We start from the raw sequence: 57,671 nt of genomic DNA, 5'->3' as shown, positions 1-57,671 counted from the left end.
TCAGTTACGCCTGCTGCGTGACCTGTCGCTGGTGACCAACCGCAAGGAAGGCCGGGTGGTGTACTACCGCCTTGACGACGCGCATGTGACCCACCTGATTCGGGACGTGATCGACCACGCCGCACATACCCTGAAACCAGAACAGGCTCCAGGCTCCAGCCCTGTTTGATTTTTCCTATAATCCAAGCCAGATGCAAAAGCAGTTTCATCCCTGCTCCGCTTGACGAAAATTCTTTTCAGGCGCTACGCTCGGTTCATTAACACGTCACGTCTTCTACAATTTTGGTCAGAGCTATGACCACCGTTCGGTTGCCCAGCAGCGCCCTTGACCGGATTCGCCTGCACGGTCAGGCCCTGTCACCCAGCTTGAGGCGTGTGGCCGAATTTGTGGTGCAGCACGCTGAAACGGTGGTGCATCAGACCATTACGGAATTGGCGAGCAGCGTGGGCGTAGGGGAAGCCACCATCACACGGTTGTGCCACAAGCTGGAATTTGCCGGATTTCACGCCTTCAAGATCGCGCTGGCCTCCGATGTGGCCGGACGGGGCCACGCACACGCCAGCACCGGGCGGGCTACCGGTGAGGATGCTCCAAGTTTCGCCACCCGCCTGGTGCGCCAGACGACCCGAACACTGGAGGACACGGCCCGACTGTCCGACCCTGTCCTGCTGGACACAGTGGCCCGCCAGATGGCCCGCGCTCCACGCATAGAACTGACCGGGCAGGGCAACAGCGGTCTGGTGGCCCAATATTTCGTCCATCGTCTGATGAGAATTGGCCTGAGCGCCGCCACCTATACCGATCCTCATCTGGCGGCCGTCAGTATCAGCACCCTGCCGCGTGGGGGCGTGGTACTGGCCCTCAGCAGCAGCGGAGGCACCATAGACACCGTGCAGCACCTGAAACTGGCACAGGCGCACGGGCACTACACAGTGGCGATCACGCACCACGCCAGCAGCCCCGTAACGCGATACGCCAGCGCCGTACTGTTTACGGCGGCGCAGGAAGACCCACTGACCGACAAGGTGCTGGACACCCTGACCAGCCAGACGCTGCTGCTGGAATTGCTGTACACCCAGTTGCTCACCCACCGGCCCGAGAGCCACGCCATGTTGCGCGTGACCGCAGAAAGCGTGGTGGACAAGAAGTATTAGCCTGCCCAGTCATTCCAGCGAATAATCGAACAGCACCACATCTTCTCCCTCACGCACCCCCCCAGTGGCGGCATACAGCGCGACGGCTGCGGGCGTGGAGTTGTGGGTCAGGACAAACATCAGGTGGCTGTTGCGTGTGCGGCCCAGAGTTTTGAGGGCGTCTATCAATGCCCTCGCAACTCCACGTCTCTGGAAAGCTTCATCCGTTCCGATTTCGTACAGAAACAGCTCGCGGGAAAGACCATCCGTTCGCCGCAGTTCGTGGGCAAGGGCAAATCCAGCGGGCCGACCATCCACGAAAGCCATCAACAAATGGTCGGAGGGAGAGGCCAACAGATCGGCCACGGCCTCCGGCACAGGCGGATCGTCGAACAGGTGGGCAGCAGCCAAGACAGTGGCCTCATCGCCTGTAGTCAGGCGGCGCACGGTGAGAGTCATGGAGCAGTGTAAAACCTGTGCTCAGCACATTCCATGCGCTCATTGGCGGAGGCTGCCGCCCCATCTGGCGTGCCGAGAACGAAATTGCGGATATTCACAGTAAGCCTTCAAAGTTATGACGGCAGAGACTCCAACTCGGTTTTCCTGCCTGGCAACGACGAAGCAGGCAACTTCATTCAGCAGGCTACGGCAGGAACCAATGAATGATGAGGCCAGAGACTGGTTTTTCCCATCAGCGACCTGTGATCGGCAGCGTGCCGACGCCCACACTGCATCCATGACTGAGTCTCAAGGCCACACAGAATCCCGGCCTACCTTGCCCCTGCTGTTCATCATGGGCGCAACTGGCAACATGGGCGGCGAACTTGCCCGGCAATTGCTGGTCGCGGGAGCAAACGTACGGGTAGGCGTGCGTTCACCGGAGCGGGTGAAAGAATCGGGCGCATTCACAGGAGCTGAGATCGCCCATTTCGACGCCTCGGACGCCTCCACGTTTGGGGCGCTGGACGGCGTGCAGCGTATGTTCCTACTCTGGCCCCCCGGCACCGATGTCAAGCGCGACGTGCTGCCCGTGATTGCGGCAGCCAGGGAACGCGGCATTGAGCAGATCGTCTTTCTGTCTATTCTGGGCGCAGAACGCATCCGGATCGTGCCGCACCGCCGGGTCGAACAGGCGCTGGAAGCCTCGGGCATGGATTGGGTGTTTCTGCGGGCCAGCTACTTTATGCAGAACCTGAGCGGCGTCCACCGGGACGATATCCGGGTACGGCGCGAGATTTTCCTGCCTGCCGGACAGGGCCGCACCAGCTTCGTGGATGTGCGCGACGTCGCGGCGGTGGGAGCCAAAGCCTTGATGGAAGGCCACCGTGACCGCGCCTACAACCTCACGGGGAGCGCGGCGCTGACCTATACAGAGGCCGCAGATATTTTCGGTGTGACCCTCGGCAGACGCGTCCGCTACGTCAGTCCGTCGCCCATCCATTTTGTACGCGTCGTACACCAGCGGGGCACACCCTGGGCACTCACGCTATTAATGCTGGCCGAATACACGGTTGCCAGATTGGGGCTGGCTGGAGAAGTGACCACAACTGTGGCCGAGTTGCTGGGACGCCCTCCGATCAGCCTGCGCCGATTTGCTGAAGATTTCCGGGAGGTCTGGTTGTAATCTCAATATTCAGAAGGGACCAGAAAGCCCAACAGACCGCGGCTAAAAATTCCAAGCATTAGACACTTTTTGTCTGGTATGCAGGGCCAGATGCCGTATCATCCGAGCAATACCCAGCCACGAAAAGTTGCTCGTCACGTGACGAGCAACTTTTGCTCTACCAAGATTATCCCGAAAAAGTTCAGGGCAGGCGTGAAAGCAGCGCCTGGAAATCTCCGCTGAGGTTATACGCACCCGCCGCCGCCGGAAGAACCACCGATTCCAATTCGCCCAGAATGACCCGTTCTGATCCGGTCACCAATGTCATCTCTCCGGCCATGATTGTGATGGCGTGAAAGCTCTGACCACGCGTGTCGCCTTCCATTGCTGGGCCACTCAGCCGCTCCAGTACGAAGTAGGGACAGGTCGTCAGGAGTTGCTTCTGACCCTCCCCTACGGGCGGTGAAGCCTCGGGGCGGGCGCGGTTGGTGGTGGTCACTGCCGCACTTTTCTCCAGATGCAGGGCGCGGCCTGCGCTGGCCGGACGACCCCAATCGTAGACGCGGTAGGTGGTATCGCTGGTCTGCTGAACCTCGTACAGCAGCAGCCCCGGCCCCAGCGCGTGCAGCGTTCCGGCGGGCATCATCACCGTGTCGCCCGCCTGCACGGGCCAGCGTTCGGCATAGTCCATCACCTCGCCGCGCAGGATGGCCTCTTTTAACTCTTCGGGCGAGGTGCCTTCCCGAATTCCGGCGATCAATTCCGCGCCTTCGTCGGCCTCCAGAATGTGCCATGCCTCTGTCTTGCCGAGTTCACCCGCGCCTTCCAATTCCGCTGCCTGCTCATCATTGGGATGCACCTGCACACTCAGCCAGTCGGCGCAGTCCAGCAGCTTGATCAAGAGTGGAAAGCGCGTGCCGGTGGCATGTGTACCCAGAATCTGCGCGGGAAAGCGGGCCGCCAAATCGCCCAAGGTCTGACCGGCATAAGGGCCGTTCTGAATCCGGTTTCCTTCAAACACCGTCCACGCCTCACCAATAGGCGCTTCGGGTGCATCGGCGGCCAACGGTTGAAGACGGGAACCGCCCCACACGCGCTCAGTCAGCCGGGTGTCCAACAGCAAAGGCGAGGTGGGGGCCGGATCAGAGGCAGTCACGTCTTCTATCCTAATCACCCCATCTCACCCCCGTCTTAAACATCCAGTTCCGGCTCTTCATCTTCCGGCGGTGGGCCAGCATCCAACCCCTCCACACCCGTAAAACGTTTGGTCAGCCAGCGGTCAAAGCGCTTGAGGTTTTCGGCCTGGCGGTCATAGGCGGCGTTCAGGTCGCGCAGGCGGGCATGAACGACCCGCAAACGCTCATCGGAAAGGGGGATGTCGGCCCGCGTCCAGTCGTGGCGGTACAGGCCCTCGACGGTGTGGGTGGCGCGGCGCAGCCTGACCATATCGGCCACCTCGTCCAGCGGCACGCCCAACGCCCGCAAATCCAGAATATCGCGCAGCAGACGCATGGCGTAGGGGCCGTAGAGTGCCCGCCCCGACGCCGTGACCTGATCGGGGGCCAGCAGGCCCACCTCGGCGTAATGCATGACCGTGCGGCGCGTGACTCCGGCAGCGCGGGCCAGCTCGGCAGTGGTAAAAAAGGGCACAGGGACGGGTTCGGTCAAGGCGTAACCACGACTTTGCCCACGACCTCGCGGTTCAGCAGGGCGCGGAGGGCTTCCGGCGTGCGTTCCAGGGGATAACGGGCGCTGACCAGAGGGCGCAAAGTGCCGTCCATCACCCAGCCTGCCAACCGCGCCAGATTCGCGGCGTTGCTACGCGGGTTGCGGCGGGCAAATTCTCCCCAGAACACGCCCACCACCGACGCCCCCTTCAGGAGGGGCAGATTCAGCGGCAGCTTGGGCACGCCGCCCGCCGCGAACCCCACCACCAGAAAGCGCCCGCCCCAGCCGATAGACCGGAACGCCGTTTCGGTGTAGTCGCCGCCCACCGGGTCAAAAATGACATCAGGGCCTTTGCCGTCTGTGAGGGCCTTCAGTTCGTCGCGCAGGTTGCCGGAGGTGTAGTTGATGCCCGCGTCGGCCCCGTGCTCCAGACACAAGGCAACTTTTTCGTCGGTGCCTGCCGCCGCGATCACCCGTGCGCCCATCGCCTTGCCAATCGCCACCGCCGCGAGGCCCACACCACCCGCCGCGCCCAGCACCAGCAGGGTTTCTCCGGCCTTCAGCGCGGCCCGGTCAGACAGGGCGTGCATGGACGTGCCGTAGGCCAGCGGCAGGCAGGCGGCCACATCGAATTCCATGCCGTCTGGAAGCGGCATCACGGCGGTTGCAGGGGCGATCAGGTGCGAGGCAAAGGCCCCGGTGCCCGTAAACGCCGCCACCCGCTGCCCCACTGCCAGATGGGTCACGCCCTCCCCCACTGCCTCAATGACGCCCGCAGCCTCAGCCCCCGGCACAAAGGGCAGCGGCGGGCGCACCTGATACAGCCCCTGCACCATCAGTGCATCGGGATAGTTGACGCCCGCAGCCCGCACCGCAATCAGGACTTCTCCGGGGGCGGGGGTGGGCATGGGCTGGGCCTGCACGGTCAGGGTTTCGGGTTCATCGAACGCCTGGCAAAGCACGGCTTGGTAAGTATTGGCTCCATTGGTGTTGGCTTCATCGGTATGGGGAGTAGTCATGGCAAAACCTCCGGGGAATGATGAGAAAGGTGGGTGCAGTTGGCCCTCAATTTAGCGTAAAGGTGTCCGTGTACGTTGAAAATTGACGTGCGCGTACATTCCTGACATGCTACCGCTGAACCCGCACGATCAACTCAACTTCCATTCTTCTCCGAGGTGAAATGCAATGGCCCCCTTTCTGAGCAAACGCGACCTGAATTTTCAGTTGTTTGAAGTCCTGAGCAGCGCCGATCTACCCTCCCGCGCCCGGTTCGCGGGTCAGTCTCGCGCCGACTACGAAGACATTCTGGGGCTGGCCTACACGGTGGCCGAACGCCACTTTTTGCCCCATGCCCGCGAGGCCGATCTGAATGAACCGCATGTGGAAGGCGGCAAAGTGCGGCTGGTGCCCGCAGCGCAGCAGGCCGTGAACGCCTTCCGGGAGGCCGGGTTCCTGAGCGCCCACCACGACGAAGAATTGGGCGGCCTGCAACTGCCGTGGGTCATCATGCAGGCGGTGATGGCGCACTTTCAGGCGGCCAATATTTCTACGAGCGGCTACCCCTTCCTGACCATCGGCAACGCCAACCTTCAGCGCGAATTTGCCAGCGCCGAGCAGCAGCAAAAGTACATGCTGCCTATGCTGGAAGGCCGCTGGTTCGGCACGATGGCCCTCTCTGAACCGCAGGCGGGGTCAGGACTGGCCGATATCACCACCTCTGCCACACCGCTGGACGACGGCACTTATTCGGTTCGGGGCAGCAAGATGTGGATTTCGGGCGGCGAACACGAGCTGTCGGAAAACATCGTTCATCTGGTGCTGGCCCGTGTGAAGGGCGCTCCGGCGGGCGTCAAGGGCATCAGCCTGTTTATTGTGCCGCGCTACCGCGTGAACCCGGACGGCAGCCCTGGCGAGTCCAACAACGTGGTGCTGGCGGGCCTGAATCACAAGATGGGCTACCGGGGCACCACCAACACGCTGCTGAATTTTGGCGAGGGCGGCGACAGCATCGGGGAACTCGTGGGCGAGGCGGGGCGCGGGCTGGCCTACATGTTCCACATGATGAACGAGGCCCGAATTGGCGTGGGCATGGGCGCGGTGATGCTGGGCTACGCCGGATACATGGCAAGTCTGGAGTACGCACGTGAGCGCAGGCAGGGCCGCCCCGCCACTGACCGGAATCCAGAAAGTCAACCTATCCCGATCATCGGACACGCCGACGTGAGACGCCTGCTGCTGCGGCAAAAAGCCTTTGTGGAGGGAGGACTGGCGCTGGGGCTGTATGCCTCCAGCCTCGTGGACGACCTAACTACCGGCCCCGAAGACCGCCGCACCGATACGGGCCTGCTGCTGGATCTGCTGACCCCCATCGTGAAGAGCTGGCCCAGCAAATACAGTCAGGAGGCCCTCAGCGACGCCATTCAGGTGCTGGGCGGCGCAGGCTATACCCGCGATTACCCCGTAGAGCAGCTCTACCGCGATAACCGCCTGAACCCCATCCACGAGGGCACCGAGGGCATTCAGGGCAACGACCTGCTGGGGCGCAAGCTGACGCAGGCGGGAGGGCGCGGGCTGGAAGTCCTGTTGGAGCAGATTCAGGCGGATCTGGCGGCCTCGGAAGGGCTGGAAGGCGTGGCGGAAATCCGCAGCGCACTGACCACCGCACTGGCGCAAAACGGCAAGGCCATTCAGACGATTCTGGGCAAGGCCGCTGAACTCGGCCCCGACCTGTTTCTGGCGAACGCCAACAGCGCTCTGGAGATGCTGGGCCACACGGTCATCGGCTGGATGTGGCTGAGACAGGCCAACGCCGCTGCCCGCGCTCTGGCCGGAGCCAAGGTCAGCGATGCCGATTTTTACCGAGGCAAACTGCACGCCGCCCGCTTTTTTGCCGTATACGAGCTGCCCAAAGTGAAGGCACACGCTGACCTGCTGGGAGCCGCAGACCGCACCACTTTCGATATGCAGGAGGACTGGTTCTGATGACCAATCATGCAGCTTTGAACGAGACGGCCCAGACTCACCCGCACATTCCCGCCCCCAAACGCGTGGACATCGGCGGGCATAGCCTTGCCTACGATGAAATCGCCCCCGAACATCCACGAGGCAACGTCCTGTTTCTGACCGGACTGGGCAGCAATCGCCTCGGCTGGCGCTTACAGCTTCCGGTATTCGGGCAGACGTACCGCGCCCTCAGCATCGACCACCGCGATACCGGCGACAGCGACCCGGTAGACGCCGACTATTCCACCGCAGATCAGGCGGATGACGCCGCCGCCTTCCTGCGGGCCGTGAACGCCGCGCCCGCGCATGTGGTGGGCATCAGCATGGGCGGTTTCGTGGGCCTGAATCTGGCCGTGCGTCACCCAGAATTGGTGCGGAGCCTGACACTGGTTTCGACATCGGCGGGGGGTGCGGGCCATGTCCATCCCGATTCAGCCGGAATGGAAGCCCTGCGGCCTGATTTTACCCTGACCCCCAGCGAACGCGCCCGAAGAACATACAGCCTGATCATGGCCCCCGATTTTGTGGCGGCGCAGCCCGAGACGCTGGACGCCATCGCCGCTGGAGCCTCCTACCGCCCCCTCACGCCCGAACGCTACGCCCGCCAGTTCCGCTCCACGCGCACCCATGACGTGACCGGGCAATTGGCTGGGTTGAAGGTGCCGACTTTGGTGGTGCACGGCGACGCCGACCCCCTGGTGCGCTACGAAAACGGGCAACATCTAGCCGCCCAGATTCCGGGCGCAGAATTCATCACCTATCAGGGCGTGGGCCACATTCCCACCCTGGAACGGGTAGGCGAGTTCAACCGTGATGTGCTGAGCTTCATTAGCAAGCACTGATTTTGCTGTGATAGACGGCGCTTTTACCTAAATCCGATTCTACTCGTCACGTGACGAGCAACTTTGATCACCCTCAGCACCTCCGAAAATATCCGCCGACGTTCAGAATTGACGTGCACGTAAATTTCTAGCTATGCTGCACAGGCAACTCAATCCAATAACCCTACCTCTGGAGGCGACATGGCCCTAAAAGAACTGCTGGATTTGACTGGAAAAACCGCCCTGATTACTGGCGGCTCACGTGGCCTCGGGTTGCAGATTGCCGAGGCGTTGGGCGAATACGGAGCGCGGGTGGTGCTGACGGCCCGCAAGCAAAATGAACTGGACGAAGCCAAAGCCCACCTGACTGGGCTGGGCATAGAAGCGCATGTATACGCCAACGATCTGGGGGCCTTCGACACCATCGACCCCGTGGTCGAGCGCATCGTGGCCGAGGTGGGGCCAATTCATATTCTGGTGAACAACGCCGGGGCAACGTGGGGCGCGTCCACAGTCGAGCATCCGCTGGACGCCTGGCTGAAGGTCATCAACGTGAACCTCAATGGCCTGTTTCTGATTACCCAGAGCGTGCTGAAGCGCTGCATGCTGCCGCAGGGCGCGGGCCGGATCATCAATATCGCCAGCGTAGCCGGGTTGCAGGGCAACGACCCCCGCATGACGCCCACCCTGGCCTACAACACCAGCAAGGGTGGCGTGGTCAACTTTACCCGCACGCTGGCTGCCGAACTCGCCCCAGACGGCATCACGGTCAATTCGATCTGCCCCGGCTACTTTCCAACCAAGATGACCAAGGGCACGCTGGCGTATGGCGAACAGGCGATTCTGGCCGCCACGCCCATGCACCGCCTCGGCACCGACGCCGATCTGAAGGGCCTCGCGCTGCTGCTGGCAAGCGACGCCAGCGCCTATATCACCGGGCAGAACATCGCTGTAGACGGCGGCATCACCAGCGTATGACCACCCTTAAGGCCGCCGAACTGCCCCAGCACATCGGGCAGGAAGTGGCGCTGTCGGAGTGGGTTGAAATCACGCAGGAGCGCATCAACGCTTTTGCCGACGCCACGGGCGACCATCAGTTTATTCATGTGGACGCTGAAAAAGCTGCTGCTGGCCCTTTCGGAACCACCATCGCGCACGGCTTTCTGACACTTTCTCTGCTGGCCGGAGAATTCATGAACCGGGGCGGCGCACCCGAGATTGGGGGCGTGCAAATGACCGTCAATTACGGCCTGAACCGCGTGCGTTTTATTGCGCCTGTACCTGTGGGCAGCCGCCTCCGCAACCGCGCCGTGCTGCAAGAGGCACAGCCGGGAGCCGGATACATCCAGATCACTGTACTGAACACCATTGAACTGGAAGGCTCGGAGAGGCCCGCTGCAACGGCGGAATCGGTGTTCCGGGTGTATTTATGACCACCCCCGACCCTTCCGGTATCCACTCAATTGCCGCACAGGAGCTGATGCAGCGTGGGGCGGAAGGCAGCGCGTTTACGCAGTGGATGGGCACCCGCCTGAGGCATTTTGAGGCAGGCCGGGTAGAGATCGAGATCGACCTGCGCTCCAACATGACCCAGCATCACGGGCAGGCACACGGGGCCATCATCGGGTATCTGGCCGATACGGTGAGCGCCTGGGCCGCTGCCAGCGTTGCCGGAGACGTGGTGACTGCCGAATACAAACTGAATTTTCTGGCCCCCGCACGCGGCGAGACGCTGTGGGCACGCGGTGAAGTGTTGCGTGCCGGAAAGCGTCAGGTGGTGGTGCGGGCCGACGTGTACGCCACCCAACACGGTACAGACACGCTGGTAGCGGCGGCTCTGGCGACCATCGCTTCAGTTGGACAACCCCTCAACACCGCTCCCGAAGACCGCGCACCACAGGAGAACCCATGACCGTATTCGACATCTCTCCGCGCACCACCGACCTTCGCTCACGCCTGACGCAGTTTATGGCCGAGCATGTGTATCCCAACGAGGCCGAATTTGAGCGGCAGGTCAACAAGGGCAACCGCTGGGAACACATCCAACTGATTGAAGACCTGAAGCCAAAAGCGCGGGCAGCGGGCCTGTGGAACCTGTTTTTGCCGCCCGCCAGCGATCCTCAGGGCGAATACGGCCCCGGCCTCAGCAATCTGGAATACGCGCCGCTGTGCGAGATCATGGGCCGGGTCTGGTGGGCACCCGAACTCTTCAACTGCAACGCGCCCGACACCGGAAATATGGAAGTGTTGGCCCGTTACGGCACGCCCGAGCAACAGGCGAAGTGGCTGCGGCCTCTGCTGAACGGCGAAATCCGCTCGGCCTTCTCCATGACCGAACCCGAGGTGGCTTCCAGCGACGCCACCAACATCCAGAGCAGCATCGTTAGAGACGGTGACGAATATGTGATCAACGGGCGCAAATGGTGGACGAGCGGCGCGGGCGATCCTCGCTGTCAGATCAGCATTTTTATGGGCAAGACGGCCCCGGACGCGGCCAAACACCTTCAGCAATCCATGATTCTGGTGCCGATGGATACCCCCGGAGTGACGGTGACGCGCATGCTGACCGTGTTCGGCTACGACGACGCCCCGCACGGACACGCCGAGATGACCTTCGAGAATGTGCGCGTGCCTGCCTCCAACCTGCTGCTGGGCGAGGGGCGCGGCTTTGAAATCGCGCAGGGACGGCTGGGGCCGGGGCGCATTCACCACTGCATGAGGCTGATCGGCCAAGCGGAACGGGCGCTGGAGTTCATGGTGGCGCGGGCGGGGGCGCGGGTGGCCTTCGGCAAACCGTTGGCCGCCCACCAGCACGTACGCGAACTGATCGCCCAGAGCCGCATGGAGATAGATCAGGCCCGCCTGCTGACCCTGAACGCCGCGCACATGATGGACACGGTGGGCAACAAGGAAGCGCGGGGGCAGATCGCGGCCATCAAGGTGGTTGCGCCCAACGTGGCTCTGCGCGTGATTGACCGGGCCATTCAGGTCTTCGGCGGCGCGGGCGTCAGTCAGGACACCCCGCTGGCCGCCATGTACGCGCAGGCCCGCACGCTGCGTCTGGCCGATGGCCCCGACATCGTGCATACCGAAACAGTCGCCAAAGAAGAATTGAAACGTCAGGGCGTGGACCTCCGCGCCGGGAGGAACTGAACATGGAATTTAAAGATAAAGTGATCGTGGTAACGGGCGCGGCCAGCGGTATCGGATTGGCGCTGACCCAGCGGTTTGTGCAGGAAGGCGCAACCGTGATCGCCTCTGACCTTAAGGCGGAAGCGGGCGCACAGAAGGCCGCCGAAGCCGGGGCACGCTTTGTACAAGCCGACGTGGGCCAGGAAGCCGACATCGTGCGCCTGATCGACGACGTGCTGGGCAAAGAGGGCCGAATCGACCTGTTCTGCTCCAATGCCGGAATTGGCATCGGCGCGGGGCCGGAAACGCTGGACAAGCACTGGGACCTGATCCACCGCGTGAACGTAATGAGCCACGTCTGGGCCGCCCGCAAACTGTTGCCGTACTATCTGGAACGGGGCGAGGGCTACTTTCTGAACACGGCGTCGGCGGCGGGCCTGCTGACCGAACTGCATTCTGCACCCTACGCCGTGACCAAGCATGCAGCGCTGGCTTTTGCCGAGTGGCTGGGCATCACCTACCGCAATCAGGGCATTTTCGTGTCGGCCCTGTGCCCGGAAGGGGTCTGGACACCCATGATCGAGAATGCGCCGATTTTGCAGCAAACAGCGATTACAACCGATGAATTGGTGGAAAAAACGCTGGCCGCCCTGCGCGAAAACCGCTTTTTGATCACCACCCATGAATCCACGTTGCCCGCCGCACAACTCCGCGCAGGCGACAACGAAAAATGGATGGGCAAGATGGTGCGCCTGCGTGAAAAAGCGATGGGACTGCTGGAAAACCACCACGCCCTAGCCAACGCGGAGGCGGCCAACAAAGCCGAGGCCGGGGCACCCCGCACCGAGGGCCACGCGTGAGCGATACGGCCCCCGTGAGAGCCGGAGAGGAACTGCCACTGGACGCCCTGAAAGAAGCCCTGCGCGGGCAGGTGGCAGGCGACGTGGACGCCCTGACCGTGCAGCAGTTTCCGGGCGGATTTTCCAACCTGACCTATCTGGTGCGGCTGGGCGGTCAGGACGGTGTTCAGCATGACTATGTCCTGCGCCGCGCTCCGCTGGGGCCAGTGCCCAAAGGGGCGCATGATATGGCCCGCGAATTCCGCCTGCTGGAGCGGGTGCATCCGGTGTTTCCGCAAGCGCCCAAACCTGCCCTGCTGATCGAAGACTCGGCGGTGCTGGGGTCGGCCTTTTATCTGATGGAACGCCGAAACGGGCTGATCGTGCGTGACCGCGTGCCGCCCGAACTGGCGAATATTCCAGATGCCCCGCAGAAGCTTTCCTACGCGCTGGCCGATACTTTGGCGGCCCTGCACGCGGTGGATATCGAGGCGGCGGGCCTCAGCGACATCGGGCGGGCCGCAGGATTCAACGGACGGCAGGTGGAAGGCTGGGCAGGACGCTGGCGCAGGGCCAGAACCGACGATTTGCCTCCAGTGAGCGAGCTGCGGGATGAACTGGTGATCGGCTGGCTGACCGCCCACACGCCGCCCGAAAGCGCCCATACCCTCGTTCACAACGACTTCAAGCTGGATAACCTGATGGTGGACCCCGCCGACCCCGCCCACGTCACAGCCTTGCTGGACTGGGAAATGACGACGGTGGGCGACCCGCTGGCCGATCTGGGCCTCACGTTGACCTACTGGACGATGCCTCAGCAGCCGGGAGGCCGCGAAAGTCGGGTCGGGGCCGCCGCCAGTGCCGAAGGCTTTTTGACCCGCGAAGCCTTCCTTGACCGCTACGCCGCACAGTCTGGGCGCGATGTCTCGGGCGTGCTGTGGTACGAAGTGTTGGGCCATTTCAAACTGGCGGTGATCGTGCAGCAGATTTACGCCCGTTACCGCGCCGGACAGACTAAAGATCCCCGGTTTGCCCCTCTGGGACAGCAGGCCGCGTGGCTGATGGGCGAGGCGTGGCGGCGCATCAACGCGACGGCGGGCGCAGCGTCTGGAGCTGAATTTGTGCCCGAAGTCGTGCCCGACAAGTGAACCCAGATGAGTGAACTGATCCTCGTTCGGCACGGGCAGGCCACCCCCTTCGAGGCCGACACCGACCAGCTTTCCCCGCTGGGAGCAGCGCAGGCGCAGGCTGTGGGCGTGCATCTGGCGGCGGCTGGACTACGCCCCACCGATGTGATCTGCGGCCCCTTGGTCCGCCAACGCGAAAGCGCACGGCTGGCACACGCGGCGGCTGGAGGAAGCTGGCCCCAGATCAGCACCGATCCTCGGCTAGCGGAATATGACGGCGACGGACTGATTCAGCATCTTGCACCCGTGCTGGCCGCACAGAATTCAGAATTTGCGGCCTTGCTGGACGCCTTCAACGCCCAACGCGAAACGCCTGAACGCAACCGCTATTTTCAGCACATGCTGGAGCCGCTGACCGACGCCTATCTGCGCGGAGAAGTGGAACATCCAGAGGTAGAAACCTGGGCCGATTTTCGGGGCCGGGTGCGGGTCTTCCTGCGTGATTTGCTGGGAGGGCCACCCAAGCGTACGGTGGTTCTGTTTACCAGTGGCGGAGTGATTGGCGTGACCGTGGCTGCTGTCTTGCAAGCGCCGGACGCTTCGGCCCTCGCCCTAAACTGGCGGGTTCGGAATGCCAGCCTGACGCGGCTGACCTACGGCGGTGGGCGGGCCAGTCTGGACAGCTTCAACGAGACGGCTCATCTGACTCCCGAATTGCAAAGTTGGCGGTAGCAGAGGTGCATTGCAGACGCTAAACTCTGTCCAGCACACCTATTTTTGATTTCGGTCAATCTGCTCGTCACGTGACGAGCAACTCAGATTCCACTCCTCAACTCCTGTGTTGGCCCCGGAGGTTTTGCCATGACCGCACCCGCTCCTCTGCCCACAACTGCACTGCCCGCTGACGGCATTTATCACCGCGCCTGCAACCTGTGTGAGGCCATCTGCGGCCTGACGTTGACCGTGCAGGAGGGCCGCGTGACCGACGTGCGCGGCGACCTCCTCGACCCGCTCAGCAAGGGGCATATCTGCCCCAAAGGGGTCGCCCTGCCCGACCTGCACGCCGACCCGGACCGCCTGAAACGCCCTCTGCGGCGCGACGGCGACACCTGGACAGAGATGGACTGGGAAGAAGCGCTGGACTATGTGGCGGGGCGCTTGAAGGCGGTGCGCGAACAGCACGGAGCCGACGCCGTGGCCGCTTTTCAGGGCAATCCCAGCGTACACAACAGCGGCACGTTGCTGTCTGCGGGCGCATTTCTGAAGGCACTGGACACCCGCAACCGTTTTACGGCCACCAGCATCGACCAGTTGCCGCACCACTTTGCCGCCGCCGAGATGTTCGGCCACCCGCTGCTGATGCCTGTACCCGACGTGGACCGCACCGATTTTTTCCTGATGCTGGGGGCCAATCCAGCGGCCAGCAACGGGAGCATCATGACCGCGCCGGGAATTCGGGAACGCCTGAAGGGGATTCGGGAACGCGGCGGGCAAGTCATCCTGATCGACCCACGCCGCACCGAAACCGCCGCCCACGCCACCGAATACCACCCGATTCGCCCCGGCAGCGACGCCTTTTTCCTGTTCGCCCTCCTGAATGTGATTCTGGGAGAACGGCTGGAACGGCTGGGCCATCTGACCGAATTCAGCGACGGGTTGGAGACGCTCAGGGCGGCGGCCAAGCCCTTCACGCCCGAACGGGTAGCCGAGCGCACTGGCATCGCCGCAGATACCACCCGCACGCTGGCCCGCGCTCTGGCCGCAGCACGGCGCGGCGCAGTGTACGGGCGCATCGGCCTCAGCGTTCAGGAATTTGGCGGCCTGTGTCAGTGGCTGGTCAACGTGCTGAACGCGGTCACGGGCCATCTGGACAGCGTGGGCGGCATGATGTTCACGAAGCCCGCCTTCGACCTGCTGATGCGGGCGCGGCGCGGCGAAACGCATCACGGGCGCTACGGTTCGCGGGTGCGCGGCCTGCCGGAATTTGATCATGAACTGCCCAATGTGGTGATGGCCGAGGAAATGACGACCCCCGGAGAAGGGCAGGTGCGGGCGCTCGTGACGGTGGCAGGCAATCCGGTCCTGTCTACGCCCGATGGCGCGGCGCTGGACGCAGCCCTGACTGGGCTGGACTTCATGGTCAGCATCGACCCGTATCTGAACGAGACGACCCGGCACGCCCACGTGATCCTGCCCCCGGCGTTTGGGCTGGAAGTGCCGCACTACGACGTGATTTTTCATCATCTGGCCGTGCAGAATACGGCGCGGTATTCGGAACCCGTGTTCCCGATTGGGCCGGATCAGCGCTTCGATTACCAGATTTTTGGCGGCCTGACCGAACGCCTGACCGGGAAAGCGGGCAGCCCGCCCGAAGCACGGCTGGACCTGGGGTTACGGCATGGCCCCTACAAGACCAATCTGGAGGCCCTAAAAGCCGCCCCACACGGCCTAGATTACGGCCCGCTGCAACGCTGCCTCCCCGAACGCCTGCTGACCGTCAGTGGCCGAGTTCAGTTGGCCCCCGCGCCGATGCTGGCCGACGTACCGAGGCTGGAAGCTGTTCTGGACGCACCCGTACCCGAATTGATCTTGATCGGGCGGCGGCAACTGCGTTCCAACAATTCCTGGATGCACAACACGCCCCGGCTGATGCGCGGCCCCAACCGCTGCACGCTACTGCTGAGCCGGGCCGATGCTGCCAAACGTGGATTGGTTGACGGCCAACAGGTCGAAGTCCGTTCGCGGGTGGGCAGTGTCACCGTGCCGCTAGAACTCAGCGACGATCTGATGCCCGGTGTGGCCTGCATGCCACACGGTTTCGGACATGGTCGCCCCGGTATTCGGCAGGGAGTAGCCGCCGCCCACGCCGGGGCAAGCCTGAATGACCTGACAGACCGCAGCCGCATTGACCCACTGACTGGAAATGCGGCAGTCAACGGCACACCCATAGAGATCTTTGCCGTCACTGAAACCGGAGTGGGGGAGAGCGCGGCAGACTGAGCGGCTGCGTCCATCCTCTTAGAAAAACGAGCAGCAGACCGCCCCCAATCAGGAAACGGTCTGCTGCTTATTTTGATTCCTTCAAGTTCAGTTCTGCGCTGCCTGCATGGCGGCCCGCGCCGCTTCTTGCAGAGGCCGCCACGACACTTTGCCCGTGGGGCCACGCGGCAGGCTGTCTACAAACTGGTAATCACGCGGCACCTTATAGGTAGCCATCTGGGTACGGCCCCAGGCCTCGATTTCTGCGCCTGTCGCGGTCTGACCCGGCTTCAGCACGATTAGGGCGCGGGCATGTTCTCCCGTGCGCTCGTCGGGCACCGAAATCACGCAGGCTTCCTGTACGGCGGGGTGGGCGTGCAGGGCATTTTCCACCTCTGCGGGCCACACCTTCATACCCGATACGTTGACCATGCGCTTCAGGCGGTCGGTGAAGAAGAAGTACCCTTCCTCGTCCATGTATCCGAGGTCGCCACTGCGGAAAAACCGCTGGCCGTCTATCTCAGTAAACGCCTCGGCGGTGGCGTCAGGACGGTTCCAGTAGCCCTGCATCACCTGTGCGCCGCGCATCACGATCTCGCCCACGCTGCCTACCGGAAGTTCTGCACCCGTATCGAGGTCGATTACGCGGGCATCCACGCCGAACAGAGGCACCCCAAGGCACTGCAATTTGGGTCTGGTTTTGGGGTTGCTATGGCTCTGAGCCATCGTCTCGGAAAGGCCGTAGCCTTCCAGAAAATTGATGCCCGTGAGATCGAGGAGCCGCTGGCCGATGGCTGCGGGCAGGCTCGCGCCGCCGCCGGTCATATTGCGAATACTTTTCAGATCGGCAGGATCGAAGTTGGGCGAGGCCATCATGTCGATCACCATCGTGGCGGTGTTGGTCCAGAGGGTCACACCACGTTCTCTGATCAGGGTGCGGGCAGCGTCACGGTCCCAACGGGCCATGGCGACCACTGTTGCTCCGCCGTTTATTGGAGCAAGCAGACTGTTGATAAAGCCCGTGACATGAAAGAACGGCAGCGACGCCAGAAAAACGTCTTCTACGTTGCCATCAATCCACACGCCCGCACCAAAAATGTTGGCCTGCACGCTGCCATGCGTGTGCATGCAACCTTTGGGCAGACCCGTGGTGCCGCTGGTATAGGGCATGACGCAGAGGTCGTCGGGGCCAACTTCGGCGGCGGGGGCAGGAGCGGCCTGCAACGCCGTTTCCAGAGAGACGTCACCCTCCTGCAACTCAGGATTCACGTCCAGGCCATCGGGCAGAGGTACACCTGCCCGGTCTGACTGCGTGCCCTGCATGATGTTGGCACACACGGCATGGGCCAGCCCACCCTGCTTGGCCTTCTCGTAGAGTTCTGCACCCACCACGCCTACCCGGATGCCCGCATCCTGCAAAAAGAAACCAAATTCACGTGCCTGAAGCATCGGCGCAAGCGGAACCACCACCGCTCCCAGGTGCCAGGCGGCATGCGCGGCGATGGCCCAGGCGGGGCTGTTCTGCATCCAGATGGCGATCCGGTCGCCTTTCTGCACACCCTGCGCGGCCAGATGTCCAGCCAACCTCTGGGCCGACTCGTTCAGTTCGCGGTAGGGCACTTCACGCCCATAAAACCACATGGCCGTTTTTTGTGGATAGCGCCCGGCAGAGGTGAGCAAATTGTGCATTACCCCCACCTGCGGCAGTGTCAGGCTGCGGGGCTTATGAGGCGGCCAGTAGCGGGTCGGATTGGCAGGGGTGGAATTCGGTTGGGCATCTTGGGTCATAGAACAACCTCCGGAGAAGTGGAGAGAAGAAAGCAGAAACGGAACCTCTGATGCAGGCTCTTGGCGCTGGATTGTGCGTTCTGTGCATTCTAGCGCGGCCTACTGCTTTTGTCGTGCCCACCGCCTCTGTGCGTGCAGTTCAGAAAGAGTTATTCAATGGGTGCCTTATTCAGTCAGATGCGACCGTCACAGTGTCAGATGAACAGAGTTGCTCGTCACGTGACGAGCAACTCTGGAAAATGGTCTGGACTGCGTATAGGACAAGCAATCTCAAATACCTAACGAACAAATTTGATCAGCGTCATCGTAAATTTGTTGTCGGGCATCGTGGTCTTGACCGTGCCCACACCTCTGGCATACCAAGAGGTACTTTTGCTGGGGCTGTTTATGGCTCCCGCAAGAGCTGCCGCGTCCATGCCCGGAGGCAATTTGGTTCCGCTGGGAAGCTGCATCTTGCTCGCCGTCGTGCTCTCGACGCGCAGAGTATTGAAGGTGCCCGCAGGTGTCGTAACGCGCTCGCTGGCGGTAATTCGGCTCTGGGTGGTGGTGGTGATGGTCATGCCTGCCATTCCCGAAATCTTGCCCGTAGAAGTCCAGTTATAGCCCACTTTCCATGCACTGGACGGCGGCAAAAAGCCAATGTCGAAACTGGCTTTCGCCTCACCTGTAGGCAGATTGACCGTCATTCCTTTGGCCGTGCAGTTCCAGACAACGGTGGTGCTCTTTCCGTTGCTGGTGGAGGTCACTTGAACGCTGCTACCTTTGACGACAGCCTTGTTTACCACCGTAGACTTCCCCGCCGGACTGACCATCTGATAGGTGGCCGTTCCGCTGGCAAGATAAGACTGTGTGTCGCAGGCGACGGCCCCCGCCAATCCAGACCAACTCAACATCCCCAACCAGAGCGCGGAGCTTCGGACGCGGGCCAATCCAGCAGCAGGCAACAGGGTCATACCCCAGCTTAAATGACCCGTGCGTGATTTGGGAAATGCAGAGCCACCAGCACAGATCGCCGGGCCTACTTTAGCCCTGCGGCGTTGCCAGCGTTCTGCCCACGCCGAGGCCGTGGCGGTAAACCAGTTGCCCGCCCAGAAAGCCCCCGCCCAAGGCCAGCGCCAAGGCCGTGCCCGACAGCACTTTGCCCAAGCCTCTGCGCCCTCTGCGGCGGGCCAGCAACGACGCGCCGTTCAGAAAGAAGGCGGTTTCGTTGAGTGCCCCGTGAATGAAGCCCGTGCGTTTTGCCTCGCCGCGAGTGTTGGCCCAATCTGTCCAGCCTGAGGCGATGGCTCCCACAGCTCCGACAGTGCCCAGAAGCAGGGCCAGATCAGCGGCGTGTTCGGTATCGGCGCTCTTGTGGCCCGGATAGAAATCCAGGATGCCCGCAACCAGCCAGCCACCCAACGGCAAATGAACCAGAATCGGATGCAGAGGATGGCCCAGCGGTTGACCGTGCAAAGCGGCAACCAGCGCGGGCGGCAACGCCCCCTCCACCCTCTGAAGCTGACGCTGGAATTCGTCGGCCACAGCTTCAAGGGTGTCGTGCTGACTCAGGGCGTCTTCCAAGAGGTCATTGATCTGAGAATCGCGGTGTCGGAAGTCATGCTGGGCAAAGGGTTGAGCCGTCATAACGCCTCCTGTGGAATGAACCGACCTCACCCTACGCGCCTGCACTTTGCCCCCGCATGAGCCGGACTTGCACTGGACTTCATCCCTGAAGCGCAGGCGTCGGCCTACTCCCGCGTAATCACGTACACATCCACATTCTTGGTCTCTCGCAATACGGTTTTGATGAGGTCGCCGCGAAGGAATTCGGCCCAGCGGCTGCGGCTGGTTTCGCCCATGACGATCTGTGTGGCGTGCACCGATTCCAGGTAGCGGATCAGGGTTTGGGCCACGTTGCCCGCAGGGGAGAGCACCTCGAATTGGCCCCCCAGCGCGTGTGTGATGGCCCGGAAGGTGTCCAGCAATTGCGATTGCGAGCGGCTGAGGCGGGCAGGACGAACCGTGACCACATGCAGATCGGCGTGCAGGCGGGCCGCCAACTGCCCACCCCGGCGAATCAGGCGGGCGGCAGTTTCTTCGGCGGCCACCGCCACCACCACGATTTCCTGCACGCCCGGTTGCCCCTCCGGAGCGCCGAGTTCTACGACGTTCGCCACCTGCCGCAGCGCGATTTCACGCAGGGCGGTCAGGTTCGGCCCTGTAAAAAAATTGCCCAGCGCCTGCTCAACTTTTTCTGGGCCGTACACCTTTCCGGCCCTCAGGCGGGCACGCAGATCATCGGGCGTCAGGTCGATCAGCACGAGTTCGTCAGCTTCACTGAGCACATGATCAGGCACCCGTTCGCGCACCCGCACCCCCGTCAGGCGGGCGACCGTGTCGTTCAGGCTTTCCAGATGCTGCACATTCATGGTCGAGAGCACATGAATTCCGGCGTCCAGCAGTGTATTGACGTCCTGCCAGCGCTTGTCGTGGGGGCTGCCGGGGGCGTTGGTGTGGGCCAGTTCGTCGATCAGCACCACGAAGGGACGGCGAACCAACAGGCCGTCCACATCCAGTTCGGTCAGGATCACAGAGCCGCGCACCACTTCACGGCGCAGAAAAACAGGCAGCCCCTCTGCCGCCGCGATGGTTCCGGCCCGTCCGTGGGTTTCCAGTACCCCGATCAGGGCGTCTTCACCGCGTTCCAGCCGTTCGCGCAGTTCACTCAGGGCGCGGTAGGTTTTGCCCACGCCCGCCGCCATGCCCACAAAAATCTTGTGAATCCCGCGCCTCGGGGCCAAGGCTTCGGCACGGCGCAGGGTCAGGCGTTCGGGCGTGTGCTCCTGCGTCATCCGGCCCCTATTGTCCAGCGTCCAGCGCCAAATTCAGCCGCAGCACATTCACACCGGGTTGCCCCAGACCCAGCACGCCCGCCTGGGTGTTGGCCGCGATCAATTCGCGCACCCGTTCTTCAGGGAGGCCGCGCACCCGCGCTATCCGGGCCACCTGCACCGCCGCCCCAGCGGGCGAGATATGAGGGTCGAGGCCGCCCCCGCTGGCCGTGACCAGATCGGCGGGAATCCGGCTGGCGGGCACGCCTTCCCGCGCCGCGATTTCGGCAGAAGTGGCCGCCACACGCTCCCGCAGGGCCGGATTGCTGGGGGCCAGATTGCTGCCCGAGGCGTTGACGGGATCGTAGCCCGCACCCGCCGCACTCGGACGGCCAATGAAGTACCTGTCACCTGTAAAAGTCTGCCCGATGAGTGCCGAGCCGACGACCTGGCCGCCCCGCGTGATCAGGCTGCCATTGGCCTGCGCCGGAAACAGCGCACCCGCTGTCAGGGTCGTGACCACCGGATAGGCCAGCCCGCATGCCACCAGCCAGAACAGGGAAAAACGTAGCCAGGAGCCGGGGCCGGGTTGGGGAAGGGAAGGAGTTTCGGCGGATTGGGTTTGATCAGAAGTCGTCATGAGGTCAGTCCTTGGAGTTCGTGCAACAAAGAGTTTGGGGGAGAGCCTGGAGTGGCCTAAACGCCGATCACACCCAGCAACAGGTCGATGATTTTGATGCCGATAAACGGAATCACGATGCCGCCCAGTCCGTACACCAGCAGGTTGCGCGTCAGCAGGGCATCGGCGCTGCCGGGGGTGTAGCGCACGCCGCGCAGGGCAATCGGAATCAGGGCCGGAATGACGAGGGCGTTGAAAATCACGGCGCTGAGAATGGCGCTCTGCGGGCTGCTGAGGCCCATCACGTTCAGCGGAGCCAGCGCGGGCAACTGGGCCGCGAACAGGGCGGGCAGAATCGCAAAATACTTGGCGACATCGTTGGCAATCGAAAATGTGGTCAGTGCGCCGCGAGTCATCAGCAAACCCTTACCGATTTCCACAACCTCGATCAGCTTGGTGGGGTCGGAATCCAGATCGATCATGTTGGCCGCTTCCTTGGCCGCCTGCGTGCCGCTCTGCATCGCCAGCCCCACATCGGCCTGAGCCAGCGCGGGCGCGTCGTTGGTGCCGTCGCCCATCATGGCAACCAGCTTGCCCGCCGCCTGTTCTTCCTTGATCATCCGCATCTTGTCTTCGGGGGTGGCCTCGGCCAGAAAGCCGTCCACGCCAGCTTCACGGGCAATTGCTTCGGCGGTCAGGGGGTTGTCGCCCGTGATCATCACCGTTCTCAGGCCCATGCACCGCAACTGCTCGAATCGCTCGCGCATGCCCGGTTTCACGATATCCGACAGGGCCACCACGCCCAGAATCTGCGTGCCGCTCAGCACCACCAACGGCGTACTTCCCCCGCGTGAAACCTCATCCACCATGCTCTGAAGTTCGGGGGGAATGTGGCCCCCACGCTTGCCTACCAGCCGGGAAACGGCGCTGCCTGCGCCCTTGCGAATGCTCAGGCCGCCTGCGTCCACGCCGCTCATGCGGGTCTGGGCCGAAAATTCTATCCATTCGGCGTTTGCGGGAGTTGTAGGCGCGATGCCCTGAGCGGCAGCCAACGCCACAATGCTTTTGCCTTCGGGCGTTGGGTCGGACAGAGAAGACAGGGCGGCGGCGTGGGCCAGCTCTGCTTCTGTCACTCCGGGCAGCGGCGCAAACCGGGTGGCCAGGCGATCTCCGATGGTGATGGTTCCGGTCTTGTCGAGCAGCAGAATATCCACGTCGCCCGCCACTTCCACGGCCTTGCCGCTTTTGGCGATCACGTTGGCCTGCAGCGCCCTGTCCATCCCCGCGATCCCGATGGCCGGAAGCAGACCGCCGATGGTGGTGGGAATCAGGCACACCAGCAGCGCCACCAGCGTGACCACGTTGACTTCCACGCCCACAAAACGCGACATCAGCGGCAGCGTGGCGACCACCAGCAGAAAAATCAGGGTCAGGGCCGCCAGCAGGATACTCAGCGCCAGTTCGTTGGGGGTTTTCTGGCGGCTGGCTCCCTCCACCAGCGCGATCATGCGGTCTAGAAAAGATTCCCCCGGCTGGCTGGTCACGCGCACGACGATGCGGTCAGACAGGACCCGCGTACCGCCCGTGACGCCGCTGTGATCGGTTCCGGCCTCACGGATCACGGGGGCACTTTCCCCGGTAATCGCGCTCTCGTCCACGCTGGCTAATCCTTCTATGATCTCACCGTCTCCGGCCACGATTTCGCCCGCCTCGATCACGATCAGGTCTCCACGGGTCAGGCGGGTGCTGGGCACGGTTTCTTCTGTGCCTGTCAGGGTTCCGCCAACCAAGCGGCGGGCGGGGGTGTCCTCGCGAGCGGCCCGCAAACTGGCGGCCTGCGCCTTGCCGCGTGCCTCGGCTAGCCCTTCGGCAAAGTTGGCAAACAGCACGGTCAGCAGCAGCAACACAGTGATGGCGGCCTCGTAGCCCCAGCTTTTGCCCGTGGCAACGTTGGCAACCGTGAGGTAAAGCGTCAGCGCCGAGCCGACCAGCACGACAAACATGACCGGATTGCGGGCCTGAGAGCGCGGATCGAGTTTGGTCACGCTGGCACGCAGAGCGCCGCGCACCTGTTCGGGAGCAAACAGAGATTTCTTAGCCGGAGCTGGGGCAGGCGTGGGGGCCGGAGTGTTGGGGAGAACGGTCATTTGATGGCTCCAGTAGAGGAAACAGCGGGGGGAGTGTTCAGGCTGAGTTGCTCGGCCACCGGCCCCAGCACCAGCGCAGGCGCAAAGTTCAGCAGTTGCAGCAGCAGCATCACGCTCAGCAGCATTCCGGCAAATACGGGCGTATCCACGCGCAGGGTGCCGCTGGTTTCGGGCGCGGCCTTCTTCTGGGCCAGATATCCGGCAATCGCCAACGGGCCAAGAATGGGCAGAAACCGGGCCAGAATCAGCACCACGGCGCAGGTCACGTTCCACCACGGCGTGTTGTCGCCCAGACCCTCGAAGCCGCTGCCGTTGTTGGCATAGGCGCTGTTGTATTCGTACAGCACCTGCGACAACCCGTGAAAACCGGGGTTGGAATTGGCCGTGACGGTGGAAAAAGCCAGCGCCGCAGCGGTAAAACCCAGCACCAGCAAGGGCTGAAGCAAAATAATCAGCGAGGCCAGCTTGATCTCGCGGGTTTCGATTTTGCGGCCAAACAGTTCGGGCGTGCGGCCCACCATCAGGCCCGCGATAAACACGGTCAGGATCACGAACACCAGCATGTTGATCAGGCCCACGCCGATGCCGCCGTACACATCGTTCAGGAACATGCCGAGCTGAGGCACCAGCCCGCCCAACGGGTTGAAGCTGTCCAGCATCCCGTTCACGCTGCCGTTGCTGGTCTGGGTGGTGATGGCTCCCCAGAGGGCAGTGGCGTCGGGACCGAATCTCACTTCTTTGCCCTCCAGGTTGCCGCCCACTGCGGCCAGTCCGGCAAGGGCCGCGTTGGGTTGCCGCTCACTCAGCACCGCGCCCAGCGTCAGGGCCGCCGACATCACGCTCATCACGCCGATCAGCGCCACCCCGAATCGGCGGCGGCGCAGAAACAGGCCCGCAGCAAAGACCAGCGCGACGGGAAACACGATGATGCCGACCATCTGAAACAGGTTGCTGAGCGGCGTGGGGTTTTCCAGCGGCACAGAGCTGTTGGGGCCGTACCAGCCGCCGCCGTTGGTGCCCAGTTGCTTGATGGCGACCATCGCGGCCACCGGGCCAACCGGGATGATCTGGGTGGACACCGCTTCGCTTTCCACCATCTGCGACTCCAGCAGAGTGGCCGTTGTTGCGCCGCCGAAGGTGCTGGGCACGCCCTGAGAGGTGAGCAGCAGGGCCAGCACGAACGACGCCGGAATCAGCAGCCCGATGGCCCGCGTCACGTCCAGAAAGTAGTTGCCCACATTGGATTCACCCTTCAGGCCGCGCAGTACGGCAAACAGGGCCGCCATGCCCACCGCCGGGGTGATGAATTGCAGCGCCGTGATGCCCAGCATCTGCGACAGGTAGCTCAGGCCACTTTGCCCGCTGTAGTGCTGCTGGTTGGTATTGGTGATGAAGCTGGCGGCGGTGTGCAGCGCCGTATCCCAGCGCAGGTTAGGAATTCCATCGGGATTGAGGGGCAGGCCGCCTTGCAGCGCGTACAGCAGGAAGGCGACCACGCCGATCAGGGCATTCGTGCCCAGCAGGGCCGCGCCGTACTGCCGCCAGTTCATCGGGCGGGAGGCGTCCACCCCGGTCAGGCGCAGCAGGCGGGAGGTGAGGCGCGAAGCGGGCGCAGAAAACACCCGCGCAATCAGCGTGCCCAGCGGCACAGCCAGCGCAAAAGCCAGCGCGTAGGTCAGGAAAATGTCCATCTCAGAGCTTCTCGGGAAGCAAGAGGGCGGCGGCCAGCACCCCGAAGAGCGCGAGCAGGATCAGGAGGCCGATCAGAAGACCCACAGCTAAAACCTCTCAGCACGAATGAGGGCGTACAGCAGATAGGCGACCAGCGCCAGCACGAGGAGCAGCAGAAAAACGTCCATGAGCAGCATGGTCGGCCCCTTCCGGGCGGCGCGACATTCTGCTTGTGGCTACCCCCGTAGGCCACCTGACCAATCGGCCCGGCCTGCGCCCGCTCTAGGCTGAGGCTGTGCTGGAAAAAGCCCTGATGCCCGAATCCTCTATCTCTGAATCCGCTGTGCCTGAAACCACGCCCCCTCTATCTGAAGATTCTGCTGCGCCCACAGGCACTAGACTGGACAGCGTGAATTCGGCCCTGCCTCCCCGGTTTGCGGTGCCCGGAGAACGTACCGCAGCGGCGCTGGCCTGGACTCTGCTGGGCCTGATCACTGCCGCCGACATTCTGACGCCTACCCAGTGGGTGCTGGGAACGCTGCTGAGTGCGCCTGTGGCTTTGGCCGCGCTGGGCACCTCGCAACGCACCACGCTGGCGCTGCTGGCTTTTAGCGTGGGCGCGAACCTGCTGGCGGGCGGCCTGAACGCCGGGCGCGACGGCATCACGACCTTCGATGCTGTGAACCGCACCGTGAGCATTCTGACCGTGCTGCTGGTGGGCCTGTTGACCCTGCGTGCCCGAGAAGCCAGCGCCCGCGCCGCCCGATTGGCCGAAGAGGAACGCCGCCTGACCTTTGAACGCAGCCTCAGAACGCTGGTCGAAAGTGTGAGCGGGCCGCTGGGCGAGGCCGAATTCGTAAGCCGTGCAACGGCGGCCTTGCAAGCCCTGACCGGAGCGCGGAGCGTAGAAATCGGCGCGGTAGACCGGGCCATCCTGCGCGAACCCTATGCCCGCACCACAGACGCAGCGGCGACAGCACAGGAGAGCGCCCCCAGGGAGCTGTCACGCCTGAATACCCGGTTGCCTTTAGACGTGTTGACGCGCCCACCCAGCCCAGCAGCCAGCGTACAAAATAACGTGTGGGCGGCGCAGGGCGGCGATCTGGTGTTGGCCCGGCTGTCTCGCCGCCCCGCCGCCGAGGGTGGGGGAGACCTGCTGATCATCATGGAGCGCCCCACCGCCCTGCCGGGAGAAATCGCGCAGGCGGTAGGCACGCTTCAGCCGCTTCTGGACCGAACCGGGCTGCTGGACGAACTGCGCCTGCAACGCGCTCAGTTGGCCGAACGCGGCGAGGTGCTGCGCGATCTGGTCTACGCTTTTTCGCACGACCTCAGAACGCCTCTGATCGCCAATGCCATGAGTATGGAAACGGCCCTGCGCGGCGCATACGGCCCGCTGCCGGAGGCTTACCGCGCCACCCTTCGCAACGGCCTGGAGGCGAATGCAACCCTGCTGGCGCTGGCCGATCAGCTCCTGGCCGTCGCCAAGGTCGAGGGCGGCGAACCCGAAGACCCTTCCGGCGACGTAAATTTGCGGGATATGACCCTGGGCGTGTTGTCTCAGCTTCAGGCGCGGGCCGATGCACGCAGCATCACGCTGGAACCGCACCTCAGCGGCGTGCGGGTGCAGGGCCGCCCCCACGATCTGCGCCGCGCCGTACAAAATCTGATCGACAATGCCGTCAAATTCAGTCCACCCGGCGGCACCGTGCGCGTGACCCTGAGAACCGACGCCGACGAGGCTGTCCTGACCGTGCAGGATGACGGCCCCGGTGTCAGCGCCGCCCGCATCGCCTCATTGTTTCAACGGTTCCGGGGAGGGGGCGCAGGCAGCGGCACAGGGCTGGGGCTGTATCTCACCCGCCGGATTGCACAGGCCCACGGCGGAAACGTGACCTACGCCCGCACCGCCCGCGCCCAGAGCACCTTTATCCTGACCCTCCCCACTGAACTTCCCACCAGCACCCCGGAGCGCCTATGACCTTCGCCTCACCGACCCGAATTCTGTTGATCGAGGATCATGCCTTTACCCGAGACGGCCTGCGGGCAGCCATCAATCTGGAAACCGACCTGCGCGTGACCGCCGAGGCCCGCAGCGGCGAGGAAGGGCTGGAAGTGTTGGCGCGGCATGAGGTGGATGTCGCTGTGGTCGATATCGGACTGCCCGGCATAGACGGAATTCAGACCTGCACCGAGATCAAACGGGGTTGGCCCGCTGTGCGCGTGGTCATGCTGACAGCCCACGACCTGCGCGACGAAGTGTTTGCGGCGCTGGCCGGTGGTGCCGATGCCTATTGCCTCAAAAGTGCCCAGTCTGATCTGTTGCTGCTGGCCATCCGCGCCGCCGCCGCCGGAAGCGCCTACCTCGATCCGCAGGTGGCCCACCACGTTCTGGGCGGCATCCGTGCCCCTGATACGGCCTCACCCCTCACCGCTCGCGAGATGGACGTTTTGAGGTTGATTGCCGATGGAATGTCCAATAAAGACATTGCCCTGCGCCTCGGCGTCAGCGTGAGTACCGTCAAACTGCATGTGCAGGATCTCCTGGTGAAATTGCAGGCGGCAGACCGGACTCAGGCGGCAGTCAAGGCGCTGCGGCGCGGGCTGTTGTAGCGCCCCGATCTATACCTGGCCCCGTTCATCGGCCTGATGTCCCTGTTCATCTGTCTGATGGTGCTTCTCAGAGTCGTCCATCCGTGTCCGTTCCAGCGCGTAGCCAATGCGCTGGGCCAGGCTTTCCAGCAGGTAACGGCGCTGCGGCGTGACCGAGTGCCAGGTATTGAAACTGGTCAGGCAGAGAATTCCGATCAGGCGGCTGGCATCGTACACCGGGGTGGTCAATACACTTTTTAGCCCCGCCTGTTTCCATTCGAGCACCCCACGCGGATCGTTCTGATAATCGGCGCTCCAGGTCGTTCGCCGGGACCTCACCGACTCGCCTGCGGTGCCCCTGCCACTGTCCAGATGGGTGAGCACCTGATCGTGAACGTCGTACAACTCAGGATTCCCAGAAAAATACAACAGTCGGAAACTGCCGTTGACGCGCTCGTAGTACGCCGCAGCCTCGAACCCCACCAACCGCAACGACAGGGATAGGCCCAGCGGCAACAATTCTTCCGGGCTGGAAAGCAGATCGAGTTGGCGGGCATACTCTTCCAGCGACTCTGGCAAGGTGCCCCCCTGCGTCACCTGCACCTCTCGCTGGCGCTGCTTGAGGGTGTACATCCGCTCGTCCGCCACCGCGATGGGCCGCTCGAGTGGTTCGGGCGTCCAGGTTTCGGTCAACCCAAAAGCGAATGCCGGAAGGCCGGGCCGTGCTCCCGGTGTCTCCCGTAGCGCGAGTCGGAGGGTCTCCATCACTTCTCCAGTCGAGGCGTGCGGAGTCAGCGTGACAAACTCATCTCCTCCCCAACGTCCGATCAGACTGCCCGCAGGCAGGGCTGCCGTGAGGGCCTGAGCGATACTGTGTAAAAACAGGTCACCCGTGTTATGCCCCTGCACGTCATTCATCATTTTCAGGCCGTTCACGTCGATCAGCGCAACCGAAACCGGCGTCCCTGCGGGCAATTGCTGGTAAGCCTGAAGAAGTCCCGACCGACTCAGAGCACCCGTCAGCAAATCCCGCACCGATTCTTCAGCAGTCAGAACAGGCGGCAGGCGCAATAAAAGGCGAATCAGTACCAGCACCATGACCAGCGATATCAACCCAGTGATGCTGGCTGCCAGGTGATATACGGGCAGCGAGGGCGGCCAGGCCAGGGCCAAACAAGCCGCCCACAGCGCCGCGACCAGTGCAGTCAGACGAACCATCTGGGTCACCCGGTCTGGCGCACCCGGCCTGAGTCGTGGAGCAAACCCAGCGAGTGCGAGGCCCAACAGAGCGTCACTTGCCAGGCAAGCCCGAATGATGACCTCAGCCCATTCCGTTACGCTCATTTGGCACACGCCCTACATTCATTCCACACTTCTTTCGACGGCTGAAGCTCAGCCTGAAAGTAAAAGCAGACATTCTCTGACACATTGGCCACGATCCGTATATGATGAACTGCACAGACTCTCCGGTCTATGACCTTTAGGTCGTCTAAATCAGTACAGACTGAGCATCTGATCAGTTTTGTATGCAAAATCCATTATTGCTTTGACAGCATCCTTACTGGAAGAGTGTTCCAGCAAATGCAATGAGTGGGTTGCATACAAGAGGGACGTGCAAGCTTACTTATCAGCGGGAATTATCCCCTGATGCAGCACAGCCAACAATTCTGTTGCCAACATGTCCAACTGGCCTTCCATCTTGGCTTTCAGGGCACGGCGTCCCAACACTTGTGGGTCGGGATTGCCAACAATCAGATGCATCCTCAGCCGGGCGTACTCTGTCACGCTCAGGCGTTCGCGCAATAAAAATTGCACTGTTTTCATGGCCGCGTCTACCCGCTCCTCCAGCGAAGCATTCTGGTGAGGGTCTTCTTCAGCTACCGGCAAAAGCAGCGGTGCAGGGTCACTGGGACGGCTGGGGCGAGCACGTGAACTGGTCTTGCCTACTGCAGACGGGGCCACCGCCTCAACCAACTTTTCCTTCTCGTCATACTTGCCTTCCGTATCGCGAATGACATCTACGAGTAGGGCAGACACGTTGCGGGCCTTATACCCCTGCTCCAATAGGCGCTGAAAACGGGCCAAGCGTGCAGCCACATGTTCATCGCCGTATTCGTGCAGCAAACGCTCCGACACAGACAGGGCCACACGGTAATTCAGCAGGTCTTGCAGCAAGGCGGAGGGCGGCGTCAGCGGTTCGGGTTCAGGGCCAGTGTCAGCGAACAGGTAGGTGATTTCCTGCTTCTGCCCACGCCCGTCGTAGGCCACGTCGGCCAGATATCCGCGCTCGATCAATTCTTCGTGTGCGCCCTGCAAAGTGGCCCTGATTTTATTGCTGCGCTGATCCACTATCTTGCAGGCATCGGCCCAGGCAATCAAATTGACCGTATAGGACGGCAGACGTTCACGCGGGTCCTCCGGTGGATAGCGGCGAGCATCGAGCAGGCGGTACAGGGCGCGGGTCAGAGGACGATCCAGACTGGTCAGAAACTCCAGATCCAGTGGTTTGGTGTACTGCGCCCGAATAGAACGGACGATAGATTCAGCCAAACGCAGTTTCAGCGTACTGGTGCGGCTGAGACCAAGTTCGCCGTCAGGGCTGGTGAATTCCAGCGCCTCTATGTAATTGAAGGTGACAGTCGTCCATTTACGTTGGCGGTGGTCTCGCCACGCCTCGGACGCACTGTAGGTTGCTGTTCTGAGCCGGAACAGGGTCTGACGCAGATTCTGGTAATAGCGGCCCGAATCTCCCAATCCCGCTCTTTTCAAGATCTGATATGCGGTGGTATGCAGCACACCGTCCTCGGGGCAACCGCTCTCCACATACAGATCCATCAGCGCAGTTGCCACGTCTCCGTCCAGACCGTGTGGCACGCCGCCGTATTTGGGCACTGCGTCGCAACTGAGGCGGGCGGGGCGGCCATCCACCTCAAAATCCACTGTCCAGGAAGTAAAACTTTCAGGGATACGCTCCTGAATGCTGATCAGTCCGAGCCGACCGACGTTGGCCTCATCAATGCGCCGAACTTCCTGCGGGAGGGAAGGAGGGAGCTTTGACAACCGGTTGTTGGCCTGTCGTTTGGTGGTCGTCACTCCTACTTCCCTCCTCAAAACTGTCCTCATGATACGCGCCTGCCTCCTCATACGCGATACCGGACAACTCAGGCGGTTTGAGGAGAGACACTACCGGTCTACTCAGGCGATTAGCTGTGAACATAATTCGCTTTAATCGGCAAAAATGACGTATCAGCGCCACTAAAGATTCATTTTTGGGTGCTGATACCCACTACCGGTCTACTCAGGCGGTTTGAGTTGCGACTACCGGTCTACTCAGGCGGTTTGCTGAAAAAGTACCGGTCTACTCAGGCGGTTTGAGTCTGAGCACTATCGGTCTACTCAGGCGGTTTGCTGAAAAAGTACCGGTCTACTCAGGCGGTTTGAGTCTGAGCACTATCGGTCTACTCAGGCGGTTTGCTGAAAAAGTACCGGTCTACTCAGGCGATTGGGGCTAAAAAGTACCGGTCTACTCAGGCGGTTTGCCGAAAAAGTACCGGTCTACTCAGGCGATAAACGCGAAAAACGTCGTGTTTGTGGGAAACTGCTTCCGCCCCCTGATGATGATCATCAATCTTTTAAATCTTTTAAAAGCTCTAAAAGAATCAACATCAAGGCGACCCTGAAAAAATTTGAATTCGGGGTCGGAATGCCAAGCTTGACTTCCTGCCATTTTTGGGCTGATTTCGTCTTAAATGTCATTTCCCTGGCAACCTGCCAGATCTGAATAGGCATAGAAGCTCATCACAGCCTCAGGAACATGCCTCTGGGTAGTTTGCCGCCCCCCAAGTCTGCAGATACCCTATCAATGGCCTTCTCGTGCCTTGTAGAGGCGTCCCAATTTTGGATCCGGATACGGGCAAAAAAATGAGCATCTGATTAGATTTTGGTGAGGCTGTGGGTTATTTGACGACAGATCTTGTTTGCATCGTCTCCGTAATCTGGGTATGTATATGGCCCTAATCAAAATCAGCTGTGATTGAGAAGGACGGGAGCACACCCAAGGTCCATGTCTCAAGTTCGTTAGCTGTTCCTGTTTGTCTATCCACAACAGGTAGAGCAACTCCGATCAAAATCTGTTATGAACATATTGGGGACAAGACTTCTGTTTTTAGTCGCATAAATAGGATAGAATAAACCTGTGCTGGCGGGAGTGAAACACCAGGAGAGCCTTTACGCTTCTCGGTACACTGACCGCACGCCAACATTCGATTCCGCTCCACAAGACACCTAGCCATTACAATTGAGGGTCACCTCACCCACCAGAACATGCCCGGAGGATAACCGTGACGCAAGCCAGCAAGATCAAGAAAACAGCCGCCCCAGACACCGCACAGGTGGCCCAGGATGCCGAAGCCGGATCGCGGATGGCCCTGCAGGCCCTGCTTCGTACTGCTCTGCCTGACCTCAATCTTGATGCGCGGGAGGCTGCCAACACAGCTGAACTCAGCGCCGCCCTGACGCGGGCCCATGAAGCGTGGGGCCTGGGATTGCGGCATATACAACATGAAGTCCGGCTGGAGGAAGGCGGTCTGTTGGGACTGTATGCCGATGGAGCGCGGGTTGGTGGTGCACAAGACGGGCCTGAAGTGCTGGCCTCTGCCTACGCCACCATGCAGGCATTGGATGCCGATGGCCTGAGCAGTTGGCCCGTGTTGCCTGAGGGCCACCGCTTTACGCTTGAGGCCGGAACCCGTCAGATTCGCGTGCTCGTTGAAGATGGCCGCGATTTTGAAAGTCACTGGACAGTGCATACGGGCGGGTTGCATTTCAGGACGGGGCGGCGGGGGGATGATCTGTGGGTTGAGGCCTTTCGCGCCGCTTTAGGTCGCGATCTGGTTCAGGACGCCGCCTGGGAAGTTGTAGAACGCATCAAAGACCGGGCTTTGCGCCGGGAACTTCAGCGTAGAGCAGAAGAAAAGGGCATCCTGGGTGCGGTGCTGGGTGCACGCGGCGAGGCTGTAGAAGCCAGTATGCGCCGCTCGCCGGGATTGCACTTTACGGTCAGTGCCGCTGTGATGCACACCTCCGCCCGCACGCTGGAAGCATGGAAGGCTCTGCAAAAAGAAGCTGTGGCTGCCCTGGAGGCTGCTCAGAAATCACAGGTAGACCGTCTGGTAGACCTGTTGGGCCGAACTGGACGTTAAAATCCTGGTCTGTTTAAAAGATTCATGACACTCCCTCCCCACTGACCTAGAGCGTGGGGAGGGAGTGTTTCATATCGAGTCGGTTTTGTTCACAAACCAATTTCTGGGGTTTTCTTCAAAACAACAGCAAATAGATTGCATTTGACAGATATTTGTCTTGAAATCACAGAAATCTATTGAATGGATGAGTGCGAGTTATTATTGGCTGGGATTAAGAAGAGATGATCTAAGAGTGCGTGCTTGAGCATTAAATGAGACCGTCGGAAAACTCATCCGATGTTTGGTAGAGATGACGTCATAGCTGTTTTTATAGATTTTATCAGCTTGACCTAAACTCTACCCCAAGACAAACCTTGTAGACATTGAGAAAACACTCAGCAGCGAGAGAGCTTGCTCTGCATAAACTTGCTCCTGACCCTGACAGACGGATTCAACACAGGGAACGATGGTTTTTGTGTAAGACCGGATGTTCAGGACTACGTTTATCTCACTTTCCCCTTAGCGGAGGTTTTCCCATGACACAGCCCCAACTTGCTCTTCTTTCTGAATTGACCCGCACTCACGGCGACGCTCTGACCGGCGAAGGCGTGTACTTGCCCAACGGCAGCGTCGCATACGGCACCAACGGTGAGAAGATCGGCACCATCCGTGACGCCCTCGTTGATCCTTCCAGTGGCAAACTGCGCTACCTGATCACCGATGTGGGTGGCTGGTTCTCTTCCAAAGAGGTGCTGATTCCAGTCGGCCACGCCCGAATTACCGATGACGGTGTGTACTTCGACAACCTGACCCGTGATCAGGCCCGTGACCTGGGTGAATACAGCTCCAGCGAGATGTACGCCACCGAATCTTACGAGTCCGACGAGCGTGTGCTGCTGGGGGCCGATAAGACCTCTACCGTGGACGAAACCGCACGCGCCGCATACAAGGAGACCGCCTACCGTACTCCCGAGCGTCTCCAACTGCTGGAGGAGCGTCTGGTCGTGAACAAAGACCGCTTCCAAGCAGGCAGCGTTGAGATTGGTAAGCACGTGGAAACCCGCGAGCAGCAGGTGAATGTGGCGCTGGAACGCGAAGAAGTGATCATTGAGCGTCATACTGTGACCGATGGACAGGCTGTGACCGGAGCTGTATTGGGCGAGGGCCAGACCACCATGCGCGTAGATTTGGAAGCCGAACGCGCCAATGTGGGCAAAGAAGCCTACGTGGTGGAAGAGATCGAAGTAGGTAAGCGCACTGTCACTGATAGCCAAGTTGTTACCGAAACCGTAGGCCGCGAGGTGCTGGACGTGACCAAGACGGGCGAAGTCCGTGTTGACGAGGGCAGCACGACCACGACCGAAACGAACACCACCAACCGCAAGATCTGAAATGATTCACTTGGACATGTTCTAGACCAGTGAACGCAAACCGGAGCAGCGTGGAAGCACATCCGCCCTGCTCCGGTTTTGTTCGTTTCGATTTCGTTCGCCTCTCCATTGCGCTGCTCTTGGGCGCTCTCCTGATTCGTCCTGTGAGGATTCCCATGACCGATTCACGCGATCCTACGCCGTCTGTAACGCCGGAAGACACTTCTGTCTCCACCTCATCCATTCCGTCTCTGACCACTTCCGTGGGCGCGGGAGTCAACGAGTCATCGGAAGCGTTGACCCTTTCGGCGCAGGCGCAGCAGTCTTCCAGAGTTCACCTGAACCATCTCACGCTGCATGAAGAACGTGCCCGTGTAGATGTGGTGCGCGAAGTCTACGGCTCGGTGACTATCAATAAGGTCGTCACCGAGCGGCAAGAACTGCTGCCCGTAATGCTGCGAACCGAAAAACTCGAAATTACGATTGCGCCGGGTGCAGGTGAGGTCATGATTGACGGTGTGGCACTGGAACCAGGGCGTACCCATGAAGTGCTGCTATTTGAGGAACATGCCACCGTCCAGAAGGAAGTGTTTCCGGCGCTGGACGTACAGATCTGGAAAGAGAGCCGGGTCGTGGATCAGAGCCAGACGATCTCGCTCCGGCGCGAGGTGCTGGAAGTGATAGATCCTCTGGGATTGGCACATGAAAGTAGCCAGATTGATGCCTCTGCTCCCGCTCCTTCCGACTCGGTCTGAACAACACCTTCAGCCGGATGGACTTCATCTCAGGGCAGGCTCAGGCTTCGTTGGTCCGGGTATGTTGGAAGGCGACTGGCTTGGTCAAATTGAGGTGTGCTGGGCCTGAAATCTGCGCTGCAGGCAGAGGCCGGGCGAAAAGATAGCCCTGAACATGAGTACAACCCAGAATCTGAAGAACTTCCAGTTCGGAGGTTTCTTCGACACCCTCGGCCACCACCGTGATTCCCAGGCGGTGGCCGAGCAGAATGACGGCGGCCAGAAGCGCCTGACGCCGGGCATTCTGTGCCACACCTTTGACAAAAAGTCGGTCGACTTTCAGGACATCAATGGGCAGGGTACCCAGCACGGCCAGACTTGAGAAGCCTGTGCCGAAATCGTCGAGCGCTACCCGGATACCAATATCCCGCAGGGCTTGCAGGCGGCTGTTGACCAGTTCTACGTCCTGAATGACCACAGCCTCGGTGATCTCCAGAATGAGTGAGGAGGCCGCCGCCCCTGTCGCTTCCAGTATGCCTGTGACCTGTTCCAGGAAATCGCAGCGCATCAGCTGGGTCGAGCTGACATTGACACTGACGGATACGGGTTTATGCCACGCTTCTGCCCAGGCCCGGCCCTGGCTGAGGGCGCAGTGCAGGACCATCGCACCCAACTCGTGAATCAGGCCGCTCTCCTCGGCCACACGGATGAATTCCAGTGGGCTGACCCAACCCAGTTCGGCATCGTTCCAGCGGGCCAGAGCCTCAAAGGCCACAGCCTGCCGACCAGCCAACTCCATAATAGGTTGGTAGTGCACGCTGAGCCCCTCGCTGTGGGGCAGTTGGGTATGCGGCGTTCGGGTGTGGAGGGCCGCCCGCAGACGCCGTTCCAGTTGTACCCGCCGCTGCTGGGTTGCCGACAGACCGGGGGTAAACTGACACCAGCGGCCCGGTCCATTGCGTTTGGCCTCATGCAGCGCCAGATCGACCTGGCGGTACAGTTCGCTGGCCGTTCCGCCCTCGTCTGAGCTGATGCAGATGCCCACACAGATGCTGATATGAAATTCCATGTCGGCCACCGTCAATGTTTCGCGCAGCCGGTCTATCAGCAGATTTGCCATCGCGTCTGCCTCTGCGGGGCTGGAGATGGGCAATAAAACCCCGAATTCATCGCCTGCCAGCCGGATCACTGTGCCCCGACCCTCGCAAACCTTGATCAGCCGCCGCGCCACTGCCTGAAGTAGGGCGTCCCCGACATGATGTCCAAAGGTGTCGTTCACGGCCTTGAACTGGTCTATATCCAGGAGCAGAACAGCTGTTTTGGTCTGTGGCTCCCTCGCCAACTGTTCCAGCGACCAGTTGAAGACCCGGCGGTTGGGCAGGCCGGTCAGTTCATCTTCATGGGCCTGCCGTTCCAGTTGCTGGCGCATCCGGTAAGCCTCGGTGACATCGGCAAACGATACGACTGCGCCCCGGAACACGCCGTCTTCGACCAGAGGTACAGCGTTGATAGACACCAGGATCGCCCGTCCATCTGGCCGCACGAATTCCACCACCGAGTCGCGAACGGTCTTGCCTGATGAGATGGCCTGGGCCGCCGGGTAGGCGCTGACTGGAAGAAGCTGGCCTGCCGGGTCGCGCAGGCCCCAACTCTTGTCGAAGGCCAGTGGAAACGGAACGATCTCGCCGCATTGGTCTTCCTCGGCCCCTCCGCCCAGTCCGCTCAGTTGACGGGCAGTGGGGTTGGCGGCCACCACCCGCCCATCGGCATCGAATAGCAGCACGCCTTCGTCCAGCGCCCGCAAAATGGTCTGGGCCTGCCTCTCGCTGCGTTCCAGCGTCCTGAGCAGTTGTGCGCGTTGCAGGGCAGGAGCCAGCTGAGGCTGAAGCCAGCGCAGATGGGCCAGAACGTCTTCGCTCGGTTCTGGATAACCCGTAAAATTCAGCGCGATCAGCGCCGTCAGCTGATGCTCGTGGTTCAGCGGCACCATCAATACAGGCCCCGCCTGTGCGAGGAGGTTCCGATCGGCCATCGCGTGGATATCTGGCAAGGCCTGATCGGTCAGTTCATCCTGAAGCCAGAAGGGAAGGCCGTAAGAAAGTGCCCGCCCGATGGCCGACTCCGGCATGGCCTGAAACTGGCGTACCTGATTCAAGATATGTTCGGGGATCTGCTCGGCGTGCAGAACCCGGAACATGCCCACCGACTCCAGTGGGCCAGCCAGCACTGCGTATGGGGTTCCGGCGATATCGGCCACTGCTTTCAGGGTGTCGCGGTACACGCTCTGCGCTTCGGTGGCCTGCCCCAATTTTGTCAGCAACTGCCGTGCACCGCTTTCCCAGCGTTGCTGGCGCTCCTGCTCAGAGACGTCCCGAATTGCACCGACCCAGCCGCAGACCTTCCCCGCCTCATCATGCACAGGGACGCACTGCACCTCGGTGGCCCGGAATTCGCCGTTCCGGTGTTGCAGCCGCAGGCGCATCTGAAAGGATTGACCCAGGGCAGTTTTTGCCTGGAGTTCTGTACTCGCGGCTTCCCGGTCGTCCGGGTGAACCGCCTGCAGGTATCCGAAATCCCGGTGCTGCTGGAACAGTTGGCCCGTAAAATATTCCCAGGTTCTCAGGGGCCGGGTGACCCTGAACTGCGCATCCACCTCCCAGATCACCGCGTGCGTCGTTTCCAGTAACGTGCGGTAACGGCCCTCGTTGCGCCTCGCTTCCTCGAACAGTTGAGCGCGTTCTATAGCGCTGGCACACTGCGCGGCCACCACCGTCAGCTGGCTGCGGGTCAGCAGGTCCACGGCCCAGGGCTGTTTCATGCTCAGGGTCATGCTGCCCAGTACCCGTCCACTGCTCCGGAGAGGCAACACCACGACTTCCTGGGTATGTGCGTCGATCTGCAGGGCTGGATAGCGGGCCTCACATTCCGCGCGGCTCATGACCATCAACTGCCCAGTCCGGAACGTTTCGGCCAGAGGAACGTCGGCGTTGACGTGAATCCGCAGATAGGGTTCCACCCCTGCCGGATCGAAATTGACGGCGTACCGTACCTTCAGCACGTCTTCTTCCGGATCGTGTAGGGCCACCAATACCCCGTAGGTTTCTTCCTGCAAGTGCTGAAGTACAGTGTTCAATACCTGATCCAGATGGGTTGCGGCATTGAGCGCTTCTGTCAGATTCAGCAGCCGTGAGGCGTTGCGGCGGGCGCGGCGTAATGAAGTCACGTCCTGAAAAAAGATTTCGACTCCTTCTGGGGTCGGGAAGGTCTGGACATGGACATGCACGTTCAGCGGCGGATATTCGGTATCGAACGACACAGCCTCGCCACTCTGGATGGCTGTACTGTGGCGTTCAAGCAGCGCCCAGGTTTCCGGAAACTCGTCGAACAGACGGCGGCCCACCAGCTGATCGGGTGTTTTGCCTGTGGCTTCGGCAATAACCCGGTTCACGTAGGTAAAGCACCACTCACGGTCCAGAGCGACGTACCCATCGGTCATCGCCTCCAGAATATGGTTGTCACGCTGGTTCAAAGGAGAGTTCCGAAGTTGGTCAAGATCATGCATGCTGGCATGCTCGGGCGACCTCGGCCATGACTTTCCTCGCGTTTCTGACTCCTTGTCCTTTCCTCATGTCGGGCTGATCTGACGCTCGTGGGAGGAGGCACGACTTCACGTTGGCCCGTCCGGGTCAACATTCTCTTCTACTGTCTACTGCTGCCCCAGATAGTGGTGAATCAGGGCCACCGACATGCTGCCCTCACCCACGCCCGACGCCACCCGCTTGATAGAGCCGTGGCGCACGTCGCCCGCCGCGAAGATACCCGGTACGCTGGTTTCGAGCAGCAGTGGATCCCGCGTCAGGGGCCAGTGGTCTGCGGAAACGGCGCTGCCAGTCAGGATATAGCCGCGTTCATCGCGGCACAGGGCTTCAGGCAGCCAGTCGGTACGGGCATCAGCCCCGATAAACACGAACAGGGCGTTGGTGGCGATCTGTTCTTCGGTGGGGAGTGCGTGGGGAGGCCGGTGCCGGACGGTCAGACCCGTGAGGTGGCCGTCACCATGAAGGGCTGTCACTTCGCAGTTCAGGCACACCCGCACATTGGCCTTGCCCGCCAACTGATCTATCAGGTACTGCGACATGCCCGCTTCCAGGCTCGGGCCACGGATCAGCAGGCTGACACGCTCGGCATAGCCCGAGAAGTGCATGGCGGCCTGTCCGGCGGAATTGCCGCCACCGATCAGGTATACGTCCTTGCCCCGCATGCCGGACGCCTCGGTACGGGCCGCTCCGTACCACACGCCGCGCCCACTCAGTTCCCTGGCGTTGGGCAGAGGCAGGGGCCGCCACTCCACTCCGGTAGACACGATGACGGTGCGGGCCTGAATGCGTTCGCCCCACTTCCCTTCGCCTCCCGTTCCCTCAATACCGTCCAGCGTGACCACATGGAATCCCCTTCCCGGCGTGGGGCTGGGCGTGACTGACATCGCCTCGCGGGTGGTCACCACTTCGGCCCCGAATCGCCGGGCCTGACGCAGTGCGCGGGCGCTGAGATCGTCTCCCGACAGGCCTGTGGGGAAACCCAGATAGTTTTCGATGCGCGAGGATGTTCCAGCCTGACCGCCGGGGGCGTGCTTTTCTACCAGCAGCGTACACAATCCCTCGGACGCGCTGTACACCGCTGCTGCCAGTCCTGCCGTACCACCGCCCAGAATCACCACGTCATATTCAGAGCGCTCCGGATCAACTTGTAGGCCCACCCGGACGGCCACTTCGCGCATGCTGGGACGCGTCAGCACTTCTGCCCCTGGCAGGATCACCACAGGCTGAGGCAGTTGGATCACTTCCGGCGGAATCAGCGCGGCCAGGGCAGGTTCTTCAGGATCGAGCCAACGAAACGGAACCTGATTACGGGCCAGAAAATCGCGTAACCCAGAGCAGTCAGGTTCGGCGCGGCTGCCGATCAGCAGGGTCACAGCCTGCGGCGTTTCTACGGCCAGCCGTTGCAGGTCGCCTACCCGCCGCGTCATGTTCCTCAGCACCCGCGACGCCACCGCGTCCGAACGGGCCATCAGCGCATGAAAATCGGGCGCTTCCAGCCGCATGACCCGCGATCTTTCCTGTGCCCGGAGGCTGGCGACCGCCCCAGATCCCAGCAACAACGGCACTTCTCCAAAGGCCTCGCCCGGTGCATATGTGTTGATCACATGCTCTGTTCCGGCGGTTTCCTTGAGGACTTCCAGTTGTCCTTCTAGAAGCACAAAAAATGCTGCCGAGTCGCCTTCCTGAATCAACCAGTCACCCGCGTTCAGGTAGACGTCGGCGGCAGCCAGCGCCAATTCCTCGCGCCCGGCTGGGTCGAGGTCGGCAAAAAAAGCGAGTTGGTGGAGGTCTTCTGGAGTGATCAACCGGAGTCCTTGAGGGCAGTGAATGATGAAAGGCGAGGGACACAGAGAGGCGTCGGTGGTTCGCTCTCTATTCTGGCAGCCCCGCGCCTGCACCTGCCATATGCCCCCACTCACTCAGATGATCCCCCCGTACTCTTCAGGTCAGCCGAAGGACCGCCAAAGACCAACTTTATGAGAGCGTCATGCAGCGGTGACGGTCATCCGGCACACTCAGAGCATGATCTCTGTCCTCTCGCTGCTGATGGGAAGCTCCAGTGTGCTCAGCGTGCTGACACTGCTCCTGTTGTTTACGGGCAATATCTGGGCCATGGCCGTGACAGCCGCCGCCGCTCTCATCCTGGCTGCGCTGGCTATTCCTGCACTGGTGCAGCAGGAAGACAGCGAACAGGTACAGGTCAGCAACCTTGGCGGAGCTGAAGTTTAGGAGTCGGCCAGTGGGCCTCAGTCTGTGGGTCGATCCGGCTTGGGCGGCCCGCAACTGCCCCGCTCGATCATTTTGCCAGGAAACGTGATGCTTTCGCCCGTCGAGCCGCCTTCCAGGGCGGCAATAATTTTGAGAGCTGTGGCTTCTGCCATGGCTTCTACAGGTTGCTCTATCACGGTAATGGGTGGCTCGACCAATCCGGTCCACGGGTAATTATCGAAGGTCAATAAACTGACGTCGCCGGGAATATGTAGTCCACGCTCACGCAGTGCGCGGTATGCCCCCACCGCCTGCGTGCCTGCCAGCGCGATCAGGGCCGTGGGCGGGACGGGCAGGCTCATCAGGTCATGCGTCAGGCGGTAGGCCGTGTCCTCAGTCAGCAGCGTGACGCGCTGATATTCGGGCGGTACGGTCAGGCCGTGCGCGTTCATGGCTTCTGGAAAAGCTCGGCTGCGTTCTTCGGGATGAACGCTGGGATGATAGGTGCCCAGCGCAGCAATCCTGCGGTGGCCGAGGCCGTGCAGGTAGGCGACGGCGTCGTATACGGCAGCCGAATTGTCCAGCATCACCGAGGGATAAGGACTGTTGGGCGCGGTGTAGTCGAACTCCACCACCACCACGCCCCGCGCCACCATGCGGGCCAGGTATTCCCGGCTCTCGGGGCCGTACCCTGCACGAATCATCACGGCGGCCACCCGCTGACCATACAGGCGGCGCAGTTCCTCCACCTCACGGGCGGCGCTGTATTCGTTTTCGGTGATGATCAGCGTATATCCGGCTCGGTTGAGGGCGTGAGCGGTGGTGCGGGCAAACTGAGCAAAAAAAGGTTCGACGATGCTGCCCAGTACCAGACCCACTGTCTGGCTCTGGCCTCCGCGCAGGCCGCCTGCACGTTGGTCAGGTTCGTAGTGCAGGGCTTCTATGGCGGCCTGCACGCGGGCAAGAGTTTCGGGCGTGAGTTTGTCGGCTTCACGCAGGGCACGTTTGGCAGTGGTAGGGGAGACGCCCGCAAGTCGCGCAACGTCCTGAATGGTGGACACGCGGGCCATTCTAAGCATCACAGAGGCAAAAAACGAGTTGTGTGGCCACGCTGCGGCCCGTTTCTGGCGAGGCGGAATCTGGTTTTCGGATTACGGCAACCGACAAAAGCGACCCAGACAGGCTTTGAAGTCGTTCTGGTTGGAATGGACACGAGATCACTACACCCGGTGCAGAGAATTTACCTGGGGGGCTGGACATTTGCCAAAGTTTATGGTTCACTAATGGTCACGAGACCATCAATCAAAGTTCTGGGTGAAAGCGGTCACCCGGTCTGCTCGGTACAACTGTGTACCGCGTTCCCTGCCGCCCCGTCTTCTTCCTGTCGCACACCCTGCGGCAAGCGCCCCGGAGGCCCACCCATGCAATCGATTTCACAGCGGTACTCATTCAAGCGTTCTCTGACCCTGGCCCTTTCTCTGGGCACTGCCGCCCTGCTCTCGGCGGCGTCGGCAGCCAGCACCATTACCATCGCTACCGTCAACAACCCCGACATGGTCACCATGCAGGGCCTGACCGGAGAATTCAACAAAAAGTACCCCGACATCACCGTGAAGTGGGTCGTGCTGCCTGAAAACGAACTGCGCCAGAAGATCACGCTGGACGTGGCGAGCGGTGCAGGCAGCTTCGACGTTGCCACGGTCGGCGCATACGAAGTGCCGATCTGGGCCAAGAACGGCTGGCTCGATCCCCTGACGCCTCTGTTCGCCAAGAATGCTGCGCTTGCCAAGAGCTACAACCTCAGCGACTTGCTGCCCAGCGTACGGACGGCCCTCACGCTCAAAGGGAATCTCTACGCTGTTCCCTTCTACGCCGAAAGCTCCATGACGTTCTACAACAAGGCGCTGTTTCAGAAAGCCGGTGTCACCATGCCCGCACAGCCCACTTGGCAACAGATTCAGGGCTTTGCCGCCAAGATCCATAACCCCAGCGCAGGCGTCTACGGAATCTGCATGCGCGGTCTGCCCGGTTGGGGCGAAAACATGGCCGTGTTCACCACGATGGTCAACACTTTCGGTGGGCGCTGGTTCGATAACGACTGGAAGGCCCAGTTGAACAGCCCTGCCTGGAAGACTGCCCTGAACTTCTATGTCGATACCCTGACCAAGTACGGCCCTCCCGGAGCTACCTCCAACGGCTTTACTGAAAACCTGACCCTGATGAGCCAGGGCAAGTGCGGAATGTGGATCGATGCCACCGTCGCCGCCGGATTCCTGAGCGACCCCGGCAGCAGCAAGATTGTGAATACCGTGGGCTTTGCCAACGCCCCCGTCGGCCCCGGCACGCCCCGCGGCAACAACTGGTTCTGGAGCTGGAACCTCGCCATTCCCAAGAGCAGCAAGCAGGAAGACGCCGCCTTCAAGTTCATCACCTGGGCGACGAGCAAGGAGTACATCGCCTTGGTCGCCAAGGCCAAGGGCACGTGGGCCAGCGTTCCTCCCGGCACCCGCACCAGCACCTACTCCAACGCCAACTACAAGAAGGCCGCCGGAGCATTCAGCAGCCTCGTCCTCAAGAGCATCAACGAGGCCGACGTGACCAAGGCCACCAAAGACCCCGTGCCCTACACCGGCATTCAGTTCGTGGCTATTCCTGAATTCCAGGCCCTCGGCACGCAGGTCGGCCAGTACATCGCGGGCGCACTCAGCGGCCAGAGCACGGTGGATCAGGCGCTCAAGCAGGCTCAGGATGCTGCCAACAAGGTCGCCAAAGACGGCGGCTACCAGAAGTAAGCAGTAACCCCTGCTGTTGGCGGGCCTGCGCCAGCAACTGAAATCTGAAGGCCTGCATGGGGCGGAACACTGTCGCCCCATGCAGTCATTTTCCGGGAGTTGCGCCTCACCGGACAAGCATTCGACTCCCCACCCCTCCACTGGCAGTTTTTGCCTAGCAGGTGACCCTCATGACTGTTGCTCAAAACCTGACCGCCACCAGCCCACCAGCCCCGCGCCAACGCTTCCGCTTTACGCCTGCGGCCCTGATCTGGCCCGCCATGCTGTACCTGATTCTCACCACTCAGGTGCCGTTTTTCATGACGCTGTACTATTCGCTCTTCCGCTACAACCTCGTCGATCCGACCAACCGTCCGTTCGTGGGGCTGGGCAACTACATTTCACTGCTCACCGATCCTCAGAACCTGCGAATCGTTCTCAATACATTGGTTCTGGCAGGCGGCACATTGGCGGTTACGCTCATTCTGGGCGGCTCGCTCGCCATGCTGCTCAACCGCAATTTTCCGGGCCGCGCCCTGCTGCGTACCCTGATGATCAGTTCGTTCCTGGTCATGCCTATCGTGACCGCCGTGGTCTGGAAGAACATGCTGCTCAACCCGGTCTTCGGATTCTTTTCTTGGGTGGTCAGTTCGCTGGGCGGCGTGCCTGTCGATTGGCTGGCCCAGTATCCGATGGCGAGCGTGATTGCCATGATCGCGTGGGAATGGACACCGTTTGCCATGTTGATCTTGCTGACCGGCCTTCAGAGCCTGCCTGAAGACCAGCTGGAAGCCGTGCGCCTGGACGGTGCCAGCCCCTGGCAGGAGTTCCGTTACGTGGTGATGCCCCACTGGACTCAGGCCATTCAGGTCGTCGTGCTGATGGAAACGATTGCGCTGCTTCAGGTGTACGGCGAAATCTACGGCAGTACGTCGGGTGGGCCGGGCGTGGCGACCACCAACCTGCCCTACTTCATCTACCAGAAAGCCTTTGCCGAGTACAACATTGGCCTGGCAAGTGCCGCAGGCGTACTGACCGTGATCCTGACCAACGTTTTGGCCGTGTACCTGCTGCGCATGATCAACCGCACGCTGGCCCACAACAAGGGGGACTGAAGATGACTGCCGCACCCACGACCAATGTTCCGCCCAACCGGGGTTCCGCCGCTGCCCGCACGCGCATTCAGAACATCGTGCTGACCACCGTGACTTACCTGATTGCCATCGCCTTCCTGTTTCCGCTGGTCTGGATGATGATGGCGGCCTTCAAAACAGAGGCTCAGGCCTTTGCTGCGCCGCCCGTCTTCGCCTTTACCCCTATTCTGGACAACTTCCAGCGTGCCCTTCCCAGCTATTTCCCGGCCCTGCTCAACAGCCTGACAGCGGCGGTAGGCAGCACGATTCTGGCTTTCCTGTTGGGTCTGCCCGCTGCTTTTGCGTTGGCGGTTTACCCCACCAAACGCGCCCAGAACACCCTCACCTGGATGCTCTCAACCAAGATGATGCCTGCTGTGGGCGTGATCGTGCCGCTGTTCTTGTTGTACAAAAATCTCGGTCTGCTGGATACCCGCACTGGCCTGATTTTGATGTACACCACCATGAATCTTCCGCTGGTGGTCTGGATGATGCACTCCTACATGACCGAGATTCCTTACGCCATCTATGAGGCGGCCAAGATTGACGGCGCAACAGTGAGCCAGGAGTTCTTCAGGATCGCTCTGCCCCTGAGTATGCCGGGCGTGTCGGCCACCGCGCTGCTGTGCCTGATCTTTGCCTGGAACGAGGTTTTCTTTGCGCTGAACCTGACGACCTCGGACGCTGCGCCTCTCAGCGTGTATATCGGTTCGTTTAAGACCAGCATGGGTCTGTTCTGGGCACAGCTGAGCGCGGCTGCCACCCTGACCGTGTTGCCCGTTCTGATTTTCGGCTGGGTCGCCCAGCGTCAACTGGTGCGCGGCCTGAGCCTCGGAGCCGTGAAGTAAAGCCTTTCGGCAGCGGACTGGCAGCTGGACTTGCTCCAGTCCGTACCGGAGCTAAATCCCAGGGAATCACCTGGAGAAAGTAAGCGCAACGCAGGCTCTGAACCGCCCTCAAGCGCTTCAGAGCCGCGCTGTTTGAGGCGCACCCGCTCCAAGAACACCTTCAGCATTTTGGGAGTCCTCATATGGTCAAACTCAACAGGTCAGCTCTGGACACACTGAGTTCCAACGTTCTGGTTCCGAGCTACGATCCTTCCACCCTTCATTCCAGCATCGTTCACTTTGGCGTGGGCGGATTTCACCGCTCACACGAGGCGATGTACCTGGACCGCCTTCTGAATGCCGGGGGCAATACCGAATGGGCCATCTGTGGCGTGGGCGTGCTGCCCCAGGATGCCCGGATGCAGGCCGTTTTTGCCGCCCAGGACAACCTCTACACCCTGATTACGGTGTCGCCGGAGGGTCAGTCTGAGGCCCGCGTGATCGGGGCGATCAACAGCTTTTTATTTGCGCCTGAGAACCCCGAAGCAGTGCTGGAAAAGCTGTCTGATCCGGCCACCAAAATTGTCTCGCTGACCGTGACCGAAGGCGGCTACAGCGTCAACAACGTCACGGGCAAATTTGAAGCGTCCAGCCCAGCCATTCAGCACGATCTGGGCGCGGGCGCAACGCCCATAACAGTGTTTGGGTTTGTCACTGAGGGGCTGCGCCGTCGCCGTGAACGCGGAATCGCTCCGTTTACCGTGATGTCCTGTGACAACATGCAGGGCAACGGGGATGTCGCCCAGCACGCCTTTACCGCCTTTGCCCGTCTCAAGGACGCTGAACTGGGCGAGTGGGTGGCGCAACATGTCGCCTTTCCCAACTCGATGGTAGACCGCATTACGCCCATGACCAGCGAGCAGACCAGGCAGGAACTGGCCGCCGACTACGGCGTAGAAGACGAATGGCCCGTGCTGGCCGAAACCTTTGCCCAGTGGGTGCTGGAAGATAAATTCACCCTGGGGCGGCCTCCGCTGGAAAGCGTGGGAGTGCATCTGGTCAGTGATGTGGAGCCCTACGAACTGATGAAATTGCGGCTGCTGAACGCCTCGCATCAGGCCATGAGCCACCTTGGATTGCTTGCGGGCTACACCTATGCCCACGAAGTCCTTCAGCATCCGCTGTTCGTGGACTTTTTGCTGGGCTATATGGCCGATGAAGCTACGCCCACCCTGCATGACGTGCCGGGAATCGACCTCGCCGCCTACCGCCAACAACTGATTGACCGTTTTGCCAGCCCCGCCATTCAGGACACTCTGGCCCGTCTGGTGGCCGAAGGGTCAGAGCGCATTCCCAAGTTCCTGCTGCCGGTCATTCGCGAACAACTGAACACGGGCGGCCAGATAGAACGCTCGGCCCTGGTGGTGGCGGCCTGGAGCCTGTACATAGAAGCGGCCCACTCCGGGCGTTTTCCCCTTCTCGACCCCCGCGCCGAGCGACTGACGGCAGCGGCCCTGTGCGAAAGCCAGCAGCCAGGAGCTTTCCTGGAACTCGAAGACATCTTTGGCGAGTTGGCCCGCAACGAGCGCTTCCGGGCGGCGTATCTGGCAGGCCGCGAGAGTGTGCAGCGTCTGGGCGCACTCGGCGCACTGCAAGAGCTGGCCGACAAGACCCAAAGCAAAACTGGTGTGGGGGCGGGGCCAGCCTGAAGCCAGATGCCCCTGTATTCGTATCGCCGTTATCCGTGAGGGTCTGGAAAGCACTTTTCAAACCCTCAATCTGTCTCCTCCCCTTCTGCATTTTTCCATGAGGACAACCCATGACCAAAGTTCCTTCTTCTTCCAATATCCTCGACCTTTTCAAACTGGACGGCAAAACGGCGCTGGTCACGGGCGCGGCGCAGGGCATCGGCTTTGAAATTGCCAGAGCGCTGACCGAGGCAGGTGCAAAGGTCATCCTTGCCGACATGAATCCGGCGGTGGGCGAGGAGGCTGCGTCCAGCATCGGCGGCACTTTTGAAGTGCTGAATGTCACCGATTCGGCGGCAGTCAGAACACTGGCCGAGCGATTGAGCCGAGTAGACGTACTGGTCAACAACGCCGGAATTGTTCGCAATGGCCCCGCCGAAGAGAGCACCGACGATGACTGGAACGCAGTGATGCGCGTCAATCTGGACGGCGTGTTCTGGTGCTGCCGCGAGTTCGGCAAAAAGATGCTGGATGCCGGATCAGGCAGCATCGTCAGCACCGCCAGCATGTCGGGCATGATTTCCAACCATCCGCAGGCACAGGCCTCCTACAACGCCAGCAAAGCAGCGGTCATTCACCTGACCCGCAGTCTGGCGGGAGAGTGGGGGGGGCGCGGCGTACGGGTCAATGCGGTGGCTCCCGGCTACACGGCCACCCCGCTGACCAAAAAAGGGCTGTCTATTACCGAATGGAGCGACGTGTGGCTGCGCGAAACCCCGATGGGCCGCGTGGCCGAGCCGCGTGAAATTGCGCCCGCCGTGGTGTATCTGGCCTCCGACGCCTCCAGTTTTGTCACCGGACATACGCTGGTCGTAGACGGCGGCTACACGGTCTGGTAAGAGCCTGATTCTCAACCGTGGTGTGATGGAAGTGCACTATAAGCATTTCCTAGGGAAGTGATCCCTGAAAAACCGGCATCAAGCATAACAAGGTGGCCGATCAAGTGATCTGGACATCGTGGGAACTTCTGCACCTGCCACAGAGAGAAACGTTCCCCCAATGCTTTAATTCCCATATGTTCAGTTGAATTCTAGCATAGGAAAAGTCAGGATTTGATCTTGCCGAAGGAGTGCCAATCATGACCGTACTCGATTCTCAAACCTCAGTTCTGACCGGGCACCGTGCGCTGGGCTGGGAAACCCGCCCGGTGGCCGCGCCGGGGCCGCATGAAGTGCGCGTGCAGGTGCGGCGCATCGGCGTTTGCGGCAGCGACGTGCATTACTACACGCACGGGCGAATCGGAAAATTTGTCGTCGAAGGCCCAATAGTCCTGGGTCACGAAGTCAGCGGCGTGGTCGAAGCCGTGGGCGAGGGCGTGAGCCGCGTGAAGGTTGGAGACCGCGTGGCGCTGGAACCGGGCATACCGTGCCGCCGCTGCGCCTACTGCAAATCTGGCGCGTACAACCTCTGCCCCGACATGCATTTTATGGCGACGCCACCGGTAGACGGCGCATTATCACAATATGTCCTGTGGCCCGACGATTTTGTCTTTCCTGTGCCAGACAGCGTGTCTGACGATGCAGCTGCCTTGCTGGAACCGCTGGCGGTGGGGGTCTGGGCCGCCCGCAAAGGCAATGTCAAACCCGGAGACAGCGTGGCGGTATTCGGCGCGGGGCCGATAGGCTGCACCACCATTCAGGCGGCCAAGGCAGCGGGCGCGACCATGCTGATCGCCGTGGACCTCGAAGACTTCCGGCTGGATCTGGCGCGGCAGGTGGGGGCCACCCATACCTTCAATGCCCGCACGGGCGACCCACTGGAATTTATTCGCAGCGTCACGGCGGCGCGGGACGGCCTGCCCCTGTCTCATGCGGGCGTGGATGTCAGTTTTGAAACGGCGGGCAGCCTGCCGACCACGCGCCTGAGCCTGGCGGCTCCCAAACCCGGCGGCGTCACCGTGCTGGTGGGCCTGCCGCCCGATCCAGAAGTCAGCCTGGACATCGTGAGCGCGGCCAGCCGTGAGGTCAGTATTCGGGGCGTGTTCCGCTATGCCAACTGCTACCCCACGGCCATCGAACTGGTCGCCAGCGGCGCGGTGAATCTGGATACCCTCGTCACGCACCGCTACGACTTTGCCCAGACCCCCGAGGCTTTCGCTTTTGCCGACTTCGAGAAAAAAACCAGCATGAAGGTCATGATCGATGTCTCCTGAGCTTCTGCTGGGTATAGATGTCGGCACCTATTCCAGCAAGGGCGTGTTGGTTACCTCTGCCGGAAAAATTCTGCGCCAGCACGTCATTCCGCACGGTGTCTCGTTTCCTGCGCCCGGATATGCCGAGCAGGACGCCGACGCGGTGTGGTGGTCGGATGTGCAGGCGATCATAGCCGCGCTGCTGTCGGGCGAATATTCGGGTGCGGATGTGGCGGGCGTGGCCCTCAGCGCCATTGGCCCCACGCTGCTGCCGCTGGATTCGGCGGGCCGTCCGTTGCGTCCCGGCATCCTTTACGGCGTGGATTCCCGCGCTCAGGCACAGATAGAGGCGCTGGAAGCCGAAATTGGCGCAGAGACGATCTTTGCCCACAGCGGCATGAGTCTGACCAGTCAGGCCATCGGCCCCAAAATTCGCTGGCTGCGCGAGCAGGAACCTGAACTGTGGAACCAGACCGCTACCCTGACCACGGCCAGTGCCTACCTCACCTACCGCCTCACCGGGCGGCACATCATGGATCACCACACGGCCAGCCACTCCATGCCGCTTTATGACCCGGCCCTGCGCCAGTGGACACCACAATTTGCCGTGCCCGTGCTGGGCGATTCCGATCTGTCTCGCCTGCCCGAACTCGGCTGGAGCGACGAATTGGCCGGAACCGTCAGCGCCGAAGCCGCCCGCCTGACCGGACTGCGTGAGGGCACACCCGTGGCGGTGGGCGCAGTGGACGCTCTCAGCGAGGCCCTCAGCGTGGGCGTGGTCAACCCCGGCGACCTGATGATCATGTACGGTTCCACCACCTTCTTCATTCTGGTTCAGGATGTGCCGACGCCTGATCCAAGAGTCTGGACGGTGGGCGGAGCATTCGCAGGCCAGCACAATCTGGCCGCCGGAATGGGCACGAGCGGCAGCCTGACCCGCTGGTTTGCCGATGAGTTTGCCCGTGATCAGCCCACCGGGGAGGCCTATGACACGTTGTTTGCGGGTGCAGAAGCCATTGCGCCGGGATCGGATGGCCTGTTGGTGCTCCCCTATTTCAGCGGCGAGCGCACGCCAATCAACGATCCCCATGCACGCGGCGTTTTTGCCGGAATGAGCCTGACCCATACCCGTGACCATCTCTTCCGTGCCGTGCTGGAAGGCGTGGGCTACGGCATTCGCCACAACATAGAAGCCTTCCGTGATCTGGGGGCCGACGTGCGGCGCGTGGTGGCGGTGGGCGGCGGCGCAAAAACTCGTACCTGGCTGCAAATCGTCTCTGACATCAGCGGGGAGGCCCAGCACTTGCCCGCAACAACCGTGGGAGCCAGCTACGGCGACGCTTTTCTGGCTGGCCTGGCCGCCGGAGTGCTGACGCGGGCCGATCTGGAACTGTGGGTTCGTCCCGCCGAGATGATCCAGCCCAACGCTGCCCTGAAGCCTGAATATGACCGCCTGTACGGGCTGTACCGCGACCTGTACACAGGCACCAGAGATGTGGTTCACGCCCTCAGAGGCCAGAGCTAGAGGCCGGAGCTGAGGGCTATTCCTCTGACGTAGGAGGCAGCGTTGCAGTCACAGCCGCCGGATGTTTGCCCGTTTTGTCGGCGTACATCCGGCGGTCACTGTGATGCAGCAGCCCCAGACTGTCTGCGGCATCGGTGGGGTAAGAGGCGATTCCGGCGCTGGCGTCCGCTCCGGCAAATCCTGCGGCGCGGCTCATCATCACGGCGGCCCGCACCCGGTCTAGCATTCCCTGTGCCTCGTTGCCGCCCACGCCCGGCAAAATGACCACGTACTCGTCTCCGCCCAGACGGTGAATGCGGTCTTCTTGCCGGAAACATAGACGCAGCGACTTTGCAAACTCCTGAAGAAGTGCGTCGCCGCGTGCATGGCCTTTGGCGTCGTTCAGCACTTTCAGGCCGTCCAGATCAATGGACAACACCCCCACCTGCTCGCCGGTGCGGTCGGCCCGCCGCAGGGCCTCCTCCAGATCGGCTTCCAGCGCACGCCGGTTGCCCAGTCCAGTCAGGGTATCCACGCTGGCGGCAGCTTCCAGCGCCTGCAAATGCCGCTTGCGCTCGATACCCGCCGCCAGAGTTCGGGCAGCCACAGTCAACACATCCCGCTCAAAGGACGACCATTCGAAGGGTGGGCCTTCGGCGGGCTGATGCGGCGCATGTTGGTAGGCCGCCAGCACCATTGCCCGTTCCGGCACATCCAGCGCCACAGGCAGGAGCGCGATCCCCTGAATGTCGGACGATTTCAGGCTGTCGGGGAGGCAGGCCTGATCCAGAAAGCGGCTCTCACCTTCCAGTACGCCACCTTCAAAGGCGTCCACAGGGAGGCCCGCATCCCGCTGCTGCCGCACGCTGACCGGCAATTCTCCCTGCCACGCCAGCGCCCGGAACACGCCGTCCTCACGCCGCCACAGCACCAGCCCGCCGCTGCCCAGTGCCCGGCTGACGGCCAGCAGTGCCGACTGCGCCACGAGTTCCACCGCCTCCTGTGCGTCCAGGAGATGCGAAAGCTCCAGAAGCGCCTCGGCTTGCTGCCGTGCCCGGACAGCCTCCTGCCGCACCTGCATCAGGTCGGTCACGTCATAGGCCACACCCAGGCTGCCGGTCAGTGTTCCGTCGGTGTCTCTGAGCGGACCATAACGCGCGTCGAAAATTCGTGTTCCGATGCTCACGCTGGACGCGAAGGCTTCACCGCCAAGTGCGCGGCGCACGTTCTGGATCACGTCGGGTGCCCGCACAAATACATCTTCTACTCGCTGGCCTACCACTGCGCCGGGCGTGGTGCCGATAGCCCGCAGCCCCCGACCTTCCGATAGGGTCACGACGCCACGTGCGTCGGTTGTCCACAGGACCAACGGTGCGGCGTCCAGTGCCAGATGAAGTTGCGCCTGGCTCTCGCGCAGGGCCGCGCGGCGGGCAGTCTGCTCTGTGGCCTGCCGCACGGCACGGGTCACGGCCTCGACCAGCTGACGGTCACGCGCACTCCACGACTGGCCCTGCTCCAGCCTCAGCATGATCAGGATAGACGTGGAGCTTCCGTGTCTGCCCAGGACGGTGGTCATCACCGCTCTGATTTTTGCCGCAGCCGGATCAGACGTGGACCTGGGCCGGGATGAGGTCTGGAATGCAGACGGGCCGACCGACACGTCATTGCTGAAAAGCGGCGCCGCTCTGGTCTCCGCTCCGACCTGAGCGACCAACGCCGCTACACCGGGCGGCAACACCTGTCGCTGTGCTATGTCCAGGGCCAGATCTTCTGCAAAAGGGCTGTGCCACACAGTATGAATCTTGGTCTGCCCATCCTCCACCGTCATCAGCCCACCCCAGTCGATATCCAGATTTGCGCTGGCAAGCTCGGCGGCGTGGAGCAGCAGTTCGTTGGGTGCAAGGTCGAGGTCGGTCAGGCCGCCTATGCCCAGCAGCAACTGCGACAACAGGTGCGCGTCTTTCAGTTCGCGCATCACCCGCGCCCGTGCGTCGCCTTCCCGCCCTGCCTCCGCCGTTTTCAGCCGCAATTCCAGTTCGTCCATGACCAGCGCGGCCAGATCGGTCAGGGTGGCGCACTCACGCTGGGTCAGGGGTGGGCGCGGGCGGTCATCGATGATGCAGAGTGTCCCCAGTGCCACTCCACCGGGCGCGATCAACGGTGCCCCCGCATAGAACCGGATGTGGGGCGACCCAGTGACCAGCGGATTGTTGCAAAAGCGGGGGTCTTGGGTGGCGTCGGGAATGACCATCACTTCCGGCGAATGCAGCGCGTGGGCGCAGAAACTCAATGAACGTGGTGTTTCCCGCAGATTCAGTCCAAAGCAGGCCTTAAAGAACTGGCGTTCCGAATCAATCAGCGAAATCAGGGCGATAGGTGCGTCGAACAGGCGGGCCGCGAGGGTTGTTATGCGGTCGAAGGCCTTTTCTGGCAGCGTGTCCATGACCGCGTACCGCGACAATGCGGCGCTGCGCTGCTGTTCGGGTTCATGCGCTGACGTCGTCACTTGGCAATACGCTATCAGGCTCAAGCTGATCGGGCGCAGAAGTCTATCACATAGTGCACAACTGACCAGATGGAAATGGGGTGTCAAAGCGAGCAGGCAGGGCTGGCGTGCGATTGGAGTCTTTTCTGACCGGGTAGATGGCCCAGCGCAGAACGACTCCTTGCTCTGGATGGCAGGGACGAGCACGCTTTCTGGTCGCGCTGTGGACTCGCAGAGCAGGAAATCGCAAACCCGACAGCTACGTCCTTCCTCTTATGCCGTGTGGGTATGAGCTGGTTTGCGCCGTTCTACCTGGGTGCCTTGACCTGGCCGCCAGAGCGCAGGCTGAGCACCTGATACGGCGTGTAGGTCAGCAGTTCTCCGGGGCGTTCTGCCGTTTCCTGTGGTTCTTCCAGCAGATTTACCTCCTGCCAGCCGTCTTCCAGGCCCCAGCCTACAAGGGTCGCCTGACCGCGTGTGCCGTGTGTCTCATAGAGCCGTACGATCAGCGCGTCATGATCTTCGGCCAGTTTCAGGGCACTCAGGCGCAGGCCGGGGCCGCCCTGAAGGTGCAGCAGGCGGGCCGATTCTGGCAGCGTGGTGCCCCGAGCGGTACTGCGGTAGGCCAGCAGCGGCGCATTCAGGTCATGGGCTTCGGCCACTGTGCCGTTTCGCCAGTCGCCCGCGTGCGGATAAAGGCTGTAGGTGAAGTCGTGCTGCCCCTCATCGGCGGTGGGATCAGGGGCAATGGGCGAGCGCAGCAGGCTCAGGCCCAGTACATTGCCCTGTGCGCTGTAGCCGTATTTGCTGTCGGTCAGCAGGCTCAGGCCGCTGCCTGATTCGCTGCTGCCGCCTTCGCTGAGGTCGGCCCAGCGGTGGCCGGGTTTTTCAAACTGGGCGGCGTCTCCCGGCATGTTGGCGTGCGTAGGCCGGGTCACTGCGCCGAACGCGGTTTCAAAGGTGGCGGCGCTTGCCTGCACCTGCAGCGGCACCAGCGCCCGCAAAAACTGGCGGCGGCCCTGCCAGTCGGCGTGCGTCTGGATGTCCAGCCGTCTGCTGCCGGGGCTGAGCCTGTAGGTCTGCGTAATTACGCTACGGTTGCCCCGTTCTGCATGGCTGCCGCGCCGAACCTGCACCTCCGTTCCACTGATCCGCCGGGGAGATTCCAACGCCGTCCATTCCTCGCCCTCCTGCGCGTAGGTGGCGTCCATGTCCCACGCTTCCCACTGACGCGGAATATCCACGTAGGCCCACAGCTGATTGCCGCGCCCGTCCAGCATTTCACGGTTCTGCTGCTTGTCGTAGAGGCTCCCCAGCGTGCCGTCGGCGTTGATCTGCACGCGCAAACAGTCATTCTCCAGGGTCAGGTCGTCGGGTAAGAAAGCAGGCAGAGCAGGTTCGGCGGCAACGACCGGGAGGCTCAGATAGCCCAGCCCCGGCACGCTCAGCCCTGGCGGAATGCTCAGGTCTTTCAGTCCGCTCAACTCGGCTCCCAGCGGGCGGTCTTGCAGCGTCAGATTCCAGATCACCACGCGCTCAATTGGGTCAGAAGGGCCGCCCACCGCGTCACTCAGGGCTTGCAGAGCCGCGTCCCGCAGTTGCCCCGCCTCGGCCAGGGCTTCCCCCATCTCGGCGCAGGCCACCGTATTTACCGCCTGCACGCTACTTCCGGGCAAAATATCGTGGAACTGATTCCGTAGCAATACCTTCCACAGAGCGTGCAATTCGGCGCGTGGGTAGGGGCGGCCCAGAAGTCGGGCGGCCAGCGCACACGCGGCCTCGGCTTCGGGCAGGGTGTGTTCCAGGCGGCGGTTCAGGCGCTTGATTTCGGCCTGCGTGGTATAGGTTCCCCGGTGCAGTTCAAAATACTGCTCGCCCACCCACACGGGCAAACTGGCCCGCGTCTCCTCCGAAATCCGGTCATAGAAATCGGCCACCCGCGTCATGTGCAGCCTGGGCAGACCGGGAAAATCTTGCTGGCGGGCGTAGCGTTCCAGCATGCCAGAGGTGGGGCCGCCGCCGCCATCGCCGTAGCCAAAGCTCAGCAGGCTTTCGGTGTGCCGCCGCTTGCCCCGGAACGCCTTCCACGTTTCAAAGGTGTCCAGCGCCCGGATGTCGCCGTTATAGCCCTCGGCAGGATTCAGAAAACTGTGCGCCAGCACGCGGCTGCCGTCCAGTCCTTCCCAGTGATACAGGTCGAAGGGAAACGTGGTGGTCTCGTTCCAGTTCAGCTTGGTCGTAAAAAAAGCGGGAATGTCGGCCAGCCTCAGCAGTTGGGGAAGGTTGGCCGCGTAACCGAAGGTGTCGGGCAGCCAGCAGACTCGCGCCTGCACGCCAAACTGCTCCTGAAAGTAGCGCTGGCCGTGCAGCAGTTGCCGCGCCCACGCCTCGCCGCTGGGCAGGTTGCCGTCGGGTTCGACCCACATGCCGCCCACCACGTCCCAGCGCCCCTCTTTGACCCGTGCCCGGATCTGCTCGAACAGCGCGGGGTCGTCTTCCTGCACAAATTCGTAGAGCTGGCCCATGCTCTGGTTGAACACGAAATCCGGGTACTGTTCCATCAGGTTCAGCACGGTGGCAAAGGTGCGCCGGGCCTTGCGCCGCGTCTCGTGCAGGGGCCACAGCCATGCCAGATCGATGTGCGCGTGTCCGGTCAGTGCCAGCCTACCTTCTGCCGGATACTCGGCCCGGAGCGCTTCCAGTTGTGTGCTCAGCCACTGCCGCGCCGCTGCCAGCCGGGGTTGCCACTCCTGCGGGTAAGGCGGCGGACTGGCCGTTTCAAAGTCATATTCGTCCCAGAGGCCGTCTATGGTGGCCTTCAGCGCCGGGTTTTCTACCGCCCGCGCCAGATAGGACGCGCTGCGACCCCGTTCCAGCGGAATCTGCCGGAAGGCCGCGTCCAGCAGATCGGTCAGGCGTTCGGCAATGGCGGGGCGGCCTGCCTTCAGCAGATGCTGGGCGGCGTCATACACGGCCAGCAGGTCTTCGTGCAGTGCCCGCACCCCGGCATCAGGGACCACCAACCGGGCGCGGTGCAGGGCGTTGCGGCGTTCCGGCGACCCGAACAGACCCTTGGGGCTGGCTTCTAGTTCCAGGCTCAGGGTTTCGCCGCCAACCGCCGCCGCCAGTATCCGGTGTTCGGTATGAAAAGGATTCAGGCCGCCCACGCTGGCCCCGTTGACGCGTAGCAGTCCCTCGCCGCCGGGCAACACTTGCGCGGTCACGGCCCGTCCGGCCCATTCCTGCGGCACCGTTACCTCAAAGCGCATGGATACCGGAAAAGCCCGCGACGGCCACGCCAGACCTTCGCTGATGGGCCATTCTTGCCCTGCCGCATCCCTAAAAATGCCCACAGGCAGCCGCAATGTAGAGGCGTCAGCCCAGGCATGCAGCTCGTTCAGGCGTTGCAATAGGCGCTGGAGATGCTGCGCGGTGGTCAGGGCATCGGGCATGGCGCTTATGGTGGCACGTGAGGAATGCCGGGAACAGGCTTGGGCCTTATCTATTTGCTTGCCTGCTGGGTCTGCCTGTGGGTGCAACCTCGACAAGAGCCACCAAGGAAAATAGGTTCCTTGATGGCTCTTATTAAAGTATTTTTTTAGGTCGGACCTGTTGGGAAGGGATTCGTTTATAGCATTTGTCATAAAGAGACCGAAGGATAGGCATGTCGGAACCAGGCGGCGCTGTCCTGAGGGGTGAGTGTTTGCAACGCCGCCCAGATCGCGGCGAGGAGTTGATCTAAAGTGCGCCACGAGCCAGCCCGTACGGCCGCTTTGATTTTGGAAAACATCAATTCAATGGGATTGAAGTCCGGACTGTAGGGCGGGAGAAACAAGAGGTGACAGCTCTGTGCTTCGATGAGCGTCCGAACGGACGCTCGGTGATGTGACGAGAGGTTGTCCATCAAAACGACTTGTCCTGGCTGCAAGGTGGGGCACAGGACGTGTCGGACGTACCACTCAAAGGACACCCCATTGACCGCACCAGTGAGGATGAACGGGGCCAGTGGCCCCGCGTTGTGCAAGGCACAGATGAGGGTCTGATT

The 57,671-nt window shown here is 61.7% G+C and carries 47 protein-coding genes (1 of these 47 running past the window's edge); 26 read left to right on the top strand and 21 right to left on the bottom strand.

The window, feature by feature from the left end; all coding sequences use genetic code 11:
• Both F561_RS0115790 and F561_RS0115785 read left to right on the top strand, forming a co-directional pair.
• On the top strand, positions 1–169 hold the end of the coding sequence (locus F561_RS0115790) for an ArsR/SmtB family transcription factor (protein ID WP_019010934.1). Its footprint begins 242 nt before the window's first position; only the last 169 of its 411 coding nucleotides appear in the window; the start codon falls outside the window, past its left edge; it ends in the stop codon at positions 167–169.
• A 125-nt stretch (positions 170–294) separates the two neighbouring features.
• Positions 295–1,155, top strand: coding sequence for a MurR/RpiR family transcriptional regulator (locus F561_RS0115785; protein WP_019010933.1), 861 nt, complete (start codon positions 295–297; stop codon positions 1,153–1,155).
• Between the two features lie 9 nt (positions 1,156–1,164).
• Here the strand turns inward: F561_RS0115785 and F561_RS0115780 are convergent, their stop codons facing one another.
• Positions 1,165–1,593, bottom strand: a complete 429-nt coding sequence (locus F561_RS0115780; protein WP_019010932.1) for a GNAT family N-acetyltransferase — start codon at positions 1,591–1,593, stop codon at positions 1,165–1,167.
• A gap of 277 nt (positions 1,594–1,870) precedes the next feature.
• Between F561_RS0115780 and F561_RS0115775 the strand changes: the two genes are divergently transcribed.
• A complete protein-coding gene (locus F561_RS0115775; protein WP_169389526.1) occupies positions 1,871–2,758 on the top strand; it encodes an SDR family oxidoreductase in 888 nt (295 codons plus the stop codon).
• 181 nt (positions 2,759–2,939) lie between these two features.
• Here F561_RS0115775 and F561_RS0115770 read toward each other — a convergent pair whose 3' ends face one another.
• From F561_RS0115770 to F561_RS0115760, 3 genes are read right to left on the bottom strand one after another with little or no spacing between them, the layout of a single operon-like run.
• Positions 2,940–3,893, bottom strand: coding sequence for a type I phosphomannose isomerase catalytic subunit (locus tag F561_RS0115770; RefSeq protein WP_019010930.1), 954 nt, complete (start codon positions 3,891–3,893; stop codon positions 2,940–2,942).
• A 35-nt stretch (positions 3,894–3,928) separates the two neighbouring features.
• Positions 3,929–4,405 (bottom strand): MerR family transcriptional regulator, encoded by a 477-nt coding sequence (locus F561_RS0115765; protein WP_019010929.1) that lies wholly within the window; start codon positions 4,403–4,405, stop codon positions 3,929–3,931.
• Positions 4,402–5,424, bottom strand: coding sequence for an NADPH:quinone oxidoreductase family protein (locus F561_RS0115760; RefSeq protein WP_019010928.1), 1,023 nt, complete (start codon positions 5,422–5,424; stop codon positions 4,402–4,404). The genes F561_RS0115765 and F561_RS0115760 overlap by 4 nt, the downstream gene beginning before the upstream one ends.
• Before the next feature lie 166 nt (positions 5,425–5,590).
• Between F561_RS0115760 and F561_RS0115755 the strand changes: the two genes are divergently transcribed.
• The 10 genes from F561_RS0115755 to F561_RS0115710 all read left to right on the top strand — a co-directional run bounded on the left by F561_RS0115755 (position 5,591) and on the right by F561_RS0115710 (position 16,327).
• Positions 5,591–7,387 carry an acyl-CoA dehydrogenase family protein gene (locus F561_RS0115755; RefSeq protein WP_019010927.1) on the top strand — a complete coding sequence of 599 codons (1,797 nt, stop codon included), beginning with the start codon at positions 5,591–5,593 and terminating at the stop codon, positions 7,385–7,387.
• Positions 7,387–8,250: an alpha/beta fold hydrolase gene (locus F561_RS0115750; RefSeq protein ID WP_019010926.1), complete on the top strand. Its 864-nt coding sequence runs from the start codon at positions 7,387–7,389 to the stop codon at positions 8,248–8,250. Before F561_RS0115755 ends, F561_RS0115750 begins: the two co-directional genes overlap by 1 nt.
• Positions 8,251–8,430: 180 nt before the next feature.
• Positions 8,431–9,207 carry an SDR family oxidoreductase gene (locus tag F561_RS0115745; protein WP_019010925.1) on the top strand — a complete coding sequence of 259 codons (777 nt, stop codon included), beginning with the start codon at positions 8,431–8,433 and terminating at the stop codon, positions 9,205–9,207.
• Positions 9,204–9,662, top strand: a complete 459-nt coding sequence (locus F561_RS0115740; protein WP_019010924.1) for a MaoC family dehydratase — start codon at positions 9,204–9,206, stop codon at positions 9,660–9,662. Before F561_RS0115745 ends, F561_RS0115740 begins: the two co-directional genes overlap by 4 nt.
• Positions 9,659–10,141 carry a PaaI family thioesterase gene (locus tag F561_RS25660; RefSeq protein WP_051096959.1) on the top strand — a complete coding sequence of 161 codons (483 nt, stop codon included), beginning with the start codon at positions 9,659–9,661 and terminating at the stop codon, positions 10,139–10,141. Before F561_RS0115740 ends, F561_RS25660 begins: the two co-directional genes overlap by 4 nt.
• Positions 10,138–11,382 carry an acyl-CoA dehydrogenase family protein gene (locus F561_RS0115730; RefSeq protein ID WP_019010922.1) on the top strand — a complete coding sequence of 415 codons (1,245 nt, stop codon included), beginning with the start codon at positions 10,138–10,140 and terminating at the stop codon, positions 11,380–11,382. Before F561_RS25660 ends, F561_RS0115730 begins: the two co-directional genes overlap by 4 nt.
• Positions 11,383–11,384: 2 nt before the next feature.
• A complete protein-coding gene (locus F561_RS0115725) occupies positions 11,385–12,221 on the top strand; it encodes an SDR family NAD(P)-dependent oxidoreductase (RefSeq protein ID WP_019010921.1) in 837 nt (278 codons plus the stop codon).
• Positions 12,218–13,348, top strand: a complete 1,131-nt coding sequence (locus F561_RS0115720; RefSeq protein ID WP_019010920.1) for a phosphotransferase family protein — start codon at positions 12,218–12,220, stop codon at positions 13,346–13,348. Before F561_RS0115725 ends, F561_RS0115720 begins: the two co-directional genes overlap by 4 nt.
• A 6-nt stretch (positions 13,349–13,354) precedes the next feature.
• Positions 13,355–14,059: a histidine phosphatase family protein gene (locus tag F561_RS0115715; RefSeq protein WP_019010919.1), complete on the top strand. Its 705-nt coding sequence runs from the start codon at positions 13,355–13,357 to the stop codon at positions 14,057–14,059.
• Positions 14,060–14,188: 129 nt separating this feature from the next.
• Positions 14,189–16,327 carry a molybdopterin-dependent oxidoreductase gene (locus F561_RS0115710; protein ID WP_019010918.1) on the top strand — a complete coding sequence of 713 codons (2,139 nt, stop codon included), beginning with the start codon at positions 14,189–14,191 and terminating at the stop codon, positions 16,325–16,327.
• Positions 16,328–16,414: 87 nt separating this feature from the next.
• Here the strand turns inward: F561_RS0115710 and F561_RS0115705 are convergent, their stop codons facing one another.
• From F561_RS0115705 to kdpF, 8 genes are all read right to left on the bottom strand, one after another.
• Positions 16,415–18,094, bottom strand: coding sequence for a long-chain-fatty-acid--CoA ligase (locus F561_RS0115705; RefSeq protein ID WP_019010917.1), 1,680 nt, complete (start codon positions 18,092–18,094; stop codon positions 16,415–16,417).
• 278 nt (positions 18,095–18,372) lie between these two features.
• Positions 18,373–19,047, bottom strand: coding sequence for a TapB family protein (locus F561_RS0115700; RefSeq protein ID WP_157451924.1), 675 nt, complete (start codon positions 19,045–19,047; stop codon positions 18,373–18,375).
• Between the two features lie 70 nt (positions 19,048–19,117).
• Positions 19,118–19,720, bottom strand: a complete 603-nt coding sequence (locus tag F561_RS0115695; protein ID WP_019010915.1) for a DUF2231 domain-containing protein — start codon at positions 19,718–19,720, stop codon at positions 19,118–19,120.
• Positions 19,721–19,824: 104 nt separating this feature from the next.
• Positions 19,825–20,928, bottom strand: coding sequence for a universal stress protein (locus F561_RS0115690; protein WP_019010914.1), 1,104 nt, complete (start codon positions 20,926–20,928; stop codon positions 19,825–19,827).
• A gap of 7 nt (positions 20,929–20,935) precedes the next feature.
• On the bottom strand, positions 20,936–21,547 hold the full coding sequence (gene kdpC, locus F561_RS0115685; RefSeq protein WP_019010913.1) for a potassium-transporting ATPase subunit KdpC: 612 nt from the start codon (positions 21,545–21,547) through the stop codon (positions 20,936–20,938).
• A 56-nt stretch (positions 21,548–21,603) separates the two neighbouring features.
• Positions 21,604–23,673, bottom strand: coding sequence for a potassium-transporting ATPase subunit KdpB (gene kdpB, locus F561_RS0115680; RefSeq protein WP_019010912.1), 2,070 nt, complete (start codon positions 23,671–23,673; stop codon positions 21,604–21,606).
• Positions 23,670–25,364 carry a potassium-transporting ATPase subunit KdpA gene (gene kdpA / locus F561_RS0115675; RefSeq protein WP_019010911.1) on the bottom strand — a complete coding sequence of 565 codons (1,695 nt, stop codon included), beginning with the start codon at positions 25,362–25,364 and terminating at the stop codon, positions 23,670–23,672. Before kdpA ends, kdpB begins: the two co-directional genes overlap by 4 nt.
• 87 nt (positions 25,365–25,451) lie before the next feature.
• The gene (kdpF, locus tag F561_RS27945) at positions 25,452–25,541 is read right to left on the bottom strand and encodes a K(+)-transporting ATPase subunit F (protein ID WP_019010910.1); all 90 of its coding nucleotides are present in this window, start codon (positions 25,539–25,541) and stop codon (positions 25,452–25,454) included.
• A 212-nt stretch (positions 25,542–25,753) separates the two neighbouring features.
• On the opposite strand from kdpF, the gene F561_RS0115660 reads away from it, so the two are divergent.
• Both F561_RS0115660 and F561_RS0115655 read left to right on the top strand, forming a co-directional pair.
• Positions 25,754–27,325 carry a sensor histidine kinase gene (locus tag F561_RS0115660; protein ID WP_245556546.1) on the top strand — a complete coding sequence of 524 codons (1,572 nt, stop codon included), beginning with the start codon at positions 25,754–25,756 and terminating at the stop codon, positions 27,323–27,325.
• On the top strand, positions 27,322–27,957 hold the full coding sequence (locus F561_RS0115655; protein WP_019010908.1) for a response regulator: 636 nt from the start codon (positions 27,322–27,324) through the stop codon (positions 27,955–27,957). Before F561_RS0115660 ends, F561_RS0115655 begins: the two co-directional genes overlap by 4 nt.
• A 9-nt stretch (positions 27,958–27,966) precedes the next feature.
• Here F561_RS0115655 and F561_RS0115650 read toward each other — a convergent pair whose 3' ends face one another.
• The 3 genes from F561_RS0115650 to F561_RS28935 form a co-directional block, all read right to left on the bottom strand.
• Positions 27,967–29,280 carry a diguanylate cyclase domain-containing protein gene (locus F561_RS0115650; RefSeq protein WP_083922478.1) on the bottom strand — a complete coding sequence of 438 codons (1,314 nt, stop codon included), beginning with the start codon at positions 29,278–29,280 and terminating at the stop codon, positions 27,967–27,969.
• 276 nt (positions 29,281–29,556) lie between these two features.
• Positions 29,557–31,029 carry a replication initiator protein A gene (locus F561_RS0115645; RefSeq protein WP_019010906.1) on the bottom strand — a complete coding sequence of 491 codons (1,473 nt, stop codon included), beginning with the start codon at positions 31,027–31,029 and terminating at the stop codon, positions 29,557–29,559.
• A gap of 531 nt (positions 31,030–31,560) precedes the next feature.
• Positions 31,561–31,725 carry a hypothetical protein gene (locus F561_RS28935; RefSeq protein WP_019010905.1) on the bottom strand — a complete coding sequence of 55 codons (165 nt, stop codon included), beginning with the start codon at positions 31,723–31,725 and terminating at the stop codon, positions 31,561–31,563.
• Between the two features lie 551 nt (positions 31,726–32,276).
• On the opposite strand from F561_RS28935, the gene F561_RS25655 reads away from it, so the two are divergent.
• From F561_RS25655 to F561_RS25650, 3 genes are all read left to right on the top strand, one after another.
• Positions 32,277–33,137: a hypothetical protein gene (locus tag F561_RS25655; RefSeq protein WP_019010904.1), complete on the top strand. Its 861-nt coding sequence runs from the start codon at positions 32,277–32,279 to the stop codon at positions 33,135–33,137.
• A 515-nt stretch (positions 33,138–33,652) separates the two neighbouring features.
• A complete protein-coding gene (locus F561_RS0115630; protein WP_026298965.1) occupies positions 33,653–34,507 on the top strand; it encodes a PRC and DUF2382 domain-containing protein in 855 nt (284 codons plus the stop codon).
• Positions 34,508–34,662: 155 nt separating this feature from the next.
• A complete protein-coding gene (locus tag F561_RS25650) occupies positions 34,663–35,241 on the top strand; it encodes a YsnF/AvaK domain-containing protein (protein WP_019010902.1) in 579 nt (192 codons plus the stop codon).
• A gap of 40 nt (positions 35,242–35,281) precedes the next feature.
• Here F561_RS25650 and F561_RS0115620 read toward each other — a convergent pair whose 3' ends face one another.
• Together F561_RS0115620 and F561_RS0115615 are read right to left on the bottom strand one after the other, a co-directional pair.
• On the bottom strand, positions 35,282–38,782 hold the full coding sequence (locus tag F561_RS0115620; RefSeq protein ID WP_083922476.1) for an EAL domain-containing protein: 3,501 nt from the start codon (positions 38,780–38,782) through the stop codon (positions 35,282–35,284).
• 144 nt (positions 38,783–38,926) lie between these two features.
• Positions 38,927–40,624 carry an FAD-dependent oxidoreductase gene (locus tag F561_RS0115615; RefSeq protein ID WP_019010900.1) on the bottom strand — a complete coding sequence of 566 codons (1,698 nt, stop codon included), beginning with the start codon at positions 40,622–40,624 and terminating at the stop codon, positions 38,927–38,929.
• A gap of 217 nt (positions 40,625–40,841) precedes the next feature.
• On the opposite strand from F561_RS0115615, the gene F561_RS0115610 reads away from it, so the two are divergent.
• Entirely contained in the window at positions 40,842–41,048 is a 207-nt protein-coding gene (locus F561_RS0115610; protein ID WP_019010899.1) for a hypothetical protein, read from the top strand.
• Positions 41,049–41,065: 17 nt separating this feature from the next.
• Here F561_RS0115610 and F561_RS0115605 read toward each other — a convergent pair whose 3' ends face one another.
• Positions 41,066–42,097 (bottom strand): LacI family DNA-binding transcriptional regulator, encoded by a 1,032-nt coding sequence (locus tag F561_RS0115605; RefSeq protein ID WP_019010898.1) that lies wholly within the window; start codon positions 42,095–42,097, stop codon positions 41,066–41,068.
• Positions 42,098–42,448: 351 nt separating this feature from the next.
• Here F561_RS0115605 and F561_RS0115600 point away from each other — a divergent pair, with 351 nt between their 5' ends.
• From F561_RS0115600 to F561_RS0115570, 7 genes are all read left to right on the top strand, one after another.
• Positions 42,449–43,819 (top strand): ABC transporter substrate-binding protein, encoded by a 1,371-nt coding sequence (locus tag F561_RS0115600; protein WP_019010897.1) that lies wholly within the window; start codon positions 42,449–42,451, stop codon positions 43,817–43,819.
• A 170-nt stretch (positions 43,820–43,989) separates the two neighbouring features.
• Positions 43,990–44,913 (top strand): carbohydrate ABC transporter permease, encoded by a 924-nt coding sequence (locus tag F561_RS0115595; RefSeq protein WP_019010896.1) that lies wholly within the window; start codon positions 43,990–43,992, stop codon positions 44,911–44,913.
• 2 nt (positions 44,914–44,915) lie between these two features.
• Positions 44,916–45,779 (top strand): carbohydrate ABC transporter permease, encoded by an 864-nt coding sequence (locus F561_RS0115590; protein WP_019010895.1) that lies wholly within the window; start codon positions 44,916–44,918, stop codon positions 45,777–45,779.
• Positions 45,780–45,961: 182 nt separating this feature from the next.
• On the top strand, positions 45,962–47,467 hold the full coding sequence (locus tag F561_RS0115585; protein ID WP_019010894.1) for a mannitol dehydrogenase family protein: 1,506 nt from the start codon (positions 45,962–45,964) through the stop codon (positions 47,465–47,467).
• Between the two features lie 110 nt (positions 47,468–47,577).
• The gene (locus F561_RS0115580; protein ID WP_019010893.1) at positions 47,578–48,345 is read left to right on the top strand and encodes an SDR family NAD(P)-dependent oxidoreductase; all 768 of its coding nucleotides are present in this window, start codon (positions 47,578–47,580) and stop codon (positions 48,343–48,345) included.
• A 239-nt stretch (positions 48,346–48,584) separates the two neighbouring features.
• Positions 48,585–49,658, top strand: a complete 1,074-nt coding sequence (locus tag F561_RS0115575; RefSeq protein ID WP_019010892.1) for an NAD(P)-dependent alcohol dehydrogenase — start codon at positions 48,585–48,587, stop codon at positions 49,656–49,658.
• The gene (locus F561_RS0115570) at positions 49,648–51,162 is read left to right on the top strand and encodes an FGGY-family carbohydrate kinase (RefSeq protein WP_019010891.1); all 1,515 of its coding nucleotides are present in this window, start codon (positions 49,648–49,650) and stop codon (positions 51,160–51,162) included. The genes F561_RS0115575 and F561_RS0115570 overlap by 11 nt, the downstream gene beginning before the upstream one ends.
• A gap of 16 nt (positions 51,163–51,178) precedes the next feature.
• Here F561_RS0115570 and F561_RS30350 read toward each other — a convergent pair whose 3' ends face one another.
• The 3 genes from F561_RS30350 to F561_RS0115555 form a co-directional block, all read right to left on the bottom strand.
• Positions 51,179–53,647, bottom strand: coding sequence for a diguanylate cyclase domain-containing protein (locus tag F561_RS30350; RefSeq protein ID WP_051096955.1), 2,469 nt, complete (start codon positions 53,645–53,647; stop codon positions 51,179–51,181).
• A gap of 287 nt (positions 53,648–53,934) precedes the next feature.
• Positions 53,935–57,078 (bottom strand): alpha-mannosidase, encoded by a 3,144-nt coding sequence (locus F561_RS0115560; protein ID WP_019010889.1) that lies wholly within the window; start codon positions 57,076–57,078, stop codon positions 53,935–53,937.
• Between the two features lie 188 nt (positions 57,079–57,266).
• Positions 57,267–57,671 (bottom strand): transposase (locus tag F561_RS0115555; protein WP_019010888.1); only part of this gene is annotated, 405 nt, incomplete at its 5' end.

Source organism: Deinococcus aquatilis DSM 23025, assembly GCF_000378445.1.
In the GTDB taxonomy this organism is placed as follows: Bacteria; Deinococcota; Deinococci; order Deinococcales; family Deinococcaceae; genus Deinococcus; species Deinococcus aquatilis.
The sequence above is the reverse complement of the archived record's forward strand: the minus strand, read 5'-3'. Positions and strand labels throughout refer to the sequence as shown.

Bases quoted from the DNA above. Each gene is read 5' to 3' on its own strand.
- F561_RS0115785 (WP_019010933.1), top strand. From the start codon at position 295: ATGACCACCGTTCGGTTGCCCAGCAGCGCCCTTGACCGGATTCGCCTG.
- F561_RS0115780 (WP_019010932.1), bottom strand. From the start codon at position 1,593: ATGACTCTCACCGTGCGCCGCCTGACTACAGGCGATGAGGCCACTGTC.
- F561_RS0115775 (WP_169389526.1), top strand. From the start codon at position 1,871: ATGACTGAGTCTCAAGGCCACACAGAATCCCGGCCTACCTTGCCCCTG.
- F561_RS0115760 (WP_019010928.1), bottom strand. From the start codon at position 5,424: ATGACTACTCCCCATACCGATGAAGCCAACACCAATGGAGCCAATACT.
- F561_RS0115755 (WP_019010927.1), top strand. From the start codon at position 5,591: ATGGCCCCCTTTCTGAGCAAACGCGACCTGAATTTTCAGTTGTTTGAA.
- F561_RS0115750 (WP_019010926.1), top strand. From the start codon at position 7,387: ATGACCAATCATGCAGCTTTGAACGAGACGGCCCAGACTCACCCGCAC.
- F561_RS0115745 (WP_019010925.1), top strand. From the start codon at position 8,431: ATGGCCCTAAAAGAACTGCTGGATTTGACTGGAAAAACCGCCCTGATT.
- F561_RS0115740 (WP_019010924.1), top strand. From the start codon at position 9,204: ATGACCACCCTTAAGGCCGCCGAACTGCCCCAGCACATCGGGCAGGAA.
- F561_RS25660 (WP_051096959.1), top strand. From the start codon at position 9,659: ATGACCACCCCCGACCCTTCCGGTATCCACTCAATTGCCGCACAGGAG.
- F561_RS0115730 (WP_019010922.1), top strand. From the start codon at position 10,138: ATGACCGTATTCGACATCTCTCCGCGCACCACCGACCTTCGCTCACGC.
- F561_RS0115725 (WP_019010921.1), top strand. From the start codon at position 11,385: ATGGAATTTAAAGATAAAGTGATCGTGGTAACGGGCGCGGCCAGCGGT.
- F561_RS0115715 (WP_019010919.1), top strand. From the start codon at position 13,355: ATGAGTGAACTGATCCTCGTTCGGCACGGGCAGGCCACCCCCTTCGAG.
- F561_RS0115710 (WP_019010918.1), top strand. From the start codon at position 14,189: ATGACCGCACCCGCTCCTCTGCCCACAACTGCACTGCCCGCTGACGGC.
- F561_RS0115705 (WP_019010917.1), bottom strand. From the start codon at position 18,094: ATGACCCAAGATGCCCAACCGAATTCCACCCCTGCCAATCCGACCCGC.
- F561_RS0115700 (WP_157451924.1), bottom strand. From the start codon at position 19,047: ATGACCCTGTTGCCTGCTGCTGGATTGGCCCGCGTCCGAAGCTCCGCG.
- F561_RS0115695 (WP_019010915.1), bottom strand. From the start codon at position 19,720: ATGACGGCTCAACCCTTTGCCCAGCATGACTTCCGACACCGCGATTCT.
- F561_RS0115690 (WP_019010914.1), bottom strand. From the start codon at position 20,928: ATGACGCAGGAGCACACGCCCGAACGCCTGACCCTGCGCCGTGCCGAA.
- kdpC (WP_019010913.1), bottom strand. From the start codon at position 21,547: ATGACGACTTCTGATCAAACCCAATCCGCCGAAACTCCTTCCCTTCCC.
- kdpB (WP_019010912.1), bottom strand. From the start codon at position 23,673: ATGACCGTTCTCCCCAACACTCCGGCCCCCACGCCTGCCCCAGCTCCG.
- kdpA (WP_019010911.1), bottom strand. From the start codon at position 25,364: ATGGACATTTTCCTGACCTACGCGCTGGCTTTTGCGCTGGCTGTGCCG.
- kdpF (WP_019010910.1), bottom strand. From the start codon at position 25,541: ATGCTGCTCATGGACGTTTTTCTGCTGCTCCTCGTGCTGGCGCTGGTC.
- F561_RS0115655 (WP_019010908.1), top strand. From the start codon at position 27,322: ATGACCTTCGCCTCACCGACCCGAATTCTGTTGATCGAGGATCATGCC.
- F561_RS0115650 (WP_083922478.1), bottom strand. From the start codon at position 29,280: ATGAGCGTAACGGAATGGGCTGAGGTCATCATTCGGGCTTGCCTGGCA.
- F561_RS28935 (WP_019010905.1), bottom strand. From the start codon at position 31,725: ATGCCTATTCAGATCTGGCAGGTTGCCAGGGAAATGACATTTAAGACG.
- F561_RS0115630 (WP_026298965.1), top strand. From the start codon at position 33,653: ATGACACAGCCCCAACTTGCTCTTCTTTCTGAATTGACCCGCACTCAC.
- F561_RS25650 (WP_019010902.1), top strand. From the start codon at position 34,663: ATGACCGATTCACGCGATCCTACGCCGTCTGTAACGCCGGAAGACACT.
- F561_RS0115620 (WP_083922476.1), bottom strand. From the start codon at position 38,782: ATGCATGATCTTGACCAACTTCGGAACTCTCCTTTGAACCAGCGTGAC.
- F561_RS0115610 (WP_019010899.1), top strand. From the start codon at position 40,842: ATGATCTCTGTCCTCTCGCTGCTGATGGGAAGCTCCAGTGTGCTCAGC.
- F561_RS0115605 (WP_019010898.1), bottom strand. From the start codon at position 42,097: ATGGCCCGCGTGTCCACCATTCAGGACGTTGCGCGACTTGCGGGCGTC.
- F561_RS0115600 (WP_019010897.1), top strand. From the start codon at position 42,449: ATGCAATCGATTTCACAGCGGTACTCATTCAAGCGTTCTCTGACCCTG.
- F561_RS0115595 (WP_019010896.1), top strand. From the start codon at position 43,990: ATGACTGTTGCTCAAAACCTGACCGCCACCAGCCCACCAGCCCCGCGC.
- F561_RS0115590 (WP_019010895.1), top strand. From the start codon at position 44,916: ATGACTGCCGCACCCACGACCAATGTTCCGCCCAACCGGGGTTCCGCC.
- F561_RS0115585 (WP_019010894.1), top strand. From the start codon at position 45,962: ATGGTCAAACTCAACAGGTCAGCTCTGGACACACTGAGTTCCAACGTT.
- F561_RS0115580 (WP_019010893.1), top strand. From the start codon at position 47,578: ATGACCAAAGTTCCTTCTTCTTCCAATATCCTCGACCTTTTCAAACTG.
- F561_RS0115575 (WP_019010892.1), top strand. From the start codon at position 48,585: ATGACCGTACTCGATTCTCAAACCTCAGTTCTGACCGGGCACCGTGCG.
- F561_RS0115570 (WP_019010891.1), top strand. From the start codon at position 49,648: ATGTCTCCTGAGCTTCTGCTGGGTATAGATGTCGGCACCTATTCCAGC.
- F561_RS0115560 (WP_019010889.1), bottom strand. From the start codon at position 57,078: ATGCCCGATGCCCTGACCACCGCGCAGCATCTCCAGCGCCTATTGCAA.